58 protein-coding genes and 1 pseudogene (2 of these 59 cut by a window edge) are annotated in these 55,924 nt (G+C 64.5%); 35 read left to right on the top strand and 24 right to left on the bottom strand.

The genetic code is table 11. The annotated features are described in order from the left end of the window. A protein-coding gene (fdhA, locus tag VF34_RS21400) for a formaldehyde dehydrogenase, glutathione-independent (RefSeq protein WP_027496167.1) crosses the window boundary here: on the top strand, nt 1-503 show its 3' portion. It extends 715 nt beyond the left edge of the window; the window shows 503 of its 1,218 coding nt (coding positions 716-1,218); its start codon lies off the left edge, out of view; its stop codon occupies nt 501-503. 105 nt (nt 504-608) lie between these two features. Then, nucleotides 609-815 carry a zinc-ribbon domain-containing protein gene (locus VF34_RS21395; protein ID WP_032368853.1) on the top strand — a complete coding sequence of 69 codons (207 nt, stop codon included), beginning with the start codon at nt 609-611 and terminating at the stop codon, nt 813-815. A gap of 56 nt (nt 816-871) precedes the next feature. Here VF34_RS21395 and VF34_RS21390 read toward each other — a convergent pair whose 3' ends face one another. Continuing rightward, nucleotides 872-2,029 (bottom strand): beta-ketoacyl synthase N-terminal-like domain-containing protein, encoded by a 1,158-nt coding sequence (locus tag VF34_RS21390; RefSeq protein WP_032368854.1) that lies wholly within the window; start codon nt 2,027-2,029, stop codon nt 872-874. Nucleotides 2,030-2,220: 191 nt separating this feature from the next. Here VF34_RS21390 and VF34_RS21385 point away from each other — a divergent pair, with 191 nt between their 5' ends. Together VF34_RS21385 and VF34_RS21380 are read left to right on the top strand one after the other, a co-directional pair. Beyond that, nucleotides 2,221-3,828, top strand: a complete 1,608-nt coding sequence (locus tag VF34_RS21385; protein WP_032368855.1) for a diguanylate cyclase domain-containing protein — start codon at nt 2,221-2,223, stop codon at nt 3,826-3,828. A 73-nt stretch (nt 3,829-3,901) separates the two neighbouring features. Further along, nucleotides 3,902-4,843: a glycoside hydrolase family protein gene (locus VF34_RS21380; protein WP_442970698.1), complete on the top strand. Its 942-nt coding sequence runs from the start codon at nt 3,902-3,904 to the stop codon at nt 4,841-4,843. 15 nt (nt 4,844-4,858) lie between these two features. On the opposite strand, the gene VF34_RS21375 is transcribed toward VF34_RS21380, so the two are convergent. The 3 genes from VF34_RS21375 to VF34_RS21365 all read right to left on the bottom strand — a co-directional run bounded on the left by VF34_RS21375 (nt 4,859) and on the right by VF34_RS21365 (nt 7,795). Then, on the bottom strand, nt 4,859-5,878 hold the full coding sequence (locus VF34_RS21375; protein WP_045842017.1) for a phosphotransferase family protein: 1,020 nt from the start codon (nt 5,876-5,878) through the stop codon (nt 4,859-4,861). Further along, nucleotides 5,875-7,083, bottom strand: coding sequence for an acyl-CoA dehydrogenase family protein (locus VF34_RS21370; RefSeq protein ID WP_045842016.1), 1,209 nt, complete (start codon nt 7,081-7,083; stop codon nt 5,875-5,877). The genes VF34_RS21375 and VF34_RS21370 overlap by 4 nt, the downstream gene beginning before the upstream one ends. 82 nt (nt 7,084-7,165) lie before the next feature. Then, on the bottom strand, nt 7,166-7,795 hold the full coding sequence (locus tag VF34_RS21365; protein ID WP_032373097.1) for a TetR/AcrR family transcriptional regulator: 630 nt from the start codon (nt 7,793-7,795) through the stop codon (nt 7,166-7,168). 153 nt (nt 7,796-7,948) lie between these two features. Between VF34_RS21365 and VF34_RS21360 the strand changes: the two genes are divergently transcribed. The 4 genes from VF34_RS21360 (at nt 7,949) to VF34_RS21345 (ending at nt 12,136) form a co-directional block, all read left to right on the top strand. Next, entirely contained in the window at nt 7,949-9,586 is a 1,638-nt protein-coding gene (locus VF34_RS21360) for a class I adenylate-forming enzyme family protein (protein WP_045842015.1), read from the top strand. After that, the gene (locus tag VF34_RS21355) at nt 9,583-10,875 is read left to right on the top strand and encodes an MFS transporter (protein ID WP_032372980.1); all 1,293 of its coding nucleotides are present in this window, start codon (nt 9,583-9,585) and stop codon (nt 10,873-10,875) included. The genes VF34_RS21360 and VF34_RS21355 overlap by 4 nt, the downstream gene beginning before the upstream one ends. Nucleotides 10,876-10,945: 70 nt before the next feature. Further along, the gene (locus VF34_RS21350; RefSeq protein WP_135046238.1) at nt 10,946-11,281 is read left to right on the top strand and encodes a DUF2834 domain-containing protein; all 336 of its coding nucleotides are present in this window, start codon (nt 10,946-10,948) and stop codon (nt 11,279-11,281) included. Between the two features lie 30 nt (nt 11,282-11,311). Beyond that, the gene (locus VF34_RS21345; RefSeq protein ID WP_045842014.1) at nt 11,312-12,136 is read left to right on the top strand and encodes a dienelactone hydrolase family protein; all 825 of its coding nucleotides are present in this window, start codon (nt 11,312-11,314) and stop codon (nt 12,134-12,136) included. A 41-nt stretch (nt 12,137-12,177) separates the two neighbouring features. Here VF34_RS21345 and VF34_RS21340 read toward each other — a convergent pair whose 3' ends face one another. Further along, on the bottom strand, nt 12,178-12,543 hold the full coding sequence (locus tag VF34_RS21340; protein ID WP_032372979.1) for a DUF1330 domain-containing protein: 366 nt from the start codon (nt 12,541-12,543) through the stop codon (nt 12,178-12,180). A 159-nt stretch (nt 12,544-12,702) separates the two neighbouring features. Here VF34_RS21340 and VF34_RS21335 point away from each other — a divergent pair, with 159 nt between their 5' ends. Beyond that, a complete protein-coding gene (locus VF34_RS21335) occupies nt 12,703-13,602 on the top strand; it encodes a 3-hydroxyacyl-CoA dehydrogenase (protein WP_082079232.1) in 900 nt (299 codons plus the stop codon). 113 nt (nt 13,603-13,715) lie between these two features. Here VF34_RS21335 and VF34_RS21330 read toward each other — a convergent pair whose 3' ends face one another. Then, nucleotides 13,716-14,933 carry an RsbRD N-terminal domain-containing protein gene (locus VF34_RS21330; RefSeq protein ID WP_082079231.1) on the bottom strand — a complete coding sequence of 406 codons (1,218 nt, stop codon included), beginning with the start codon at nt 14,931-14,933 and terminating at the stop codon, nt 13,716-13,718. A 113-nt stretch (nt 14,934-15,046) separates the two neighbouring features. Between VF34_RS21330 and VF34_RS21325 the strand changes: the two genes are divergently transcribed. From VF34_RS21325 to dctA, 6 genes and pseudogenes are all read left to right on the top strand, one after another. Then, a complete protein-coding gene (locus VF34_RS21325; RefSeq protein ID WP_032401244.1) occupies nt 15,047-16,711 on the top strand; it encodes an FAD-binding dehydrogenase in 1,665 nt (554 codons plus the stop codon). Nucleotides 16,712-16,713: 2 nt separating this feature from the next. Next, nucleotides 16,714-17,624: pseudogene (locus VF34_RS25920) on the top strand (MBL fold metallo-hydrolase). Nucleotides 17,625-17,738: 114 nt separating this feature from the next. Beyond that, nucleotides 17,739-18,785, top strand: a complete 1,047-nt coding sequence (locus tag VF34_RS21315; RefSeq protein WP_027496182.1) for an ABC transporter substrate-binding protein — start codon at nt 17,739-17,741, stop codon at nt 18,783-18,785. A gap of 59 nt (nt 18,786-18,844) precedes the next feature. After that, on the top strand, nt 18,845-19,834 hold the full coding sequence (locus VF34_RS21310; RefSeq protein WP_080729059.1) for a FecCD family ABC transporter permease: 990 nt from the start codon (nt 18,845-18,847) through the stop codon (nt 19,832-19,834). Then, nucleotides 19,831-20,610 (top strand): ABC transporter ATP-binding protein, encoded by a 780-nt coding sequence (locus VF34_RS21305; RefSeq protein ID WP_027496184.1) that lies wholly within the window; start codon nt 19,831-19,833, stop codon nt 20,608-20,610. The genes VF34_RS21310 and VF34_RS21305 overlap by 4 nt, the downstream gene beginning before the upstream one ends. A 154-nt stretch (nt 20,611-20,764) precedes the next feature. Then, entirely contained in the window at nt 20,765-22,195 is a 1,431-nt protein-coding gene (gene dctA / locus VF34_RS21300; RefSeq protein ID WP_045842012.1) for a C4-dicarboxylate transporter DctA, read from the top strand. Here dctA and VF34_RS21295 read toward each other — a convergent pair. The 7 genes from VF34_RS21295 to VF34_RS21265 form a co-directional block, all read right to left on the bottom strand. After that, nucleotides 22,117-23,397: a PP2C family protein-serine/threonine phosphatase gene (locus VF34_RS21295; RefSeq protein ID WP_072692246.1), complete on the bottom strand. Its 1,281-nt coding sequence runs from the start codon at nt 23,395-23,397 to the stop codon at nt 22,117-22,119. The genes dctA and VF34_RS21295 overlap by 79 nt on opposite strands. A gap of 17 nt (nt 23,398-23,414) precedes the next feature. Continuing rightward, nucleotides 23,415-23,849 carry an ATP-binding protein gene (locus VF34_RS21290; protein ID WP_032368860.1) on the bottom strand — a complete coding sequence of 145 codons (435 nt, stop codon included), beginning with the start codon at nt 23,847-23,849 and terminating at the stop codon, nt 23,415-23,417. Continuing rightward, entirely contained in the window at nt 23,846-24,235 is a 390-nt protein-coding gene (locus tag VF34_RS21285) for an STAS domain-containing protein (protein WP_032373089.1), read from the bottom strand. Before VF34_RS21285 ends, VF34_RS21290 begins: the two co-directional genes overlap by 4 nt. A gap of 31 nt (nt 24,236-24,266) precedes the next feature. Beyond that, a complete protein-coding gene (locus VF34_RS21280) occupies nt 24,267-24,617 on the bottom strand; it encodes an STAS domain-containing protein (protein ID WP_139278545.1) in 351 nt (116 codons plus the stop codon). Between the two features lie 157 nt (nt 24,618-24,774). Then, nucleotides 24,775-26,367, bottom strand: a complete 1,593-nt coding sequence (locus VF34_RS21275; protein WP_032372977.1) for a phytoene desaturase family protein — start codon at nt 26,365-26,367, stop codon at nt 24,775-24,777. Further along, entirely contained in the window at nt 26,364-27,734 is a 1,371-nt protein-coding gene (locus VF34_RS21270; protein WP_045842114.1) for an APC family permease, read from the bottom strand. Before VF34_RS21270 ends, VF34_RS21275 begins: the two co-directional genes overlap by 4 nt. A 171-nt stretch (nt 27,735-27,905) precedes the next feature. After that, a complete protein-coding gene (locus VF34_RS21265) occupies nt 27,906-28,343 on the bottom strand; it encodes an SRPBCC family protein (RefSeq protein WP_032372976.1) in 438 nt (145 codons plus the stop codon). Between the two features lie 237 nt (nt 28,344-28,580). On the opposite strand from VF34_RS21265, the gene thiD reads away from it, so the two are divergent. The 3 genes from thiD to VF34_RS21250 all read left to right on the top strand — a co-directional run bounded on the left by thiD (nt 28,581) and on the right by VF34_RS21250 (nt 31,334). Continuing rightward, the gene (thiD, locus tag VF34_RS21260; protein WP_032364704.1) at nt 28,581-29,372 is read left to right on the top strand and encodes a bifunctional hydroxymethylpyrimidine kinase/phosphomethylpyrimidine kinase; all 792 of its coding nucleotides are present in this window, start codon (nt 28,581-28,583) and stop codon (nt 29,370-29,372) included. Between the two features lie 154 nt (nt 29,373-29,526). Further along, on the top strand, nt 29,527-29,832 hold the full coding sequence (locus tag VF34_RS21255) for a membrane protein (RefSeq protein WP_032372975.1): 306 nt from the start codon (nt 29,527-29,529) through the stop codon (nt 29,830-29,832). After that, complete coding sequence (locus tag VF34_RS21250) at nt 29,829-31,334, top strand: Mur ligase family protein (RefSeq protein ID WP_156158548.1); 1,506 nt, start codon at nt 29,829-29,831, stop codon at nt 31,332-31,334. Before VF34_RS21255 ends, VF34_RS21250 begins: the two co-directional genes overlap by 4 nt. Nucleotides 31,335-31,345: 11 nt before the next feature. Here VF34_RS21250 and VF34_RS21245 read toward each other — a convergent pair whose 3' ends face one another. The 6 genes from VF34_RS21245 to VF34_RS21220 form a co-directional block, all read right to left on the bottom strand. After that, nucleotides 31,346-31,561, bottom strand: a complete 216-nt coding sequence (locus tag VF34_RS21245) for a hypothetical protein (RefSeq protein WP_027496191.1) — start codon at nt 31,559-31,561, stop codon at nt 31,346-31,348. Nucleotides 31,562-31,589: 28 nt separating this feature from the next. After that, nucleotides 31,590-31,847 (bottom strand): lipopolysaccharide assembly protein LapA domain-containing protein, encoded by a 258-nt coding sequence (locus tag VF34_RS21240; RefSeq protein ID WP_174557318.1) that lies wholly within the window; start codon nt 31,845-31,847, stop codon nt 31,590-31,592. Between the two features lie 88 nt (nt 31,848-31,935). Beyond that, a complete protein-coding gene (locus VF34_RS21235) occupies nt 31,936-32,106 on the bottom strand; it encodes a CsbD family protein (protein ID WP_027495724.1) in 171 nt (56 codons plus the stop codon). A gap of 114 nt (nt 32,107-32,220) precedes the next feature. Next, on the bottom strand, nt 32,221-33,027 hold the full coding sequence (locus tag VF34_RS21230) for a transglutaminase-like domain-containing protein (RefSeq protein ID WP_032372974.1): 807 nt from the start codon (nt 33,025-33,027) through the stop codon (nt 32,221-32,223). 84 nt (nt 33,028-33,111) lie between these two features. Beyond that, nucleotides 33,112-34,131, bottom strand: a complete 1,020-nt coding sequence (locus VF34_RS21225) for an LLM class flavin-dependent oxidoreductase (RefSeq protein ID WP_032401221.1) — start codon at nt 34,129-34,131, stop codon at nt 33,112-33,114. An 81-nt stretch (nt 34,132-34,212) separates the two neighbouring features. Then, the gene (locus VF34_RS21220) at nt 34,213-34,794 is read right to left on the bottom strand and encodes a TetR/AcrR family transcriptional regulator (protein WP_230074079.1); all 582 of its coding nucleotides are present in this window, start codon (nt 34,792-34,794) and stop codon (nt 34,213-34,215) included. 93 nt (nt 34,795-34,887) lie between these two features. On the opposite strand from VF34_RS21220, the gene VF34_RS21215 reads away from it, so the two are divergent. The 11 genes from VF34_RS21215 to VF34_RS25120 all read left to right on the top strand — a co-directional run bounded on the left by VF34_RS21215 (nt 34,888) and on the right by VF34_RS25120 (nt 46,536). Then, a complete protein-coding gene (locus tag VF34_RS21215; protein ID WP_045842010.1) occupies nt 34,888-36,030 on the top strand; it encodes an acyl-CoA dehydrogenase family protein in 1,143 nt (380 codons plus the stop codon). A 43-nt stretch (nt 36,031-36,073) separates the two neighbouring features. Next, nucleotides 36,074-37,684, top strand: a complete 1,611-nt coding sequence (locus VF34_RS21210; RefSeq protein WP_045842009.1) for an acyl-CoA carboxylase subunit beta — start codon at nt 36,074-36,076, stop codon at nt 37,682-37,684. A gap of 23 nt (nt 37,685-37,707) precedes the next feature. Then, nucleotides 37,708-37,956, top strand: coding sequence for an acyl-CoA carboxylase epsilon subunit (locus VF34_RS21205; protein ID WP_045842112.1), 249 nt, complete (start codon nt 37,708-37,710; stop codon nt 37,954-37,956). Between the two features lie 14 nt (nt 37,957-37,970). Further along, nucleotides 37,971-39,767: an acetyl/propionyl/methylcrotonyl-CoA carboxylase subunit alpha gene (locus tag VF34_RS21200; protein WP_045842111.1), complete on the top strand. Its 1,797-nt coding sequence runs from the start codon at nt 37,971-37,973 to the stop codon at nt 39,765-39,767. Between the two features lie 14 nt (nt 39,768-39,781). After that, complete coding sequence (locus tag VF34_RS24410) at nt 39,782-40,246, top strand: MarR family winged helix-turn-helix transcriptional regulator (protein WP_052718700.1); 465 nt, start codon at nt 39,782-39,784, stop codon at nt 40,244-40,246. A gap of 164 nt (nt 40,247-40,410) precedes the next feature. Next, nucleotides 40,411-42,564: an MMPL family transporter gene (locus tag VF34_RS21190; RefSeq protein WP_045842008.1), complete on the top strand. Its 2,154-nt coding sequence runs from the start codon at nt 40,411-40,413 to the stop codon at nt 42,562-42,564. A 42-nt stretch (nt 42,565-42,606) separates the two neighbouring features. Further along, nucleotides 42,607-43,026, top strand: a complete 420-nt coding sequence (locus tag VF34_RS21185) for a DUF302 domain-containing protein (RefSeq protein ID WP_032383505.1) — start codon at nt 42,607-42,609, stop codon at nt 43,024-43,026. A gap of 52 nt (nt 43,027-43,078) precedes the next feature. Next, nucleotides 43,079-43,348 carry a metal-sensitive transcriptional regulator gene (locus VF34_RS21180; RefSeq protein WP_032366273.1) on the top strand — a complete coding sequence of 90 codons (270 nt, stop codon included), beginning with the start codon at nt 43,079-43,081 and terminating at the stop codon, nt 43,346-43,348. A 128-nt stretch (nt 43,349-43,476) separates the two neighbouring features. Further along, the gene (locus tag VF34_RS21175; protein ID WP_032366272.1) at nt 43,477-43,956 is read left to right on the top strand and encodes a Fur family transcriptional regulator; all 480 of its coding nucleotides are present in this window, start codon (nt 43,477-43,479) and stop codon (nt 43,954-43,956) included. A 75-nt stretch (nt 43,957-44,031) separates the two neighbouring features. Next, nucleotides 44,032-46,227 carry a catalase/peroxidase HPI gene (gene katG, locus VF34_RS21170; protein ID WP_197077504.1) on the top strand — a complete coding sequence of 732 codons (2,196 nt, stop codon included), beginning with the start codon at nt 44,032-44,034 and terminating at the stop codon, nt 46,225-46,227. Between the two features lie 165 nt (nt 46,228-46,392). Further along, on the top strand, nt 46,393-46,536 hold the full coding sequence (locus VF34_RS25120) for a hypothetical protein (RefSeq protein WP_155288482.1): 144 nt from the start codon (nt 46,393-46,395) through the stop codon (nt 46,534-46,536). Nucleotides 46,537-46,539: 3 nt separating this feature from the next. On the opposite strand, the gene VF34_RS21165 is transcribed toward VF34_RS25120, so the two are convergent. Then, entirely contained in the window at nt 46,540-47,523 is a 984-nt protein-coding gene (locus VF34_RS21165; protein WP_156158547.1) for a fumarylacetoacetate hydrolase family protein, read from the bottom strand. A 121-nt stretch (nt 47,524-47,644) separates the two neighbouring features. Between VF34_RS21165 and glsA the strand changes: the two genes are divergently transcribed. Further along, nucleotides 47,645-48,853: a glutaminase A gene (gene glsA, locus VF34_RS21160; RefSeq protein ID WP_032387098.1), complete on the top strand. Its 1,209-nt coding sequence runs from the start codon at nt 47,645-47,647 to the stop codon at nt 48,851-48,853. A 24-nt stretch (nt 48,854-48,877) separates the two neighbouring features. Here glsA and VF34_RS21155 read toward each other — a convergent pair whose 3' ends face one another. Together VF34_RS21155 and VF34_RS21150 are read right to left on the bottom strand one after the other, a co-directional pair. Then, entirely contained in the window at nt 48,878-50,059 is a 1,182-nt protein-coding gene (locus VF34_RS21155; protein WP_045842108.1) for an NAD(P)/FAD-dependent oxidoreductase, read from the bottom strand. An 8-nt stretch (nt 50,060-50,067) separates the two neighbouring features. Then, entirely contained in the window at nt 50,068-50,535 is a 468-nt protein-coding gene (locus VF34_RS21150; RefSeq protein ID WP_045842007.1) for an STAS domain-containing protein, read from the bottom strand. Nucleotides 50,536-50,737: 202 nt separating this feature from the next. Between VF34_RS21150 and VF34_RS21145 the strand changes: the two genes are divergently transcribed. Together VF34_RS21145 and VF34_RS21140 are read left to right on the top strand one after the other, a co-directional pair. After that, the gene (locus VF34_RS21145; RefSeq protein WP_094718662.1) at nt 50,738-51,424 is read left to right on the top strand and encodes a HemK2/MTQ2 family protein methyltransferase; all 687 of its coding nucleotides are present in this window, start codon (nt 50,738-50,740) and stop codon (nt 51,422-51,424) included. A 61-nt stretch (nt 51,425-51,485) separates the two neighbouring features. Next, nucleotides 51,486-51,650: a CDGSH iron-sulfur domain-containing protein gene (locus VF34_RS21140; protein ID WP_063216898.1), complete on the top strand. Its 165-nt coding sequence runs from the start codon at nt 51,486-51,488 to the stop codon at nt 51,648-51,650. Here the strand turns inward: VF34_RS21140 and VF34_RS21135 are convergent. Further along, nucleotides 51,632-52,630, bottom strand: coding sequence for an iron-containing redox enzyme family protein (locus VF34_RS21135; RefSeq protein WP_045842006.1), 999 nt, complete (start codon nt 52,628-52,630; stop codon nt 51,632-51,634). The genes VF34_RS21140 and VF34_RS21135 overlap by 19 nt on opposite strands. 127 nt (nt 52,631-52,757) lie before the next feature. Between VF34_RS21135 and VF34_RS21130 the strand changes: the two genes are divergently transcribed. Further along, the gene (locus tag VF34_RS21130) at nt 52,758-53,939 is read left to right on the top strand and encodes a zinc-dependent alcohol dehydrogenase (RefSeq protein ID WP_032366266.1); all 1,182 of its coding nucleotides are present in this window, start codon (nt 52,758-52,760) and stop codon (nt 53,937-53,939) included. Between the two features lie 76 nt (nt 53,940-54,015). Here the strand turns inward: VF34_RS21130 and VF34_RS21125 are convergent, their stop codons facing one another. Beyond that, nucleotides 54,016-54,969 (bottom strand): hypothetical protein, encoded by a 954-nt coding sequence (locus tag VF34_RS21125; protein WP_045842005.1) that lies wholly within the window; start codon nt 54,967-54,969, stop codon nt 54,016-54,018. A gap of 207 nt (nt 54,970-55,176) precedes the next feature. On the opposite strand from VF34_RS21125, the gene VF34_RS21120 reads away from it, so the two are divergent. After that, nucleotides 55,177-55,569 carry an OsmC family protein gene (locus VF34_RS21120; RefSeq protein WP_027496209.1) on the top strand — a complete coding sequence of 131 codons (393 nt, stop codon included), beginning with the start codon at nt 55,177-55,179 and terminating at the stop codon, nt 55,567-55,569. Nucleotides 55,570-55,608: 39 nt separating this feature from the next. Then, nucleotides 55,609-55,924, top strand: partial view of a YihY/virulence factor BrkB family protein gene (locus VF34_RS21115; RefSeq protein WP_045842004.1) — the 5' end (the start) only. Its footprint extends 521 nt past the window's final position; only the first 316 of its 837 coding nucleotides appear in the window; it begins with the start codon at nt 55,609-55,611; the stop codon falls past the right edge of the window.

Genomic DNA, 55,924 nt, shown 5'->3' with positions numbered 1-55,924 from the left:
TCGGCTGCGAGACCGTCGACGTGGGCAAGGGCGCGCCGCAAGATCAGATCGAACAAATCCTCGGTGTCCCGGAGGTCGACGCTGCGGTGGACGCGGTGGGATTCGAGGCTCGCGGCCACGGCGGAGACTCGTCCCACGAAGCACCGGCCACGGTGCTCAATTCGCTGATGGACATCACCACCGCGGGCGGTGGCATCGGAATTCCCGGGCTCTACGTCACCGGCGATCCGGGCGGCGTGGACGAGGCCGCACAACGTGGCGCTCTCTCGCTCAGCCTCGGCACCGGTTGGGCGAAGTCGCTCTCGTTCGCCACCGGGCAGTGCCCGGTGATGAGCTATCACCGAGAACTGATGAATGCCATTCTCAAAGAACGAGTGTCGATTGCGAAGGCGGTGAACGCAACGGTCATCACTCTCGACGACGCACCGCGCGGCTACCGTGAATTCGACAGCGGAGTCGCTCAGAAATTCGTCATCGACCCGCACGGCATGATCGCGAGCTGACACTTTTCGGCCCAGCACTCGTTCGAGCCACCGCCTCGGAACGCGAGGGTGGCTCGAACGAGTGCTGCGCCGAGTCCGGCAGCAGTTCGAGCCACCTATGCTGGGATGATGTTCCTCCTCTTCGGCTTCGGCAGCAAGCGCAAACACGTCGGCCCTGGCGCAACGCGAAACTGCCCGCGGTGCCACAACACGACCCAGTGGGCGAGAATGAAGCAGTACCAGCAATTCACGCTGTTCTTCGTCCCGGTTGCGCGGTGGAAACGCGTCGAATTCGAGGAATGCGGAATCTGCGGGGCCGGGGTGTCGATCTGAACGGGCTCGCGCGCCCGTGACGGTGCGGGCGCGCGAACCATCCGGCAGACCGTCGCTCACGCAGGAGCCAGCACCACCACCGAATTGTGTCCTCCCATTCCCAGTGAGGATTTCATCGTCAGACCTGGCTCGGCTGCGGTGAATCCGTCGAGCAACTGCGGGTGTCCGTCGGAGACCTGTGGGGCCGCAGGAACCAGTCCGCGATCGAATCCCATGACGGCAGAGATGGTTTCGACGGCCGACGCCGCGCCTTGGCAATGCCCGGTGAGCGGCTTCACCGAATACACCTGCGCGTGTGAGCCGAGCACCGTCTCCAGCATCTCCGTTTCCGCGGCATCGCACTGAGCGGTGCCTGGCCCGTGCGCATTGAGGTAGCGCACCTGGCGCGCCGTGGCACCGGCGTCCGTCAGGGCGGCTTCGAAGCAGTCTCGTACCTGCGTCAGGGCCGGGTCGATGGACGTCGCGTGGAACGCGTCGTGAGTCATCGAACCGCCCAGTACCCGCGCGTACGCAGCATCGCTACGGTTGGTGAGTACGAAAGCTGTTGCTGCTTCGCCCATTCCGAACCCACGACTACCTTCCTGGAACGGTCGGCAGCCCTCCTGAGGTTCCACGTCCACCACCCCGACGCCGAGCGCGACGAAATGGTCGATGTTCTCCGGCGTCAGAGACAGGTCGGTGGCGACGAAGACGACGTCGTCGACGAAGCCGGTATCGAGCCACATCTTGGCGGTGAGAAGGCCGGCATTGCCCGACGCGCACATGGCCGAGACGTTCATCGCCGGGCCGTGAAAGCCGTGCTCCTGCATGAGCAGTGATACCGGGGTCGACGGCATCAGCGTCAGGTAGTCGCGCACCCGCCGCACACCGCCGTCCTCCAGATAGAAGTTGCGCCACTCGTCCACTTCGCCCAGGACGACCGCATGCACCAGACCGACCCGCCGACCGGGCCGCCAGCCCCGAGCGAGTGCGTCGTCGATGGCCTCGCGTGCGGCGCCGCGCAGCGCGCGGCCGAAGCGGCTGGTGCCGTCGTCGGTCTGCCCGCCGTCGGGCACTTTCGCAAGCCACACCGGGTTGCGGCCCGGGTGTGACCGGTTGTGGTGCAAGGTGGCGGCAGCCTTACCGCTGGCCAGACCGGTCCACAATGCGGCCGTACCCCAGCCGTAGCCGGACACTGCGCCGATCCCACTGATGTCGATGCCGTGAGATGTCATGATCGATTCCCGTTCCTTCTCGAGTTGTACGAGCCGTTTTCGGCTGGTTCCTCGATTTAGCCCCGCAAACAAGCACTGGGTCCAGTCGGAAAACGGACATAAGCATCGAACCGTGCAGAAGATTCCGGCTCGGCCCACAGAAGTGGTTGAATCGAGTGTCGACAGACCGCCTACGAACGCGAGGACCGCAGATGGCCCCAGGGGAGCGCGACGTCGTCGGCGACCCCGAAGCCGATCCCGGGTCGCCCGGTCTCGCAGATCGTTATCGGGTTCTGATCGAACACTCGCCCGACGCGATCGTCGTCCACCGGCGAGGCAACCTTGTCTACGTCAACCCTGCGGGGCTCCGGTATCTGCGCGCCGACAGTCTCGGTGCGGTGGTGGGCCGTCCGATCACCGACTTCATCGCGGCCGCGTCGATCGGGCCGATGCTCGAGCGCATCGCCGCCCTGGACGTGCACGGAACCGCCAGTTCGGCCTCCGAGGCGGAGGTACTCGCCCTCGATGGATCGACTCTGACCATGGAGGCGGTCTCGGTCCGCACGGTGTGGAACGGAGAACCTGCATTTCAGGTCATCCTTCGCGACCTCACCGAACACAAGGCCGCACAGAAGGCGCTGCACTATCAAGCCGCGTTGGTCGAGCACGTCAGCGACGCCATCGTGGGGGTGTCCTCCGACGGGGTCGTGTCCAGTTGGAATCCTGCCGCGGAGTCGGTCTACGGACGGCGCGCAGCAGATGTGCTCGGCCTCTCCGTATCGAATGCGGTGGGGGTGCCCTGCGACCCGGTGGCCATTCTGGCGGCCGGCGGTCGGCTGTGGGACTCGCATCTGCGCGCGGACGGGACGGCGTTGGCGATGGTGGTCTCCGCGGCCCAGATGCCCGACGGGTGGGTGTTGGTCTGCGCCGACCAGAGTGCCGTCCGCCGGGCCGAGGAGCATTACACCGCCGTGGTGGAATCGCTGGAGGCAGGTGTCGTCGTACTCGACCACGCCGGTCGCATCACGTCGGCGAACCTCGCGGCGAAGACGATCCTCGACATCAAGGTGGGATCGGCGACGACGGGACAGTCCGCTGTGCTGCCGTTCCGGGTGTACGGCACCGATCAGCAACCCATTCGGCGACTCGAGCACCCCGTGGCCGTCACCGGCAGAACCGGGAAGCCGAGCCAGTCGGTGATCGGAGTCGAACGTCGTCGGGACGGACGACATTTCTGGCTGTCTCTGACTGCGACCATGCTCAACTTCGGCGGCCCGTCACCCTCGATAGTGGCAACGTTCGTCGACGTCACCGATGCCTATCGGACGAGCATGAAGCTCGAACACGCGGCAACACACGACGACCTCACCGGGCTTCCCAATCGCCCGCTGATTCTGGCGCGGCTCGACCAGGAGCTGTCCCGGTCGAGTCGAGAGGATGCCATGGCGGTGTTGTTCATCGACCTCGACAACTTCAAGACCATCAACGACCTGCACGGACATACGGTCGGTGATGCCGTACTCGGTATCGTGGCCGCGCGGTTGACGCGGGCTCTGCCCGACGACGCATTCGTCGGACGCATCGGCGGTGACGAATTCGTGGCTGTGGTGCCGTGCTGTGTGGGGTCGGAGGCGGACGACGTCCGGGCGGAACTCGCAACCCCGATCACGACGGCAGACCGAGAACTGACGGTGACCGCCAGTATCGGCTGCGTGACCGTCGGCAGTGGTGATTCTCGCACGGCCTTGGACATTCTCGACGATGCCGACCACGAGATGTATCAGGCCAAGCCGGTGTCTCAGTACTCGGCACAGTCGTAGGGTTCGGTAACGAACAGGCACGACTGTGCACTGTTGTTACTCGTGGGGCTCGTGCGTCGTACATACTTCAGCGGTGATCAGGACCCTGCGCAAGCACACCCTCGCCATTCCCTTGACGCTCGTCGCCGCCGTCGGGCTGTTGTTCGGCGCAGCGGGGTCGGGTAGCGCTGCGCCTGCGGTCACGTACACCATGGTGGCCTTCAGTAACGACAGCGATCGCAACATGGACGTGTACCAGTCCAGCAACGGAACGGACTTCACCACGGTTGCGACCGCCGCGTACACGCCGCCCTCCGGTGTGGTTCGTGACTCCAGCATCTTCCGAGCCGCCGACGGTATGTACTACGTGACATATACGACGGGCGGCGGCGCGGAGATCGGCTTTGCGCGCAGCGCAAATCGGGTGGATTGGGAATTCTTGCAGAACCTTCCGATCCCGTTCTGCTGCCTGCTGCTGCCCGGGACCGGGGCGGGTACCGGCTCGGCGGGGTCCTCGGAACTCCCGTCTCTGTCCCCGTTCACCACCAAGGCGTGGGCACCGGAGTGGTTCGTCGAGGGCGACCGCGTCAGCATCATCGTGTCGTTGTCTGCCGGCGGAGGGTTCGTGCCGTATCTCATGACGGCGACCGATCCCGGCCTGACGACGTGGAGCTCGCCGGTTCCGTTGGTGGGAATCGTCAACGACCACATCGACACCACGGTGGTGAAGGCCGGGTCGACCTACCACGCCTTCACCAAAGGTGAGAGCAACAAGCTCATCGAACACTGGATCGCGCCCGCTCTGGGTGGTCCCTACGTTCGGGACCTCACCTTCCGCGATTTCGGTCCGTTGAAGGAAGGGCCCGCCGTCGTCGAGTTGCCCGACGGCACCTGGCGGTTGTATTTCGACGACTACACGAACCAGAAGTACTTCTACTCCGACAGCGCCGACCTGAACGGCTGGTCCGCACCTCAGGAGCTTCCGGCGCTGTCCGGAATCGTTCGCCACATCGGCATCATGAGAGAAGCTGCCTAGCAACAGCTTCTGCGGTCAGCCCGCCGACAATGCTCGGAGGCCGGCCGCGATGAATTCTCCTGTTGCGTCGGCGGCGTTGCGTGCTCCGGCACCGGTATCGGAGCCCGACAGTGCCCGGTGGGTGATGCCCTCGCCGATCACACCGAGCTTGAAGTTGGCCAACGCCACGTAGAAGCCCCAGTTGTCCACCTCGCGGCCCGATCGAACGGCGTACTGCTGCACCAGATCCGCCGCCGATGGGTAGCGGTCGCTCGTCCAGGCTGCGTCGGCACCGAGAACGGCATCGAACACGGGTTGCCGGTACACGCACATCAGCGCGACATCGGTCAACGGATCGCCGAGTGTGGACATCTCCCAGTCCACCACGGCTGCAACAGAACTTACGTCCTGGGCATCGAGAATCGTGTTGTCGACGCGGAAATCGCCGTGCACGATGGACGCCGCCGATCGGGTGGGCACCGCGGCTTCGAGGGCGCGGTGAAGTCGGTCGACGTCGGGTAGTTCCCGTGTCTTCACCGTCTGCCACTGACGCGCCCACGTGGCTACCTGTCGAGCAACAAAACCGTCGGGGCGACCGAACTTTTCGAGACCCACGGCCGCAGGATCGACGGCATGCAGCTCAGCGAGCACTCGCACCAATTCGGCGGCGTTGTCTGCGACCTGCTCGTCGGTCAGATCGCGCAGATCCTCGCGTGTGCGCACGACGCGCCCGGGAACGAAACGGACCACCGTCATCGGAGCACCGAGTACGTCACCTTCTCGGTCGAAGGCCACGGTCTCGGCCACCGGCACCGCGGTGGACGCGAGCGCGTCGGTCACTGCCCACTCCCTGGCCATGTCGTGCGCCGACGGGGTCAGGCCACTGGTCGGGGGCCGACGAACCACCCACGTCGAGGTGTCGTCGTACACCTTGTACGTCAGATTGGAGCGACCGCCGCTGATCATCTCGACCGTCAGCTCACCGTCGACATCGATGCCCTCGGCACGCAGGAATCGTTTCAGAGCAACGCGGTTCATGCCCGGTAGGTCACTCATGACTGCTCCTGTGCGGCGCGCTTCGCTGCCCCGACCGCTCGTTTTGCGATGGCCCAGCGATGCACTTCCGACGGGCCGTCGTAGACCCGGAACGGACGTACTTCGCGCGAAAGCCGTGCCAGTGGCAGGTCGTCCGATACCCCGAGCCCGCCGCACATCTGGATGCTGCGATCCACGATGCGAAAGATGGCCTCGGCTGCGAACGTCTTGGCGATGGAGGTTTCGTTGCTCGCGTGGCCGCCGCGATCCAGCTCGAAGCAGGCCTTGATCAAGAGGGCACGGGATGCGGCGATGTCGATCTCGTTGTCGGCGACCATCTTCTGGATCATGCCGAGATCGCCGAGCTTGCCGCCGAACCCTTCGCGCTGGGCCACCTGGGCGACGGCGATGTCGTGCGCCCGTCTCGAGGCTCCGAGCCACCGCATCACGTGGGTCATACGGGCGGGTCCCAATCGCACCTGGGCGTAGGCGAAGCCCTCGTCGACGGCCCCGAGAACGTTCTCGTCTGGCACGAAGACGTTCTCGAAGAACACCTCGCAGTGCCCGCCGATCATGGCTTTGTCCAGGGTGCCGATATGACGGCCGACCGTGATGCCCGGTGTGTCGGCCGGGGCCAGGAACATCGTGGCTCCGCCTCGGTCACCCGGCTTTCCGGATGTACGGGCTATGATGATGAAGAACCCTGCGCCGTCGGCTCCGGTGATGAACCACTTGTGTCCGTTGATCTTCCATCCACCGTCGGTCCGTTCGGCCGCAGTGGTGAGGGCAGAGGGATCGGAGCCGGCACCCGGTGCCGGCTCGGTCATCGCGAATGCAGATCGTTGATCGCCGCGGGCGAGAGGGGCGAGGAATTGATCCTTCTGTGCCGGCGATGCGATGTGCGCCAGCATGTGGACGTTGCCCTCGTCGGGTGCGCCGAGATTGAGTGCGATGGGGCCGAACAGGGAGTAGCCCGCTTCCTCGAACACCGGTGCGCGGTCGCTCATCGACAGACCGTGCCCACCGTATTCGACGGGTGCGTGCGGTGCGAACACGCCCGCTTCCTTGGCTGCGGACTGCATCTCGACCCGGAGGCCGTCGCCGCCTGCGTCGGCGATATTGCCCAGAAATCGATCCTCGATCGGGAGCACGTATTCGCGAGTGAACGTACGCGTTCGGTCGATCAGCTTCTCGACGTCTGCGTCGAAGGTGAGGTCGATGGCCATTCTGCACTCCCTGGTCGATACCGACCGAACACTCGCTCGGTCTCTTGAAGACTGGCATACACGCAGGTTTCGGTCAAGGAACTCACGTCCTCTGTACAGTGCCTCGGCCGGTAGCAGCACCGACCGTTCGGCGTGCGATATCGAGGTACACCTCGACCAGTTCGGCCGGCGTCAGCGGGCCATCGGGTCGGTACCAGGTGGCGACTCCGATGCACATCGTGGTGACGGCCCGGCTGGCATCCGCGGGGTGCGGGGTGTCGAAGACCCCGGACTCGACTCCGTCGGTGACGATGGCGTCGAGCAGTCGTTGCTCTTCGTCGCGCTTGGCGATGTAGGCGGTGCGGTTGGCCGGCTCGAGACTGCGAATCTCGGTGGAGCACACGAACGCGGCATCGCGGCGATGGATATGGAACAGCAGCAAGGACTCCACCACCGCGTCGAATCGGTCCTTCGGCGACGAACCGGCCCCGTCCATGGCCGATCGAGTCCGGTGCAACAGTTCGTCCATCGACGCATTCATGATGCCGACCAGGAGGGCCTGCTTCGACGGAAAGTGGTGATACAGACCGGGAACCGACAAGCCGGCACCCGCGGCGATCTGCCGCACCGACGTGCCGTGGTAGCCCTGCTCGACGAAGATGCGCAAGGCCGACGCCAGCGCTGGGGACAGTGCCGCGCCCTCGTATGTTCGCCAGTCGCCGATCGAGGTCATGCGATCACCGTAGAGGGCAGAGCGAACTGGGCCGGGCGTTCGCACCGGGTTGACACCAAAGTTGTGATCCGCAACACTAGCGAGACAGCAGACCGAACGAGTGTTCGGTCGGTCCACGTGGGCCGAAAGTCTGCTCGAGCGGAAGGGCCGTTCATGACCCTCGACAGCGCGACCGGGCCTGCGACTGTTCTCGACGCCTGGCGTAGCCGAGTCGCCGACACCCCGGACCGGCCGGCGCTGGCGTACTTCGACGCCGTGCTCACGGTGCGCGAGGTGGACGAGGCGTCCGATGCACTTGCCGCCGCACTGTTCGATCGAGGAGTGTCACAGGGCGATCGCGTCGGCATCTATCTGCAGAACATTCCGCAGTACGCCTTGACGTTCCTCGCGTTGTGGAAGATCGGGGCGGTCGCGTTGATCCTCAACCCGATGTACCGCAACCGTGAACTTCGCACCTTGATCGACGATGCAGAACCTGTCGCGCTCGTCTGCGACGAACACGATCTCGATTCTGTGGGGGCGACGTTGCGCGGCAGTTCGATTCGACTGCTCGTGAGCACCAGCGGACTGGACCTGCAGACACGCGACGACCCACGAGTCTTTGCGTCGACGTCACGCGTGACACCCCGGCCCGACGACGATCTGATGGGTCTGATCGACCGCTACCGTGGTCGATCTTTCCCCGAAATCGATCCCGAGCCGGACGATCTGGCGCTACTGGCCTATACGTCAGGAACCACGGGTCCGCCGAAAGGCGCGCAGATCTCGCACGCGAACGCCTTCGCGACTGCCCTCGATTTCGGGGAACGGGCCGGTCTCGACGACGGCGACGTCGTGTTTGCCGTCGCACCGCTGTTTCACATCACCGGCGCGATGCTCGACGCGGCGGTGGCCCTGATCCGCGACTGCATGCTCGTGTTCGCGCATCGTTTCGACGCGGCAGTCACTCTCGACGCTGTCGTCGAGCATCGCGTCACCTACACCATCGGTTCGATCACGGTGTTCAACGCGATCTCCGCAACCGAGGGTGCGACGAGGGCCCACTTCGAGTCGGTGAAGGCGTTGTATTCCGGAGGCGCACCTATTCCGCCCGCCACCGTCGCCGCGTTCGAGTCCCAATTCGGTTGCTACATCCACAACGCATACGGGATGACCGAAACCACGGCGGGAGTCATTGCCGTGCCACCTGGCGTGCGCGCGCCGGTGGACGCGGCCAGCGGTTCACTGTCCGTCGGGTTGCCTCTTCCGCGCGTGACGTTACGAACGCTCGACCCTTCGGGCCGGCCGACACCCCCAGGACTTGCAGGGGAACTGGAGATCTCGGGTCCGCAGGTGGTGTCGGGCTACTGGCGCAATCCGGACGCGTCCGAGTCGACGATGCCAGAGGGACGTCTGCGCACAGGCGACGTGGCGATCATCGACGAACACGGCTGGGTGTATCTCGTCGACCGGCTCAAGGACCAGATCAACGTGTCGGGATACAAAGTGTGGCCCCGAGAGGTCGAAGATGCACTCTACGAACATTCAGCGGTGTTCGAGGCCGCTGTGGTGGGCAGGCCGGATGACTATCAAGGGGAATCGGTGGTTGCGTACGTGTCACTCCGGCGCGACGCTACCACGACGCCGGATGAACTGATGGCCTTCGCGCGTGAACGACTGGCCGCGTACAAGCGTCCGAAATCCATCCACATCATCGACGAACTTCCCAAAACCCAAACCGGGAAGATTCGACGTGCAGCACTCAAACCTGTTCCTGTGAAAAAAAATTCGATCGAAAGTGGCACTCCATGACTGTCGGATCATCGCACGACACCCGCTCGACACCGGATATTTCCTCACGGAAGAAATCGTTGTTCGCCAGCACGATAGGCAACGTACTCGAATGGTACGAGTGGAGTGCCTATGCAGTGTTCGCGCCGTTCATCGCGGCGGCCATGTTCAGCCAGGCCGATCCTGTCTCGGCATTGCTGTCCACGCTTGCGGTGTTCGCCGTCGGATTCCTGATGCGGCCTCTCGGCGGCATCGTGTTCGGACGCATCGCGGACAAGAAGGGCCGCAAGTTCGTTCTTGTCACCACGATGCTGATGATGGCAACCGGCAGCTTGCTGATCGGCATCATGCCCACCTACGGTGCGATCGGGGCGTGGGCCTCGGTACTGCTGTTGCTCGCACGCGTCATGCAGGGTTTCGCGCACGGCGGCGAGTCGGCAACGGCGTACTCCTACGTCGGCGAGATCGCACCACCGAACCGACGTGGCATGTGGGGCAGCGTCGCGTTCGTCGCCATCTTCGGTGGATCGGCTCTGGCATACACCGTGGGTGGCGTCATCACCTCCACCCTGTCGGACTCTGCTGTCGGGCAATGGGGTTGGCGCATCCCCTTCCTCCTCGGCGCGCTCCTCGCGCTGTTCGCTCTCTACCTGCGCAAGAACATGGACGAGAGCGAGGTGTTCGACTCGGAGCAGAACAAGGTCGAACAAGAACCGATCGCGCGTAAGACCGTCGTCAAAGCGATCGTGTTGATGATCGGAATGACGTCGGGAATCACGGCGGCGCACTACACCTGGACCTCCTACGTCTCGACGTTCGCCATCACGCAGCGCGGGATGAACCCGGACACCGCCTACTGGATGCTCGTCGTCGCGCAGTTGATAGCGCTGGTGTCGCTACCGTTCTTCGGTCGCCTTTCGGATTCGATCGGTCGGCGGCCGATGCTGGCGGCATTCGCAGTGCTGATGTTCGTGCTGCAGATCCCGCTGACGATGCTGATCTCCACGCAGTGGTGGTCATTGCTGCTGCCGTCGACGGTGGCCCTGCTCGTCATCGCCGTCCCGGCCTCGATTCTGTCGTCGACGTTGTCGGAGAGCTTTCCCACCCGACTCCGAACGCAGGCAATCGGATTCGCCTACTCGTTCTCGGTTGCGGTGTTCGGTGGAACGGCACCGTATCTCAACCAGCTGTTCCTCGGGTTGGATCTGGGCTGGGTCTTCGGCGTGTACATCATGTTCCTCGCTGCCCTGACCGGAGTCGCTTGCTTCTACATGAAGGAGACCAAAGGCATCCGGCTCGAGGACGTCTGACTCGGACCGGCCGACTCGGTCGAATCGAACGACACGCCGGTAGTGTTGCGCGGTGCTCTACGTTGAGGTCATGAGAACCGCAGACGCCACTCGTCGACGCCTCCTGCTGCTGCTGACCGTCATCGGCTTCGTCGTCCCCAATGCCTACGTCGTCGGCTACTTTCGCGAGCACGGGGTGAGCGCGGGCAGCGCAGCGAAGTTCTTCTCCGAATGGGTGGCGTCCACGCCGACGCGAGCCTTGACCGCCGATCTCGGTATCACCAGTATCGCTTTCGGGATCTGGTCCAGAGGGGATGCGAAAGATCACGGCGTCAAACATTGGTGGCTGGTTCCCGTCGGTACCGGCTCGGTGGGAATTTGCTTCGCGCTTCCGCTGTACCTGTTGCTGCGTGAGTATTCGCAGTGATGTCGCCGATCGAGAAAGAGGACCGCTTCGATGACAGATGACGCCCTTGCCGACTTCGAGCGAACCGAGTTCACCGCAGACGGGCGCACGGCGCCTGTCTATCGAATCGGCACCGGGCCGGCGGTCATCGTGATGTCCGAAATGCCGGGCATCACGCCGAGAGTGGCGGATTTCGCGCGCACCGTCGCCGGGATCGGATGCACCGCGATCGTGCCGCACCTGTTCGGCGTCGACGGTAAAGATCCTTCGACCGCGCCCCTGGGCGTGCTCGGGACGTTGGCAACGATCTCTCGCGCCATCGTGCCGGCGTGTATCAGTCGAGAATTCACCATCCTGGCCACCGGCAAGTCGTCGCGAGTCGTGGTGTGGCTGCGTGCTCTGGCGGCCGAGGAACACGAGCGGTGCGGCGGACCGGGCGTCGGTGCCATCGGAATGTGCTTCACGGGCGGGTTCGCCCTGGCCATGGCCGCCGACGATCGATTGATCGCACCGGTGCTGTCGCAACCGTCACTTCCGTTCGCGGCATCGAAGTCACGCAGTCGTTCCATCGACATCAGTGCCGGCGACCTTTCGAAGGTGAAAAGCCGTTGTGCTGCGGGAGATCTCACTGTTCTCGGTATGCGGTTCCAGGGCGACACGATGTGTCCCCCTGCACGGTTCGAGTTTCTGAGGGAACAACTCGGCGACGCATTCGTCTCCGTGGAATTGCCCGACTCCTCGTTCAATCCGGAAGCCTTCGGACCGCCGCACTCCGTCGTGACGGAAGGACTCATCGACGAGCCGGGTCAGCCGACGCGGCAGGCACTGGACCAGGTACTCGATCTGTTCCGCAGTAAGTTGCTCGCAACGCCGTGAAGCCCCGCGGCGCGAACACGATGCGAAGCCGAAGGTCGAATTCACGACCACGGAATCGTGGCCTGCAGAACCGCCTCCTTCAGCGCGGCGGTCCGTAACGCCGTCACCGTCTGATATTCGGGATCGGCCACCATCTCGCTGAACGCCTTACGTGACGGGTACTGGACCATGAGGACTGCATCCCAGGCCTGCCCGTCCTCGGCGGCAAGTGCGGTCGAACCGTCGCCCGCGTACAGCACCGTCGCGCCGTAGCGCGGGAGGAAAGTCTCGTCCAGTGCTTTCGCATATTCTGCGTAGGAGTCGCGACCGCCCTCGGCGAAACGAAGCAGGTTGAGCATCACCACCGGACCACCGGGGTCTTCTTCGAGGTAGCGCTTCAGGTCTCTTCCACGGGGATCGACAGCCATCGTTCGAGTATGCGTGAACCGTGGATCCTGTGGAGTGTAAAGCGTTGTCGTCGGTCGAGTCGATCCACTGTTGGACCCCACGAGGCGGTCGCTCCGCGCTCAGCGGTAGAACTTGGAGAGCGCGAAACCAATGACTCCATCAAGGGAAGTGTGTCGTCCATGACCGATGTTGAGAACGTGACCGTATTCGGAACCGGAGTGCTCGGTTCACAGATCATGATGCAGGCTGCCTACCACGGAAAAACCGTTGTGGGATACGACATTTCCGACGAACTTCTAGCCAAGCTGCCGGACCGCTGGGAATGGATGCGCGGATACTACAAGCGTGACCTGAAGACTTTCGACGAGGCGCGCTTCGACAAGGCCATCGAATCCATCACGACCACCACCAGCGTCGCGGAGGCTGTTTCGGACGCCGACCTGGTGATCGAAGCAGTTCCGGAGGATCTCGACCTGAAGAAGAAGGTCTGGTCTGATATCGGCGCGTCCGCCCCGCCGAAAACTATCTTCGTGACCAACTCGTCATCGCTACTGCCCAGCAGTTTCGCCGAGGCCACCGGGCGGCCGGAAAAGTTTCTCGCATTGCATTTCGCCAATCTCGTGTGGCGATACAACACCGGTGAGGTGATGGCAACTGCTGCAACAGATCCTGTCTACTTCGATGTCGTATTGAGCTTTGCTTCGGAGATCGGTCTCGTTCCCGTTCCGGTCCGAAAGGAAATTCCGGGATACGTGCTGAACAGTCTGCTGATCCCGCTGCTGCAAGCGGGAGCCAACCTCTACGTCGGCGGGGTTGCCAATCCGGCGGACATCGACAACGTGTGGCGCATAGCCACCGGGGCACCCGCCGGTCCGTTCCAGATATACGACACTGTCGGCTTCAACGTCGCAGCACATATCGCGCGCGCACACGGTGGCGAGGATCAGGTCAAATTTGCCGACATACTGCAAAAGGGTATCGACGCGGGAAAGACCGGTCTCGGGGACGGTGAAGGCTTTTACACGTACGACTCCGAAGGCCGGCGACTCGATGTTGTCGAGTCGTGGAACATCAACTGAATCGCTCGATCCCGCCTGTCGGTGATCCTGGGATCGACGACCCGGGCTCGAGTAATCGGACATGGGCGCATGTGCGCATGACCACCGGCGACGCCGAATTCAGCCGAGCCGGGTCAACCGAGTTGGCGTAGTTGTATCGCGGTGTCCAGCGCCAACCGATGCCACGCCGAACGCGGATCCCGTCCGGTCAGTTTTTGAGCCCGGCGCAGTCGATAGCGCAAAGTCTGCGGGTGCACCTGCAGTCGGGCGGCTGCAGCCGTTGCTGTGCCGGTGGAGATGAAGGCCGAAAGGCCGTGCAGGATATGCTCGTTCGCTGCCTCGGTCAGCGGGCCGAGCACGCTACGCACCACCTCGCTCGTGTCGGCGGTCGGGCGCGCTGTCAACAGTGCCAACAGCTGACCGTCGCCCTGATCGAGCAGTGCCCGGCCGTCGAACGCGTGATCCGGTGCGGTCTCGAGCGCTTCCGAGGCGAGTCGCCACGAACTGCTGATATCGGTAACGGTCGATCTCTCCACGAGGCATCCGCGCAGCAGCAGATCCCGACACGCGAGGTCGACCTCGGCGCGATGGATCGACGGCGGCAGCAGCGCGATCGCGCGTTGTTCGCGCCGAGTGCACAAGTGCGTCCGTTGATCCGCCGTTGTGGTGCGGTCCGGAGGGACGAGGCCCATCGCAAGCACCAGAGACTCGACGGTGTCGTCGGACATGGGTCGGCCCGGATCGGTGGACTGCACCACGAGCAGGTTCGGTTGCGTGGGCAGCTTCAGGTCGAGTTCGCGAGTACGGTCCGACACCGTCCCGGGTGAGTTGTGTCTGGCAGCCAGCAAGTCGTCGAGCAACGCGGCGTGCGCCTGCGCACGGTTGGATGTGAGCTGTTCGCGCGCAATGACATACGCACCGATGATCTCCTCGGATATGGCGTCGATCGCGTCGAGCACGCCCAGGCCGAGTTCGGCGATGTCCGGCGGGTCGAGTACTTCCAGATACTCCGTTGTCACGTGCCGAACGAACACGCTCGACGCGACTCGATACGCGCGCAGCACATCGGCCAGCGGCCGCCCGTCTGCCGCGCGTGCGGAACCTATGGCTCGGAATCTCTTGTGGTCGCGGTCGTCGATCGTCCGATCGCCGTGCGCCCACAGGGCCATCAGCCGCCTCAGTGACCAATACGCGATGGCCTCGACATCGGCCAATTGTGGACCCTGCAGTGACTGGTAGACCGGGATCGCGTCGCGAATCGCGTGTACTGCGGATGCGACGACGGGGCCCAGATTCGATTCGATCTTCGCGACCACGGCGACCCGCGCCGGGTACATCGATCTACCTCGCACTCTTTATCAGCACCTGATAAATCCTATACTCATTCGACTCGATTTCCTTGAGTTCCGACGCCGACGACAGCACAGTCGAGGGAGACACCCGGGTCGAGCAGAAGAGTGGGGCAATGGACGCAGACGTGATCGTGGTGGGGGCCGGCTTGGCCGGACTGGTGGCAACCGCCGAACTGGCCGACGCGGGAAAGCGCGTGCTGCTCCTCGACCAGGAACCCGAGCAGAACCTGGGTGGTCAGGCCTTCTGGTCCCTCGGCGGACTGTTCATGGTCGACACGCCCGAACAGCGTCGAATGGGCATCAAGGATTCTGCGGAGCTGGCGTGGCAGGACTGGCTCGGCACAGCGACGTTCGATCGCGGCATCGACGACCCTGCAGGGGAAGACTACTGGGGTCATCGGTGGGCCAGGGCATACCTCGATTTCGCGGCAGGTGAGAAGCGGTCGTGGCTCCACGCTCAGGGAATGCGATGGGTCCCCATCGTCGGATGGGCCGAGCGCGGCGGCTACCTGGCCGAGGGGCACGGAAATTCGGTTCCGCGATTCCACCTGACGTGGGGCACCGGGCCGGGTGTCGTCGCGCCGTTCGAGCGCCGCGTACGTGAGGCTGCCGACAAAGGACTGGTGCGCTTCGGTTTTCGGCATCGGGTCGACGGATTCGTCGTCGACGGGGGAGCGGTGGTCGGAGTTCGCGGTGCGATGCTCGAAGCCAGTGCAGCGGAGCGAGGGGCAGGAAGTACCCGCGTCGAAGTGGGTGAGTTCGAGCTCCGCGCCGGTGCCGTGCTGGTGACGGCAGGTGGAATCGGGGCCAATCACGATCTGGTGCGCGAGAATTGGCCGGCGCGGCTCGGGACGCCGCCGAAGTCGTTGATCTCCGGAGTGCCGGAACACGTCGACGGCCGAATGCTCGGCATCACCGAGAAGGCCGGCGGCCGCCTGGTCAACAAGGACCGAATGTGGCACTACACCGAAGGCATCAAGAACTGGAATCCGATCTGGAAGAACCACGGCATCAGAATCATTCCGGGCCCGTCGTCGATGTGGTTCGATGCCCGCGGGCAACGGTTTCCGGTTCCGAACTTCCCCGGATTCGATACGCTGGGAACGCTGAAAGCGATCCAGGACAGCGGTTTCGAGTACTCGTGGTTCGTATTGACCCAGAAGATCATCGAGAAGGAATTCGCGTTGTCCGGGTCGGAACAGAACCCGGACATCACCGGCAAGAACCTCAAGCTCGTTCTCGGGCGGGTATTGCCCGGTGCCAGCGAACCGGTGGAGGCATTCAAGAAGAACGGCGAGGACTTCGTCGTCGCAGATTCTCTCGAAGAATTGGTCCAGGGCATGAACCGAATCACCGGCGAGGACTTGATCGACGGTGTCGACCTCAGGCGTCAGATCGAGTCGCGAGACCGTGAGGTGGACAATCCTTTCACCAAGGACCTGCAGATCTCTGCCATCCACAATTCCCGGCGCTCGCGCGGTGAACGCATCGCGCGGACCGCTGCACTTCACAAGATTCTCGATCCCAAGTCGGGTCCGCTGATCGCGGTGCGGTTGAACATCATCACTCGAAAGACGTTGGGCGGCATTCAAACCGATCTCGACGGTCGCGTTCTCGACTCGATGGGCAATGCCGTCGAGGGGCTGTGGGCTGCCGGTGAGATCGCCGGATTCGGCGGCGGCGGTGTGCACGGCTACCGGTCCTTGGAAGGAACCTTCCTCGGTGGATGCATCTTCGGCGGACGGCAGGCAGGGCGAGCCCTGGCGGCGCAGGCGTGAGAGTGCCGCGTTCGCTCGGTAGACCCCCACTGCCCGGTGCGGCCGACATCGCCACCACGGCATCGGCGAATCCCCGCTCCCCGGTGTCGGTCTCGTTTCTCGGGGTGAGCACGCTGCTGTTCGACGACGGCGAGTCGGCGATCCTGACCGACGGCTTCTTCTCGCGTCCGTCCCTGCCGAAAACCCTTCTGCTGCCGCTACGTTCGGACGGCCCGAGAATCGACAGTGCGTTGCGTAGGGCGGGCATCGGGACGCTCGACGCGGTGGTGTGCGCGCATTCTCATTTCGATCATGCCCTCGACTCCGCAGCGGTGGCACTGCGCACCGGCGCTGCCCTGGTCGGTGGTGCTTCGACCGCACAGATCGGGCGGGGCGCATCACCGTCGTCGCCGACGGTTCCGCAGTCGAGCTGGGTCATTTCACCGTCACGTTCGTCGAGTCGGTTCACTCGTATCCCGACCGAGCTCACGGGACGATCGACCGGCCACTGCGGCAGCCTGCTCGGGTGCGAGCGTTCCGGTGCGGTGAGGCGTGGTCGATGGCAGTCGAACACCGTCCGAGCGGCAGGCGAGCTCTCGTCCACAGCAGCGCCGGGTTCCGAGCGGGCATGCTCGACGGCCTTTCCGCCGAGGTGGTGTACCTGTCCATCGGTCAGCTGGGGCACCGAACACGCGAGTACATCGACGAGTATTGGCGGGAGACGGTGTTGTCGGTGGGGGCTCGGCGCGTCGTGCTGACGCATTGGGACGACTTCTTCCGGCCCCTCGACAGGCCGTTGCGGCCGCTGCCCTACGCCTTCGACGACATGCGCACCTCGCTCGACGTATTGACCGCCTGTGCACGCAGAGATGGGGTCGAACTGCAGTTGCCGACGCTGTGGCGGCGTGCGGACCCCTGGGCAGACATGGTCTGAGGCACCGAACGGGAGCGACCGAAATGCGCGGCGGTCGTCGAGCAAGATAGGGCAGGGTATCCTCTCCTCTTGTTCGTCCTCCCGCTCAGTACGTCGAGAAAGTTCGGTCACCCCGTGAAAAAAGGTACGAGGCGCGTCGCTGCCCTCTCGTCGCTGGTTCTTGCTGCAGGTCTGATCACCGCATGTGGTGAGTCCGAGGAGGTGTCGCAGACCGCGGCCACGGGCGGCGACGGCAAGACCGTCTACCCGCTCGTACTCGACAACTGTGGCCAGTCGGTGACCGTCGATGCTCCGCCGCAGCGAGTGGTGTCTCTCGATCAGGATTCCACCGAGATCCTGCTGTCGCTCGGTCTGCAGGATCGCATGGTCGGGACAGCGTCGTGGACGGATCCGATCCGCGAGAATCTCGCCGAGGCGAACGCATCCGTTCCGCGGTTGGCAGACAACGCGCCGACCTACGAGGTGGTGCTCGACACCGACCCGGATTTCGTGACCGCGTCGTTCGGCCGCCATTACAAGCAGGGCGGTGTCGCAGACCGTAGCCGCTTCGCCGAATCGAACATCGAGACGTATCTCGCACCCACCGACTGTGACAACGGCCTGAGCGTCAACGGTGGCAATCCCCGGACGACCCCGTTGACCATGGACGCGCTGTATCAGACCATTCGCGAAACGGCCGAGGTGTTCGACGTCCAGGAACGCGGTGAGAGCTTGATCAGCGAACTGCAAGGCCGTCTGGACGCGGCCACATCGGGCAACGACAAGACCGGTGAGAGCATCGCGTTCTGGTTCGCAGACACCAAGAGCCCGTACTTCGCCGGCCGCTCCGGAGCGCCTGCCCTCCTCGCCGATCAGGTCGGTGCCACCAACGTCTACTCCGATCTGCAGGACGACTGGGAAGCGGTCGGGTGGGAAACAGTGGTGGACCGCGATCCGTCCGTGCTGGTGCTCGGAGACCTACTCCGCAATCGGTTCCCCGGGGACAAGCTGGAGGACAAGATTGCGTTCCTCGAATCGGACCCGGTCACCAGCACGATGGACGCGGTGAAGAACAAGCGGTACATCTCGCTGCACGGCGCCGAGATGAACCCCTCGATTCGGCTGGTCGACGCCGTCGAGAAGCTGACCGCAGGACTGAACCAGATCGGGCCTCGGTCCTGAGCGCCACCACGGCCGAGCCGAGCGTCTCGGCGAAACGACAGATCGGCCTGCCCGCCGTCATGATCGGCGGGGTTCTTCTTCTGGTCGTCTCCGTGGCGATCGCGATGACGCTCGGGCCGGCGCAGATCTCGTTGGTCAACGTGCGTGACGTCGTGCTCAACCACCTGGGACTGGCGGACATCCCCGTCCGGGTGTCCAAGAACGCGATCGTGTGGGAAGAACGTCTCCCCCGCAGCCTCGTGGCAGCTGCATGCGGCAGCGGCCTCGGGATCTGCGGGGTCATCATGCAGTCGCTGCTCCGCAATCCGCTCGCCGACCCGTTCGTGCTCGGCATCAGTTCCGGCGCGTCCACGGGAGCGGTGCTGGTCGGGATCCTCGGAGTCGGTGGGGCCGCGCTCGGACTGTCCGGTGGCGCGTTCATCGGGGCACTGGTGGCGTTCGGCTTGGTGCTGCTGCTCGCTCAACTCTCCGGTGGCAACAACGACCGCGTGATCCTGGCCGGAGTGGCGTCGACCCAGTTGTTCTCGGCATTGACGTCCCTGGTGATCTTCGCGTTCGCCGATTCCGACGAGACCCGCGGCGTCATGTTCTGGCTGCTGGGCTCGCTCGAGGGTGTTCGCTGGGACGACGTGATTCTGTGCGCCGCAGTCGTCGCGGTCGGGACAGCCGTCTGCTTCTACTACGCATTCGTGCTCGACGCGTTCTCGTTCGGCAACGAGGTGGCGTCCTCGCTGGGCATCCCGGTACGCAAGGCTCGCATCGCACTTCTGGTCGTGACCGCCCTCATCACGGCCACCTTGGTGAGTGTGGCAGGGGCGATCGGATTCCTCGGGCTCGTGTTACCGCATGCAGCGCGGTTCCTCGTCGGCTCGAGGCACGGTCGGCTCGTGCCGGTCACGGCGTTGATCGGGGCGGTCTTCATGGTCTGGGTGGACGCGGTGTCACGCGTCGCGTTCGCGCCGACGCCGCTGCCGGTCGGCGTGGGCACCGCACTGGTGGGCGTCCCGGCATTCATCGCCATCCTGTCCAGACGGAAGAAGGCGTCATGACACTCTCGGCAACCGATGTCACGTGGCGTCGCGGCGGTGCGCTGGTTGTCGACGGGGTGTCCCTCGAGCCCGGCCCGGGCGATACCGTCGGGCTGCTCGGGCCCAACGGATCCGGCAAGTCCTCGCTGCTGCATCTGATGAACGGTGCCGTCAGGCCGACGTCGGGCGTGGTGACCCTCGACGGAACCGAGCTGTCCGCGATGCGGCGCAAGGACGTCGCGAAGATCGTGGCCGTGGTGAGTCAGCACGCCGACACCGACTTCGACATCACCGTCGCCGACGTCGTACGGCTCGGCCGCATTCCCCATCGAGGAGCGTTCGGCGGAGACGCAGCTGCAGATGCGGCGGCCGTGGATTCTGCACTGCGGCATACGGGTCTGGCAGGAAAGGCTCATTGTCTGTGGCATCAGCTGTCCGGCGGAGAACGGCAGCGCGCGCAGATCGCGCGCGCCCTGGCTCAGGAGCCGCGGGAACTGCTGCTCGACGAACCGACCAACCATCTCGACATCCATCATCAGCTCGAATTGCTGGCGCTGGTCGCACGGTTACCCATCACGAGCGTCATCGCACTGCACGATCTGAACCTGGCGGCGATGTTCTGCACGCAACTCGTGGTGTTGTCCGAGGGCCGGGTGGTGGCAGCAGGCGCACCCGCCGACGTACTCACCGAGGAGTTGATCGCGCGGGTGTACCGCGTGCGTGCCCATGTGACCCTCGATGGACCGAACAACAGTCCGTCGATCCGATTCGAGCCCGGCCTCGGGGCGCACGTGTAACTCGACCTGCCGATCGAGTCGACTGGTTTCACCATCGACCATCACCGTCAACATCGCCGAAACATTTCTCGCGCACGATGGTCGCGCCGAAACATGGTGCGATGCGACGGAGATGTCGCCGAGCACGACGGAAACTCGATCGAACGGTGAGCGCATGACAGAACGACCGACCGCAACGGACCGGGAAGCCGAACCCGGTGTACGCCGAAAGCCTTGGTATGCATCGCTTTTCGTGCAGTTACTGATCGGCATAGTCGGAGGCATTGCGATCGGGTGGCTCTGGCCGGGCCTGGGTGCAGACCTCAAACCACTGGCCGACGGCTTCATCAAGCTCATCAAGATGCTGATCGCCCCGATCATCTTCTGCACCGTCGTCATCGGCATCGCCCATGTGGGCGACCTCAAGTCCGTCGGCCGCATCGGCGTCAAGGCCCTGGTCTACTTCGAGCTGATCACGACGTTCGCGCTCGTGTTCGGCCTGGTGGTCGGCAACATCGTCAAGCCGGGCTCCGGGTTCTCCATCGACCCGCAGACCTTGGCCACCGGTGCCGAGGCCGTCGACCAGAAGACCGGCAGCGGCGAGTTGCCGCACACCGTGGACTTCTTGCTGAACATCATTCCGACCTCCGTGGTGTCGGCATTCGCGGAGAACGCGCTACTGCAGGTGCTGTTCTTCGCCGTGCTGTTCGGCTTGGCCTTGGCGAAGTTCGGTGAGAAGGGCCCGCCGATCGTGCTCGAACTCGTCGATCACATCAGCCACATCTTCTTCACGATCATCGGTTGGATCATGCGCCTGGCACCCATCGGTGCCTTCGGGGCGATGGCATACATCGTCGGCCAGTACGGCATTTCGTCGCTCGGTAGCTGCGGGAAACTGATCGCGTGCTGCTACCTGGCTGCCGTGTTGTTCATTCTCGTTCTCGCGGCCGTCGCGCGGTACTTCGCCGGAGTCAACCTCTGGAAGTTCTTGCGGTACACCAAGGACGAGTTGTTCCTCGCCCTCGGAACGGCGTCGACGGAGGTGGTACTGCCGCGCATCATGGTCAAGCTGACCGAGGCAGGGTGCTCCCGCACGACCACCGGTCTGGTGGTTCCGACGGGATATTCGTTCAACCTCGACGGAGCAACCCTCTATCTGTCGATCTGCATTCTCTTTCTCGCGCAGGCTCTCGGCGTCGACCTGACACTCGGAGAGCAGATCGCTGCGGTGTTGATCCTGATGCTGACCTCCAAAGGCATGGCCGGAGTACCGGGTTCGTCGTTCCTCGCATTGTCGGCGACCGTTGCGGCCATCGGGCACGGGTCCATCCCGGTTGCGGCCGTGGCGTTGCTGCTCGGTGCCGACCGGATCATGGACTCCATGCGAGTATCGGTGAACCTTCTCGGCAACTGCGTCGCGACATTCGTCGTGGCGAACTGGGAGGGCCAACTCGACAAAGACCGAATGCGCAGAGTGCTCGACGGTGAGGAGGTACCGCCGTTGGAGGCGATCGAGGAGTCGAAGGACTACGAACCGGTCGGATCCGAGCCGGAATCGGTATCGATCGGGGGAACCTCGAAGGCGAGCAACGCCACGTCGTCCTGAAGTCCGTCACCGAACGAGGCCAACAATTCGGTCAGATCGTCGACGATCTTCGCCGCGGAGGTCCGGCCTCGTTCGGCGGCGAATGCGTGCAGACTGCCGTCGTCGTCGAAACGAGTTCGGCCCGGGCCGACGATCGCCTCGGTCAGCCCGTCGGTGTAGAACGCCAACACGTCACCGGGCTGCATCGTCACCGTCGCCGAGGCGAAGTGCGGTTCGGTGAGGGCTCCGACCAACTGCCCCCCGGTGGTGTCCACGAATTCGACGACGCCGTCGTGCGCGATACGAAGAGCCGGCGGGTGGCCTCCGCTGGCGAGGTGCACCACGGCACCGTCGGGTCCCGGCGCGACGGTACCGAAGACCACGGTGCAGAAACGCGGATCGTCGCCGTGAAACTCGTGGTGGAGCACCGTGTTGAGGTTCTCGAGTACGGCGATCGGATCCCGATCGAAGACCGCTGCGGCCCGCAGCGTGTATCGAGTCAGGGACGTGACGGCAGCCGCGCCCGCTCCTTTTCCGCTCACGTCGCCGAGGAAGAAACCCCACGTCGCGTTGTCGAGGGGAAACACGTCGTAGAAGTCGCCGCCTACTTCGTCGATGGACGCGGGGTGGTAATGGGCCGCCACCTGCATGCCCGTCGGCGCGGACAGGATCGGCGGCAACAGTGTGCGTTGCAGAGTCGACGCCAGAATCTGTACCTGAGTCTTCTCTGCTTCCGCCAACTTGCGGGCTTCCTCCGACGCGCCCAATGCATCCTGAGATCGGTCGAGAGCTGCTTCGGCGTCGTCCTGAGCTGCCTCGGCATATATCCGCGCATCCATCAGGTGCTGCTCGCGGACTCGGCGCTCGGTCTCGTTGTGCAGCGTCATGGTCACCGTCGTCGCACCGGACACCGCTCGCAAACTGTTGGCGAGCATCGACACCGCCGTCTGTGAGCCCGATGCGGGTGCGCCGGTGAGTTGCGCCGTCACTCCGATGGGCGAGTCGGAGTCGGACGACGTGGCTGCCGCGAGCAGTTCGCGCAAAACCGGTGCGAACTCGGGGCTGAAAAGATCCGTGACTGCGGTGCCGACCAGATCGTCCCGACTCAGTGCCGTGATGCGAGCGGCCGCCGCGTTGGCGTAAAGGATGTCGCCGGACGCAACGTCGATCGAAAAAACCCCGCACGGTGCGGAGTCGAGTAGTTCGGCAGCCGAGGCGGTCATGGCTTCTCCTACCAAGATTACGAGGGGCGGCCGGTTGATTCGGCCGTGACTGGGTTCCGCCACACTGCGGTGACCACGGTGCCCAGACCCGGACGGTGGTCGACGGTGAGGTCGTCGGACACTGCCTCGGCGAGCTGAAGCCCGTGGCTTCGTGTGGTCGTCGGTGCCGGCGGACGCCACGTGCCGGTGTCCGAGACGGTGACGGTCAGCGTCTCGCGTTCGTACGCTGCGGTGATCGTCATCGTCCCCGGTTCGGGCGCGGAGCTGTAGGCGTGTTCGACGACGTTGGCCAGGGCTTCGTAGGCCCCGAGAGCGATGTCGTCCACGAGGGTCCGATGCACGCCCAGGTCGAGCGCCCAACCCTGGAGTCGGCGCCGAGCGGCGCTGGCAGCGGCAGCCTCAGCGGTCGCAGTGTGACTCCATCGACTGGCGGGCTGCGAGTGGGACGTCATCGGCCACCCTCACTGTCGACCGCGCTCGACTGCACATGCGCCACAGCCTCGGGAACGGTGGTGAACGTGGCCATCACCCGGTCGATTCCGCTGAGTTGAACCGGGCGAACGACCACCCCGTCGACGGCGACCAGTGCCATCCGTGACGATTCGGGCAGTCGGTCGGATACCCGGACCAACACGGTGATGGCGCTCGACGACAGAAAGCTCACATCGGTCATGTCGACTACCAGTCCGCGTTCCGCGGCGTCGGCCGCAGGGAACGCAGCGGCGGACAAGTGGGGGATGGTATCCAGGTCGAGTTCGCCTCTGACTGTGATGACGGTTGTCGCGTCGTGCACATCCGAAACGATCTCGAACTGTCCTCCGGTCGGGTCGTCAGGCATACGGCCGAGGTTACCTGTCATCGTGTCCGATTCACGATCCAGGCGCGTCGACGAACAGCTCGCCTGCACCCAGTACGTCGAGGACCATGCGCACCGAACGGGCCGGCGCGTGGATGACGATCTTGCCCGGGTGGGTGTAGGTCGCGTCGACGATGGCATTCGCGACTCCCGAGTAGACGAACGACACCTCGGACAGGTCGATCGTGACCACGGAGGAAACGGCGGCCAGGCGATCGAGGCCGTGGACGAACTCGGCCCGGGTCGACATGTCGAGTTCACCGAAGGCGCGCAGGATGTTGTTCCCGTCGGAACGGACGATGGTGTCGAGTCGGAACTCGGCTTCGTCGTCGCGAACGGCGTTGTCCATGGTGGCAATGCTCATCGACATGTCGAGACCTCTTCCGGAGAAGTGCGCGGCCGGCTGGTGTCTCCGCCTGCTCGCTGGTTTGTTGTGTAGTCAACGATGCCAGTGCGAGATGTCGGACGGTGATGTCGACGATCTCGAGTCGGTAACGAAAGATCTCGTTTCGATAACGCCGTCATCGGGTCAGGAATTCGATCAGTGCACTGGTGACTTTCTTTCGCGCCCATCCGCTCGCCCCGCGCTGGCCGAGTGCGGCCCGAGCGGCGTTGGCCCCGGCCGCACCGTGGACTCCGCCCCCGGGGTGGGCGGACGCGGACCCGAGGAACAATCCTTCCACCGGGGTCTCCGCGCGCCCCAATCCTGGCGTGGGACGAAAGATCAACTGCTGCTGCAGTTGTGCGGTACCGCCGTTGACCGCACCGCCGTGCAGGTTGGCATCGGCGCCGTGCAGATCACTCGGTCTCTGCACCACCCGTCCCACCACCGAATCGGCGAATCCCGGGGCATGCTGTTCCAACACCTGATCGACGCGGTCGGCGACGGTCTCGGCGGCCGAGTCGTCGACGACGCCGCGCGGCAGGTGTGTGTAGGCCCAAGCGCTTTCGGTGCCCTCGGGCGATCTGGACCGGTCCGCTGTGGTCATCTGGCCGAACAACATGAACGGGCTCTGCGGGAGAACCCCGGTCGTGAGATCGGCCGCCCAATGGACCAGGCCGTTGTCGTCCGCACCGAGGTGGACGGTGCCTGCGTCGGCCAAAGATGCCGAGCGCCAAGGTATTCGACGGTCGAGAGCGTAGTTGAGCTTGACCACCGGGGTGTCCCACTCGAACGTACGTAAGTCGTCGTGCACGCGACGCGGGACCGCATCGAAGGGCAGCAACGACCCGTACAGCGCGGGGGCCGACACGTCGGCAACGATCGCTCGACGAGCGCGGAACGTCTCGCCACCTGTCGTGTGCACGGCGCGTGCACGACCGCCCCGCACGTCGATGGACTCGACGGGTCGACTGCACGTCAGCACAGCACCCGAGGCCTCGGCCCGGCGAATCAACGCGTCGGTCAATGCCGACGATCCACCTACGGGCGCCGGATACCCGACGTCCTGCGCGAGCATCGTCAGCAGATATCCCATCATTCCGCTCACCGGCGCGTCGGTGGGTACGTCGCCGTGCATCGCATTGCCCAGGAGCAGGCACCGCGCGGCCTCGCTGTGGAACAGCTCGTGGGCCATCACCCGTGCAGGCAACGCAGCGAACCGGACGAAGCGCAGTGTCTCGGAGACGCCGAGAGTGCGCGCCAATCGTGCTGCCGGCAGTACCGGTGGAAACGGCCCGAAGAGCGAACCGAGCAGGGGAGTGCGAATACGTTCCCACTGCTCGAACAGGCGCAGCCACGTGTCACCGTCGCGTACGTCGTGCTCACGCAACAGAGCAGCGGTCGCCTCGACGTCGTGATGGACGACCGGAGCGTCGGTGTCCTCCGGGGATCGCGCGTGGCCGTAGACCGTCGGCGAGTGAGACCACGTCAGTCCGTGACGCTCGAGCTCGAGTGCTGTCATGGCGGGCGAGGACACAGCCAGCGGATAGAACGCGCTGAACAGGTCGCTGGTGAATCCAGGAACCAGTTCGGCACTGCGGACGGCTCCGCCGGGTAGTTCTGCCGCCTCGAGAATCACGACGTCCCACCCCGCGTCGGCCATCGCCGCGGCGGCGACCAATCCGTTGTGACCGCTGCCTATCACGACTGCGTCGACCTCTGTGGTGGTCATCGGGTGATGCTCCTGGGTTCGGTCGCGGTCTTGTTGCTCACAACCCTACCGACGTAGTACAGCGCGATTCCGACTGCGAGCAGCAGCCCGGCGCGGAGCCACGTGGCCGCGGACTGCTGAGTGAGCAGCACGGCGCACGTGATCAACGCCAGGACGGGAAGCGCCGTCGGCGTTCGAAAGTGGTCGGTGTCGGATCGGTCCCGACGCAGCACGAGCACGGCAATGTTGGTACTGATGAAGACGAACAACAGAAGCAGCACCACCGTTTCGGCGAGTGCGGCCACGGAGCCGGTGGTGCACAACACCATTGCGACCGCAGTGGTCGCGACAATGGCCGCCCACGGAGTCTTGCGGCCGGGCAGCACCTTGGCCAGGGCGACCGGAAGCAATCCGTCGCGGGCCATGCCGAAGGTCAGTCTCGACGCCATGATCATCGTCAGCAAGGCGCCGTTGGCGACGGCCACGAGGGCGACCAGACTGAAGACCCATGGTGGGATTCCGGCGTCGGCGGCGTCGACGACCTCGAGCAGCGGACCGGTGGACTGGGCCAGCGTATCCGCCGGAACGACCGTCGAGACTGCCAGACCGACCAGCACATAGACCACTCCGGCCGTCGTGACGGCTCCGAGCAGAGCCCGGGGATACACCCGCCGCACATCCTCGACCTCCTCGGCGATGTTGGCCGAAGTCTCGAACCCCACGAACGAGTAGAAGGCGAGCAGAGCCGCCCCCAGCACTGCCAGCGTCGGCGTGGTGTCGTCGGTGAATTCGAGCACCCGTGACGGTGCGCCGTCGCCGCGGCTCAGAACGAGCCCGGCCAGGGCGATGATCACGACGAGACCGGACACCTCGACCACCGTTATACCGAGGTTGGCCCGGAGAGATTCGGTGATGCCGCGGGCATTGAGAAGTCCGACGAGAAGTAGGAAGACGACCGCCGCAGGCACGGCGGGCACATCGAGAAACACTGCGAGATAGTCGCCCGAGAAGGCCAGCGCCAGACCTCCCGCGCTCGTCACGCCAGCCGCGAGCATCGAGAATCCGACGAGGAACGACACTATCGGTCGCCCGAAGGCTCGCTGCGCGAACACCGCCGCCCCGCCCGCTCGGGGGTACTTGGTCACCAATTCGGCGTAGGACGCCGCAGTGAGCAACGCCATCAGGAGAGCGAGCAGCATCGGCAGCCAGATCGCTCCGCCGACCTCACCCGCGATTTCCCCGACGAGAGCGTAGATCCCGGCACCCAGCACATCACCGAGAATGAAGACGAACAACAACTTGCCCGAGATCGCCCGGCGCAGTGGCGTCGACGACCCGTCGGACTCGGAGCCGTCCGGGTGGACGCTCGGACTGTGGTCGGACGCCATCAGTTCCGGTTCCCGCTTCGGGGGCCGGTGCTGGAGACAGATCGAATCGAACGACGCAGCGGGGGTGTCATGGCAATCGCATGCCCGCTGCATTCGGTCTTCAACCGTGTTCGGTCGATCGGTTGCAGCACAGACGTTTCGGTGAGCCGGCCGTGCCCGACCCGGCAGGTTCTACGGTTTCGATGCGCGCTCCGCCAACAGTGCGAGACGCCTCAGTGCCTCGGCATTTCGGGGGTGAGACAGCGCATGCTGAACCCGGTTGGGCACGAGCTCGAACGGCGGTGTGCTCGCGTGCTCGATCATTTCGATCGTGCAGCCGGTTGCTGTCGGGTGCAGCCGGACGGTGATGGAGGCGCGTCCGAACGGCATGGCCCGGGCTTCCAGCTGTAATTCGCGGTTCTCGTGAACGGCGACCGAGCGCGTGACGTCGCTGAGCACGAGCGGCCAGGCCCCGACCGAATGGTGGATGACACTGCCGGGAGCAGGCCACGCCGCGTCGACCGCTCTGATTCGGGATGCACCGACCACCCACATTGCGTAGGACCAGCCATCGGCAAGAACGTTCCACACGTCCTCGCATCGAGCTGTGGTGTCGCGTTTCGTCGTCACGCTCGGACCTCCGTCGTCATCTCGGTACGCCGCTACGCCGAACGAAAAGCGTTGATATGCCGCCGTTCTCGGGGCACACGTACGGCGGTTGCGCAGTGGGGGACCGGCCTGGACTCGACTCGGATATCGGTGACGCTACCTGCCGCTGAGCCGGGGCACAACGCGGCAGCGGGCCCGGCGCACGCGGCTTCTCGACCACCCGGCGCGGTATGGGGCGTCGGTTGCCATAATGGGCCGATGTCGACAATTGCGTACGTGATCGCAGGTTCGGAAGCCACCGGCGGGGCCGGTCTGCAAGCAGATCTCAAGACGTTCGAGCGGTTGGGGGTCTACGGGGTCGGCACCATCACGTGCATCGTGTCCTTCGATCCGAAGGCCGAATGGGGCCACCGCTTCGTGCCGATCGACAGTTCGGTGATCGCAGATCAAATCGAAGTGGCCACCGCCGCTCACGATCTCGATGTCGTCAAGATCGGCATGCTGGGCACCCCCGCCACCGTCGCCACGGTCGCGGAATCTCTGCGCCTGCAGCCGTGGCGGCATGTCGTGGTCGATCCCGTGCTGATCTGCAAGGGCCAGGAACCCGGTGCGGCTCTCGACACCGACAATGCGCTCCGTCGCGACATTCTTCCGCTGGCCACCGTCATCACACCCAACCTGTTCGAGGCGACGACGCTGTCCGGAATGGACTCCATCGACACCGTCGAGGATCTCGGTGAGGCAGCCAAGAGGATCGCCGACCTCGGCCCCCAGTACGTCGTGGTCAAGGGTGGTGCCGGCCTACCCGGAGACGAAGCCGTCGACGTCGTGTTCGACGGACAGGACCTCACCGTCCTGCGTGCCCCGAAGATCGGCGACGAGAGGGTGTCCGGCGCAGGATGCGTGTTCGCAGCTGCCATCACTGCCGAGCTGGCCAAGGGATCCGGCGTGCTCGACGCAGTGGCCACGGCAAAGGACTTCGCGCATGCCGGCATCGTCGGCCGGTTGTCGAGTCACGCTCCGTTCGCTGCCGTCGCCTGGCAGAACTGAGCCCGCCGGCCCGGATATCGATCACGGGTCTGCCTCGAGTGCTGCGAGGCTTCATGTTTGGACGGGTTCGCCGCGGGGACACTGACGTAATCGACGTGTTCCTGCAGGCCTGGAATGCGTCGCCGGTGAAGCGAACAGCAGTCGAGGAGACACCATGGCCCAACATGACCCCGCCGACTCCGGTGCCGAAGCGAAGGACGACGACCGCACGATGCGCGGGCACGCCGGGGAAGCGATCGTCGACGCGCGCAACTGGCCCGGCTACATCTGTATCGGTCTCGCGCTGGTCAGCCTCGGACTGACCTTGACTGCGGCCGGCTACGGTTTCGAGGGGTGGGCGTGGACGGGCGCGGTCCTCGCGCCCGTTCTGCTCGTCGCAGGCACGGTTCTGGTGTTGCTCGAGCGTCGCCGGGTCAAGGCACAGGAAGGCAAGAGCCTCACCGACCCTGCGGGGCATTGATCGAGCCCGATCTCGGCAGGGGTGGCACGTCGTCGATCGGCGTCGGCGTGGAACTGAACGAGCTGGCACTCTCGATCGGCGCTGCGCCGCCGATTCGTTCCGTACGAGTGACCGGGGCAAGCGACGACTCGCGAACGGTTCGTCCCGGTGACCTGTACGTGGCGTTGCCCGGCCGCCGAGCTCACGGCCTCGACTTCGAGCTCGAGGCCAAGGCTCGAGGGGCAGTGGCGGCGTTGTCGGACCGGGCATCGACGGTTCTGCCGACACTCGTCGTGCCGCACCCCCGCCGCCGGGTCGGGGAGGTGTGCGCCCGAATTCATCGGTTCGCGCACCGAGACCTCGATCTGTACGGAGTCACCGGGACCAACGGAAAGACGAGCGCCACCCTGCTGCTCGGAGCCGGGCTCGCTGCTGCGGGAGACTCCGTGGCGACCATGACCGGAATCGGTTTGGCGGGGCCGCACGGCGAGGAAAAATCGGCCAGAACTACGCCCGAGGCGGCCACCGTGCATCGGACTCTGCGCCGTTTCCGAGACGAGGGCGCTACGGCGGTTGCCCTCGAGGTGTCCTCTCACGCCGTCACCGAGCATCGCGTCGACGGTCTCCGTTTCGCGGTGATGGGGTTCCTCAATCTCACGCCGGATCACCTGGATTACCACGGAGACATGGACAACTACTTCGCCGCGAAGGCCGAGCTGTTCTCGGCGCACCGATCGACCCGCGCTGTGGTCAACGTCGGCGATCCGTACGGCAGAATCCTGGCAGGACGCCTCGATATTCCCTGTTGGACGTGGTCCACGGCCGATCGCGATGCCGATGTTCGCGGCGAGAACGTCGAGTGCACCGACGTCGGAACGTCCCTGACAGCGCGAACCCCGATGGGCGATGTCGAGATCCGCCTACCTCTGCTGGGTCCGCACCAGGCCGAGAACGCTCTGGCCGCACTGACCATGGCGTTGGCGGCCGGCCGCGACATCGCAGCGGTCGCGGCAGGACTCGAACGCCTCGACGCCGTTCCCGGCCGACTCGAACGTGTCGACGTCGGACAGCCTTTCCTGGCCGTCGTGGACTACATGCACAACACTGCCGGTCAGCGAACGCTGCTGCCGTTCGTCCGCAGCGTGGTCTCGGGTCGAGTGATCGTCGTCGTCGGGGCGACGGGCGAACGTGACCCGGGTAAGCGCTTCCCGCTCGGGCGAACGGCAGCCGTGTTGGCAGATGTGGTGATCGTCAGCGATGAAAGTCCGCTGTCGGAGGACCCCGGCACCATCCGAGCCGCAGTGGAAGAGGGCGCTCGGGCTGCACGCTCAGCGGTGGTTTTAGTCGAAGCCGACCGGCGGCGTGCCGTGGAGCACGCTGTGGCCATTGCGCAGCCCGGGGATGCCGTGGTCGTGGCTGGACGGGGTTGCGATGCCGAACAGGTGTACGGCGACCACATCGTGCGATTCGACGACCGTGAGGTGTTGCGTGACGTCCTCGCTGCCCACGTGGCGCGGAGTTGAACGCGCTACCGCTACTGCGCTGCGGACGTACGTTTTCGAGCGGATTTGTCTGCTCGACGCTGCGCGAACCTGCCGGCGGACTTCAGGGCCTTGGATACGACATTGGCTCTGCCCGTTCGCTTTTCGAGGCTCACGCCGGCAAATGCCAGGAGCCGGGCAGCAATGGGCAAGCCGATCGCGACGACAAGGTAGCGGTAGAGATACTTGCGGGCCAGCAGCGGGATCATGCGGGAAGTCCTGTCGTGGGGGAGGTTGTCAGCGGACGGCCCGTCGAACCTTGACTGCTGCTGTTGCCGTCAGCGCGATGATCGCTCCGACGACGGCTGCACCGAGCATTGCGACGCCCTGCCCGAGATCGAAGTTCCAGCCGAGGAAGTTGATCGTGCTGTGAACGGTGTTCTGCAGCACGAAGATGACCAGTGCCGCAACGAGCACGACCGTGACGAGGAGGGCCAACTTCGAGGCGAATCCGCCGCGGCGCTTGGTGGTTGTGGTGTCCGATGTTGCAATCATGAGGGTTCCGTTCCGAGAAGTGGGGGGTGAGCAGAAACCGAGTGCCGCCGATCGCGGTGACCGGCGGCACTCGATGCGGGGCTGCTGGTTACTTGAAGGTGTCCTTGATGTTCTCGCCGACCTTCTTGACGCCGGCCGAACCCTGATCCTTCTTGCCCTCGGCTTCGAGGTCCTTGTTGTTGGTTGCGTCGCCGACAACTTCCTTCGCCTTGCCGATGGCGTCTTCTGCTGCGTTCTTGGCCTTGTCGATGAAGCTCATGGTGTGCACCTTCCGGGTGGCTGTGATTGTTGGTAACGGATAGATAGTCGGTTTTCGACGCCGAAAGCAAACGTCACAGAAAAGTGATCTACATCACTTCAGCAACCGCGGCGTTCAGGTGAGGGAGACCAGCTCGGTGATGTCGTCGTGCGGAAGGTCGCCGTCGACGACGGCGGTGACCACGGAACTGTTCAGCGTGATGGCACCCTTGTGGTTGTCCAGGAATGCGGTATCGGCGGCATCGCGGCCTACCGAAATGCGAACCAGAGTGGACCGCGGTGCCAGGCACGTGGCGTCGACGACACGCCACTGGCCGCCGACGAACGCCTCGGCGACGGCATGGAAATCCATCGGATCGCATCCGGGCGCGTACACGGCCACGAGACGGGCAGGAACGTTGACAGCGCGCAGCATCGCGACGACCAGATGCGAGTAGTCGCGGCACACTCCCTGGCCTGCGAGCAGCGTGTCGACGGCTCCGTCGATCGGATCACTGCTTCCTGGAACGTAATTCAGGCGCGCGCCCACCCAGGCGGAGATCTTGGCCAGCAGTTCCTCGGAATCGGCGTAGTCGCCGAATTCTGTTGCGGCGAAACCGTAGAACTTGTCTGCTTCGGCGTAGCGGCTGGGCCGAAGGTAGAGCGACATGTCGTAGTCGGTGACGGGGGCCGGGGTGGTGTTGCCCAGGATGGTGGCGTCGTACGAGACCTGCAAGTTGCCGACGTCGGCGGGCATGACGTGAATGCGGTTGCCGTGCGGTCCGCTGACCTCCTTCGCCTCGACGGGATTACCGTCGAGAACGAAGGAGAGCGATTCGGTGACCGTCGTACCGGGGTGCGGTGCGATGGCGATCTGGAATTCGAGCGTGGTGGCGGCGGTGATGTCTACATCGAGGCGCGCGGATACGTCGCGTTTGAGCATGAGGACTCCTGGCAGGTGGGGGCGGGTGAACGAGCTGCCAGTACCCGTATCCGCCGAAACCAATCGCCCCTGTTCACCGAGTGATCAACGCCACCCCAGTGCGGGGGCCACGTCGCGCAGCAGCGTCTCCAGAACGTGTGCGCAGTACTCCACACCCAACTGGTTCGGGACGGTGAGCAGCAGAGTATCCGCGGCGGCGATCGCCTCGTCCGCTGCCAGTTCTTCGATCAGCCGATCGGGCTCACCCGCGTAGGTCTTGCCGAAACGAGCCTTGCCGCCGTCGAGGTAGCCGACTTGGTCGTCGCCGCTGCCCTCTCGGCCGAAGTAGGCGCGGTCGAGATCGTTGACGATCGGAAAGATGCTGCGGCTCACGGATGTTCGAGGAGCGAAGTCGTGGCCCGCGTCGCTCCACGTCTTGTGGAAGCGTTCGATCTGTTCGGCTTGCAACTGATGGAAAGGCACCCCGGTGTCTTCGCTGAGAAGTGTGGAGCTCATCAGATTCATGCCCTGGCGCGCCGTCCACTCGGCCGTCTCGCGGGTGCCTGCGCCCCACCAGATGCGTTGGCGCAGACCCGGTGCGTGAGGTTCGAGGCGCAGCAGGCCAGGCGGGTTGGGGAACATCGGCCGCGGGTTCGGCTGAGCGAAGCTCTTGCCTTCCAGCAGATCGAGGTAGATGCGGGTGTGCTCGCGAGCCATGTCTGCGTGGTCGGAGCCCTCCGCGGGGGAGTATCCGAAGTGGCGGTACCCCTCGATGACCTGTTCGGGCGATCCCCGGCTCACACCGAGTTGCAACCGCCCGCCCGAGATGAGGTCGGCAGAGCCGGAATCCTCGGCCATGTAGAAGGGATTCTCGTACCGCATGTCGATGACGCCGGTACCGATTTCGATGGTGCTCGTCCTGGCTCCGACGGCGGCGAGCAGCGGAAACGGTGACGAGAGCTGGTTGGCGAAGTGATGGACGCGGTAGTACGCACCATCGGCTCCGAGTTCCTCGGCCGCGACCGCGAGGTCGATCGACTGCAACAGCACATCCGATGCCGATCGGGTCTGCGACTGCGGGGACGGTGACCAGTGTCCGAAGGACAGAAATCCGATCTTCTTCATCGTGCGCTCTTTCGTTGAAGGATCAACTATGTTCGTACGACTCAGCGCTCAGCCGGGTCGATTCATTCCCCGGTGCCGGCACTACGCCCCGATACCCGCCGTCAACAACTTCGCCAGTTCGAGGTAGGCGTCGCCGTCACTCAGGCCGGTCAGGCGGAACACCTCGCGCGTCTGGATGCGCACCATGACCGAGGATGCGACGTCACCGACGAATGCCGCATGGACGTCGCGTACCTCGCCACTGGCCACACCCTCGCTGATCAGCTCCTGGACCCGTCGTGCCGCGATTGCGGTGTTGCGTTCGTACACCGAACGGGCCGATTCGAGCGACGCGAGATCGGTCATGAATTGCTCGGACGCAGATTCCAGAGCGGCACCGACTGCGGTGAGATACGTGGTGATGCGGTTGCGGGTTCCGTCGACCTCGGCGACCGCATTCTCGACCTGGGTGGTCATGGACTTGAAGTAGTGCACGGTTGCGCCGCCCACCAGCTGATCCTTGCTCGACGCCAACGTGTACAAGGTGGATTTGGAGCAGCGGAGGCGAGCCGCGATGGTGTCGAGCGTCAGGTGAGCGAACCCCTCGGCCAGGAACAGGCTGACGAGTTGGTCGAACAATTCCGAACGGCGAGCCGTGGCATGCGAGGTCACGGGTGCGTTCACATCCAGGATGGTACTGCATCGCCTTGTGCAGTACTGTGCATCAGTACTGCGGATCATTCTTCAGTACTGATGCCGAACATCCCGGAGGTTCTAGTGCCCGTCGCTCGTCTGTTGCCCACCGCCGAAGCGCGCGACCTTCTCGCGCTGACCCGCGATGTGGCAGACAAGGTGCTCGACCCGATCGTCGACGAACACGAGCGCAACGAGACCTATCCGACGGGAGTGTTCGCCACTCTCGGCGAAGCCGGACTGTTGAGCCTGCCGTACGCGGAGGAATGGGGCGGCGGAGGTCAGCCGTACGAGGTGTACCTCCAAGTACTCGAGGAATTGGCATCACGATGGGCGGCCGTTGCAGTCGCGGTGAGCGTGCACGGTTTGGCCTGCTATCCCGTGATGGCGTTCGGTACCGATCAGCAGAAGGCCGACAAGCTTCCCGACATGCTCGGCGGATCGCAGATCGGTGCCTATTCGCTGTCCGAGGCGCAGGCCGGTTCCGACGCAGCGGCCCTGGGTTGCAAGGCGAGCGCGGCCGACGGTGGGTACACGGTCAACGGGTCCAAAGCATGGATCACCCACGGCGGTGTTGCTGATTTCTACAACCTGTTCGCCCGCACCGGCGAAGGCTCCAAAGGGATCTCGTGTTTTCTCGTTCCCGACGGGACCGAAGGCCTTAGTTTTGGCAAGCCCGAGGAGAAGATGGGGTTGCATGCGATCCCGACCACGTCGGCGCACTACGACAACGTGCACGTTCCCACCGAATGGCGCATCGGAGCGGAAGGTCAAGGACTGCAGATCGCCTTCAGTGCGCTGGACGCCGGAAGGCTCGGAATCGCCGCTGTCGCAGTCGGAATCGCCCAGGCTGCACTCGACGATGCCGTGAAGTACGCGCAGGAACGCACTGCGTTCGGCAAGAAGATCATCGACCATCAGGGTCTGGGGTTCGTGCTGGCGGACATGGCCGCCGCAGTCGACTCCGCACGCGCGACCTATCTCGACGCGGCTCGCCGTCGGGACGCCGGACTTCCTTACTCCCGCAACGCTTCTGTGGCCAAGCTGATCGCTACCGATGCGGCCATGAAGGTGACGACCGACGCCGTGCAGGTGTTCGGCGGGTACGGCTACACCAGAGACTTCCGCGTCGAGCGCTACATGCGCGACGCCAAGATCACGCAAATCTTCGAGGGCACCAACCAGATTCAGCGTCTCGTCATCGCCCGATCACTCGCGACCAACTGACCATCCGCACCTTGCTTTCCACACACACGTAGGGGACATCTGCATGACGACAACCGAACCCGATATCCATACCACTGCGGGTAAATTGGCCGATCTTCGTAAACGCCTGGGGGCTGCGGAGATGCCGTCGGGTGAGGCGGCGGTGGAGCGGGTCCACGCGAAGGGCAAGTTGACCGCGCGTGAGCGGATCACCGCTCTGCTCGACGAGGGCTCGTTCGTCGAACTCGATGCGTTGGCGCGGCACCGATCACAGAATTTCGGGTTGGGTGACAATCGCCCCTTCGGTGACGGTGTCGTCACCGGCTACGGCACGGTCGATGGCCGTGATGTGTGCGTGTTCTCCCAGGACGCGACCGTCTTCGGCGGCAGTTTGGGGGAGATCTACGGCGAGAAGATCGTCAAGGTGATGGACCTGGCGATCAAGACCGGGCGGCCGTTGGTGGGCATCAACGAAGGCGCCGGGGCCCGCATCCAGGAAGGGGTGGTCTCCCTCGGGTTGTACGGGGAAATTTTCCACCGCAACGTCCGCGCCTCCGGGGTGATCCCACAGATCTCGGTGATCATGGGCCCCGCCGCCGGCGGGCACGTCTACTCACCCGCCCTGACCGATTTCGTGGTCATGGTCGATGGCACCAGTCAGATGTTCGTCACCGGCCCCGATGTCATCAAGACCGTCACCGGGGAGAACGTGACGATGGAAGAGCTCGGTGGCGCGCACACCCACATGGAGAAGTCCGGGGTCGCGCACTACGTCGCGTCCGGGGAGCAGGACGCCCTCGACTACGTCCGCGACCTCCTGTCGTATTTGCCGTCGAACAATCGGGCCGATGCCCCGCGGACGGTGGCGTCGGATCCGATCGTCGGGGCGATCGAGGATTCGTTGACGGCGGAGGATCTCGAGCTCGACACGTTGATTCCGGATTCGCCGAACACTCCGTACGACATGCACGAGGTGATCCGCCGGATCCTCGACGACGACGAGTTCCTGGAAGTGCAGGAGGGGCGGGCTCGCAACATCATCGTCGGGTTCGGGCGGATCGACGGCCGGTCGGTGGGGATCGTGGCCAATCAGCCCACCCAGTTCGCGGGCACGTTGGATATCGATGCCTCGGAGAAAGCGGCCCGGTTCGTCCGCACCTGTGATTGCTTCAACGTTCCGATCATCACCCTGGTCGATGTGCCGGGGTTCCTGCCCGGGACGGGCCAGGAATACAACGGCATCATCCGGCGTGGAGCGAAGTTGTTGTATGCCTACGGGGAGGCGACGGTCGGGAAGATCACCGTCATCACCCGCAAAGCCTATGGCGGGGCGTACGACGTGATGGGCTCCAAGCACATGGGTGCCGATGTGAACCTCGCCTGGCCGACCGCGCAGATCGCCGTCATGGGAGCCTCCGGAGCCGTCGGGTTCGTCTACCGCAAACAGTTGCTCGAGGCCGCGAAGAACGGTGAGGACGTCGATGCGTTGCGGCTGACGTTGCAGCAGCAGTACGAGGACACGCTGGTCAACCCGTACGTCGCTGCCGAACGCGGATATCTCGATGCGGTCATCCCGCCCAGTCACACCCGCGGTCAGATCGTGACCGCGTTGCGACTGCTCGAACGCAAACAAGTCACCCTGCCCCCGAAGAAACACGGAAACATCCCACTATGAGCGGCGAAGCGAATCATGACGCAGTGAGCGACACGAATCATGACGCAGTGAGCGAAGCGAAATCTGCTGCTGCGTCGGATAGTTGGTCGTTTCGCGGAAGTCCGACGGACTCCGAGATCGCTGCTGTCGTTGCGGTTCTGACTGCCGCGCAGTCGTCGGTGGCCGAGGACGTGCCGGCCCCGATCGATCTGTGGGGTCGACCGGAAGATATGCATCGTTACGGACTCGCCAGTGCCCCAGCTCTTTTCGTCAATGCTCGATTCGGCCAGTGAAGGACTTCGCACAGATGACCACCTCTACCTCCCATAAGAAGATTTCCAAGGTTCTTGTTGCCAATCGTGGTGAGATCGCGGTTCGGGTGATCCGGGCGGCCGCTGATGCCGGGCTGGCCAGTGTCGCTGTGTACGCCGAACCCGACGCCGACGCACCGTTCGTCCGCCTGGCCGACGAAGCATTCGCACTCGGCGGACAAACCTCCGCGGAGTCGTACCTGGTCATCGACAAAATCCTCGATGCCGCCGCCAAATCCGGAGCCGACGCCATCCACCCCGGCTACGGATTCCTCTCCGAGAACGCCGACTTCGCCCAAGCTGTCATCGATGCAGGACTGATCTGGATCGGACCGTCCCCGCAGTCCATCCGCGATCTCGGCGACAAGGTCACCGCCCGCCACATCGCCGCCCGCGCCAAAGCCCCCTCGGTCCCCGGCACCTCCGAACCGGTCAAAGACGCCGACGAAATCCTGGCGTTCGTCGACGAACACGGCCTCCCCATCGCCATCAAAGCCGCATTCGGTGGCGGCGGACGCGGCATGAAAGTGGCCCGCACCCGCGAGGAAATCCCCGAACTGTTCGACTCCGCCACCCGCGAAGCCGTCGCCGCATTCGGGCGCGGGGAATGCTTCGTCGAACGCTACCTCGACAAACCACGCCACGTCGAAGCCCAGGTCATCGCCGACCAACACGGCAACGTCATCGTCGCCGGCACCCGCGACTGCTCCCTGCAACGCCGCTTCCAGAAACTCGTCGAAGAAGCCCCCGCCCCGTTCCTCACCGACGCCCAACGCAAAGAAATCCACTCCAGCGCCAAAGCCATCTGCCTCGAAGCCGGCTACTACGGCGCCGGGACCGTCGAATACCTCGTCGGCCAAGACGGCCTCGTCAGCTTCCTGGAAGTCAACACCCGCCTGCAGGTCGAGCACCCCGTCACCGAGGAAACCTCCGGCATCGACCTGGTGCTGCAGCAGTTCCGCATCGCCAACGGCGAAGAACTGACCATCACCGAAGACCCCGAACCGCGCGGGCATTCGTTCGAGTTCCGGATCAACGGCGAAGACGCCGGCCGTGGGTTCCTGCCCGCCCCCGGACCGGTCACCACCTTCACCGCCCCCTCCGGACCGGGAGTGCGCGTCGATTCCGGTGTCGAATCCGGCAGTGTGATCGGCGGCCAGTTCGATTCGATGCTCGCCAAGCTCATCGTCACCGGAGCCACCCGCGAGGAAGCCCTCGCCCGCTCCCGCCGGGCGTTGGCCGAATTCACCGTCGACGGGTTGGCGACGGTGATCCCGTTCCACGCTGCGGTGGTCTCCGATCCCGCGTTCATCGGCGACGGCGACTCCTTCTCGGTGCACACCCGGTGGATCGAAACCGAATGGGACAACCAGGTTCCCCCGTTCACAGCCGGGCAACCGATCGACGACGACGAGGCCCTGCCGCGGCAGTCCGTCATCGTCGAGGTCGGGGGCCGACGCGTCGAGGTCTCCCTGCCGGGCGAACTCACCCTCGGCGGTGGCAGCGGCGGGAACGCCGGTGCGGTGCGGCGCAAGCCCAAGGCCCGCACCCGTGGCGGTGCCGGAGCCGGCGCCGCCTCCGGTGACTCGGTCACCGCACCCATGCAGGGCACCGTGGTCAAAGTCGCCGTCGACGAAGGCCAGGAAGTCGCCGCCGGGGACCTCGTCGCCGTCCTGGAAGCGATGAAAATGGAAAACCCCGTCACCGCCCACAAAGCAGGCACCATCACCGGCCTGAGCGTCACCGCAGGCGACGCCATCACCCAAGGCACCGTCCTCGCAGAAATCAAGTAGGGGAGTACCTTTCGATGACTGCCCTCGCTGAATCGTTCGACGGCGACACCTCTCCGGCGCATTCCACCGAGTTCGAGATCGTGTCCACGGTATTGCGGATGGCCTCGGCCGCCCGGGTGCGGTTGGCGGAGGCGCTCGATGCCCAGGGACTGAGCTGGGCACGGTACGAGGTACTCGAATTGGTATGTCGGAGAGGGCCGTTGTCGTACAGCGCGCTCTCACGTGAATTGGTGCGACACCGAACCAGCATCACTGCGACAACTGCCAGTCTCGTCGACGCCGGCCTGTTGGTGCGCAGTATCAATCCGCGAAATCGACAGCAGTACTTGGTCGACGCCACCGACTCGGGGTATCGCGCGGTGACACGTGCCGAACGTGCGCTCGAACGGGCTCGGTCGCGGATGGCGGTCGATGCAGATTCCGAGCAAACACTCGAAGTGCTGCGCGGCATCGAGAAGCAGTGGAACAGGCGGGGCTGACCGACACGTCCTGGTTGTGATCCGCCGACGGTGATGCAAGTACCCCTGGGGTGATACCCCCAGGGGTACTTGCATACCCCCTTGGGTATGTGCAATGGTGAGCACGTTCGATCGCTCGGGGTTTCATCCGCCTCGACCGATACCCCCACCCGTATAGGAGAACCATGTCGCTGCGCGATGCCGAAATTCTTCGCCCACCTGACGACCTGACCGCGAGAGGGCCAGGACTACTCGGCCGTGCGGGTGCGTCGATGGTGACCCACCGTCGTTGGGTGTTCGGCGTATGGCTCATCGCGCTGATCGGCCTCGGTTCGTTCGCGCCCTCGGTCTTCACCGATCTGGCGGGAGCCGGGTGGCAGGCGAACGGATCCGAATCCGTACAGGTTCGAGAACTGGCCCAGCAGCATTTCGGTGGCAATTCGTCCGCAGCGGTGCAGGTGGTCGTTCACTCCGACGCAGCATCCATCACGGACCCCGCTGTTCGGGCAGTGATCGACGACGTGACCGAGGTGTTCTCCGGTGACTCCCGATTCGGAGACGTCGTTGCGCCGCAACCGAATATGACGATCAGCCCGGACGGCCGCACCGGCATCGTCATCGCCGGGGCGAACGGCACGACCGACGAGATGGTGAAGGCCGTCGACGATGTGAAGGAGCGGTTGACTGCGCTCTCGACCGACGGAATCGAGGTGTATCCCACCGGTTCGTCGGCCCTGTGGTCGGACTTCAACAAGGCGAACCACGACGCCATGATCCAAGCCGAACTGTTCTCGTGGCCGGTCACCTTGGCGATCATGGTGCTTGCCTTCGGTTCCCTTGTCGCGGCCGGTTTGCCGCTGCTGCTCACCGTCGCGGGGCTCGTTGCCTCCGCTGGTGGTCTGGTTCTGCTCAACGGTGTCACGCCGATCTCGGTGTGGGCCATGAACTTTGCAATGATGTTCGCCCTCGCGCTGGGAATCGACTACGCCCTGTTCATCGTCGCTCGATTCCGCGACGCGCTGCGGAACACCGACCCTCGGGCTGCCGTCGCCGCCACCATGGACACCGCAGGTAAGGCCGTCGTGTTGTCCGGGCTGACGGTGCTGGTGAGTCTGTCCGCAGTGCTGCTGGTCCCCGCGCCGGCGGTGCGCACGATGGCCGTCGGGATCATGTTGGCTGTCGCCTTCGTGTTGCTGGCAACGATGACTCTGCTGCCTGCGGCATTGGGTGCGCTCGGACCCAAGGTCAACGCCGCTTCGTTGCCGTACGCCAAGCGTCAAGTGCATCGATCCCCAAGGTTCGCGGCATGGGGGGAGTTGCTGCACAAGCACCCGTGGCCGTTCGCGGTCGTGTCGGTGGGGATTCTGATTGCGCTCGCCCTGCCGGTGCTCGGGCTGAAGGTGGCAATGCCGTCGATAGCAGTGGTGCCCGAGGATGCCCCCGTGCGGCAGGGTTACGAGCTCGTTCAGGACCGGTTCGGACCGGGCGCACCGGGTTCGCTGCAGATCGTGGTTCCCGAAGTGGATGCTGCCGAGACCGCAACCGTCGCTGCGCGGGTCGACGGGATCTCGATGGTGACGCCGCCGCAGAGTGCGGCTGACGATTCGGGATATGCACTGCTGCAGGCAATTCCGTCGGTGGATCCGTCCGACGAAGCGATGGGCTCCATTCTCGCCGAGCTGCGATCGACATTGCCCGATTCGGCACTCGTCGGCGGAGCACCGGCAGAGAACCTGGACCTGCAGCAGGCTTTGAACGACTACCTGCCGATAGTCGTCGGGATCATCCTGGTTCTCGGATTCGTGCTGCTGCTGGTGGCGCTTCAGGCTCCGCTCATCGCGTTGCTCGGTACCGCGGTGAGCCTGCTGTCCACCGCGGCGGCGTTCGGCGTCGCCAAGCTGATCTTCCAGGACGGACACGGATTCTCGTTGCTGGGCTTCACGCCGCAGGGATTTCTCGACGGTTGGGGTCCGGTGTTCTTCTTCGCGATGATCTTCGCCATCGCCATGGACTACACGGTGTTCCTCCTGGCTACCGCCAAGGAGCATTACGAGCGCTCCGGTGATTCCAAGGTTGCCCAGGTGGACGGGTTGGCCCACTCGGGACGAGTCATCTTTGCCGCAGCAGCGGTGATGGTGGCAGTGTTCTTCACATTCGCACTGTCGGATCCGTTGCCCCCGAAAGAGATGGGCATCATCCTGGGTGTTGCGGTACTGCTCGACGCGTTCCTGGTTCGACTCGTCCTGCTTCCGGTCCTGCTACGGCTGACCGGACACGGCGCGTGGTGGTCGCCGGCATGGTTACGTGCTGTCCTGCCCTCCATCCGTTTTTCTCACTGACACAACAGCTCACACTGACACAACAATTTTCGAGGAGACATCATGAACATCGCACTGTCCACCACACTGACCGACACCGATTTCGCCGACGCGATCGAGAGCACGAGAAAGGCGTTGTCGGAGCAGGGATTCGGAGTTCTCACCGAAATCGACATGCAGGCCACGTTGAAGGCCAAGCTCGACGAGGACATGGAGCGCTACGTGATCCTGGGCGCGTGCAACCCGGGACTGGCTCACCGCGCAGTGGGGGTGATGAAACAGATCGGTCTGCTGTTGCCGTGCAATGTGGTCGTGCGTGAGAACCCGGCGGCGGCGCGGTCCGTCGTCGTCGAGGCCATGAACCCGGCCATCATGGTCGAGGTCACCGGTGAGCCGCGGTTGGGTGCGGTCGCCGCCGAGGCCACGGCGAAACTGCAGGCGGCAATCGCGGCCCTCGGCGGTACCGGTACCGCGCCGCAATGATGCCCCCGGGGGTACCCTGGGGTTCACTGCTACCACCATCGAAGGAATCGACATGATCGGCGACGAAGACAGCATTGCACTGGTACTCAACCGGCTCAAGCGTGCGCACGGCCAACTTGCGGGTGTCATCGGGATGATCGAGAACGGTCGTGATTGCAAGGACGTCGTCACCCAGCTCGCTGCCGTGTCGCGGGCGCTCGACCGTGCCGGGTTCAAGATCGTGGCAACCGGCCTACGGGAGTGCATGACGGGGGATGCTGCTGACGGTAGGGAACCGATGACCGAGGCCGAGCTCGAAAAGTTGTTCCTGGCTCTGGCCTGAGCCGCCGGCCGAACTCCGGACGAACGGCATGTGTCGGGTTGCAGTCGATACCGAGTTGCAGTCGACAAGCAGCGGATTCGACTGCATACTTGACTTGGTCCAGAAAACCGGAGGATGCTGACGCTGTGATGCCGATCTCACCCTATGCGGAGCAATTACGCACCGCCGATTTGCGCGTGACCCGTCCGCGGGTCACCGTGCTCGAGGTCGTCGAAACCAATCCGCACGCGGACACCGACACGATTCTCGGACTCGTCCGATCGGTGCTCCCCGAGGTATCACGCCAGACGGTGTACGACGTTCTCAATGCCCTGACCGCTGCGCGCCTGGTGCGTCGCATCGAGCCCGCGGGATCTCCCGCACGATACGAATCTCGGGTCGGGGACAACCATCACCACGCTGTGTGCCGCAACTGCGGCGTGATCGCAGACGTGGATTGCGCGGTGGGCGAGACGCCGTGTCTCACCGCATCGGACTCCGTCGGTTTCACGATCGACGAGGCAGAGGTCATCTACTGGGGCTTCTGCGCACAGTGTTCGGCTGCTCGCGAGCAGCCGGCAGTTCCCGTTCAGTTCCCTCCCCGGTCTCGAACACAGCAGAGTTCGTGACCACCGATCACAGCCCGATCGTCACACCTTGGAAGGAAGCACGTGTCTGAAGATCACGTAACACGCGAAAAAGAGATGAACGAGGATCAGCCGCAGGAGAGCGGTGGCAAGTGTCCGGTCATGCACGACGCGATGCCCACGCCTGTCGAAGGCGGCGGCAACCGCGAGTGGTGGCCCAAGGCGCTCAATCTCAAGATCCTCAAGAAGAACCCGGCCGTGGGCGATCCGATGGGTGCGGATTACGACTACGCCGCCGAGTTCAATTCTCTCGATCTCGCCGAGGTCAAGCGTGACATCGAAGCCGTGATGACGAACTCGCAGCCGTGGTGGCCCGCGGACTTCGGGCACTACGGTCCGTTCTTCATCCGCATGGCGTGGCACGCGGCCGGAACCTACCGCAAGCAGGACGGTCGCGGCGGTGCCGGAGCCGGCATGCAGCGATTCGCTCCCCTCAACAGCTGGCCCGACAACGCGAGCCTGGACAAGGCCCGCCGTCTCATCTGGCCGGTCAAGCAGAAGTACGGCCGCAAACTGTCCTGGGCCGACCTCATCGTGCTCACCGGCAACGTCGCCATCGAGTCCATGGGCCTGCCGACCTACGGCTACGCCGGCGGACGCGTCGACGCCTGGGAGCCGGACGAGGACGTCTACTGGGGCCCCGAGCAGACCTGGTTGGGCGACGAGCGCTACCACGGTGACCGCACGAGCCTCGAGAACCCGCTGGCCGCAGTGCAGATGGGCTTGATCTACGTCAATCCCGAAGGCCCCAACGGCAATCCGGATCCCGTGCAGTCCGCACTGGACATCCGCGAGACCTTCGGCCGCATGGCCATGAACGACATCGAGACCGCGGCACTCGCGGTCGGTGGACACACCTTCGGCAAGACCCACGGCGCAGCCGACCCCGATGCCCACATCGGACCGGAGCCCGAGGGCGCGCCCATCGAGCAGATGGGCCTGGGCTGGAAGAACAGCTTCGGCACCGGCTCGGGCGCCGACGCGATCACCAGCGGACTCGAGGTCATCTGGACCCCGACGCCGACCCAGTGGGACAACTCGTTCCTCGAGACCCTCTACGGCTTCGAGTGGGAGCTCTACAAGAGCCCGGGCGGCGCACACCAGTGGCGTCCGAAGAACGGAGAAGGCGCGGATCTCGTTCCCGACCCGGCGGATCCGTCCAAGCGTCGCCACCCGTCGATGCTGACCTCCGACATCGCGATGCGCGTCGATCCGATCTACGAGCAGATCACCCGTCGTTGGCTCGATCATCCCGAGGAGCTCGCAGAAGAGTTCCAGAAGGCGTGGTTCAAGCTGACCCACCGCGACATGGGACCGGTCTCGCGTTACCTCGGCCCCGAGGTTCCGGCGGAGCCCCTGCTCTGGCAGGACCCGATTCCGGCCGTCGATCACGAGCTGATCGGTGACGCCCAGATCGCCGAGCTCAAGCAGGCCATCCTCGGTTCCGAACTGAGCCAGGATCAGCTGATCTCGGCTGCGTGGGCGGCGGCATCGTCGTTCCGCGTCAGCGACAAGCGCGGCGGTGCAAACGGTGGCCGTCTGCGCCTGCAGCCGCAGGCCGGCTGGGAGGTCAACGAGCCCGACGAGATCGCACAGGTCATCCGCGTTCTCGAAGGCATTCAGCAGTCGTTCTCCGGAACGGTGTCGTTCGCGGACCTCGTCGTCCTCGGCGGTGTCGCAGCCGTCGAGCAGGCCGCCAAGAACGCAGGCGTCGACATCACGGTCCCGTTCACCCCGGGCCGCATGGATGCGACGCAGGAGAAGACGGACGTCGACTCGTTCTCCGATCTCGAGCCCAAGGTGGACGGCTTCCGCAACTTCCTGGGCAAGGGCCAGAAGCTGCCCGCCGAGTTCAACCTGGTCGATCGGGCCAACCTGCTCTCGCTCAGTGCACCGGAAATGACCGTGCTGGTCGGCGGTCTGCGTGTACTCGGCGCGAACTACAAGGGGTCGACGCACGGCGTCCTCACCGACAAGGTCGGCACGCTCACCAACGACTTCTTCGTCAACCTCCTCGACATGGGCACCGAATGGGTTCCCACCGCGGAGGACGGCATCTACGAGGCCAAGGACGCCGCTACCGGCGAGAAGAAGTGGACCGGAACACGTAACGATCTGGTCTTCGGCTCGAACTCCGAATTGCGCGCTCTCGCAGAGGTTTACGCTTGCGATGACGCCAAGGAGAAGTTCGTCCGGGACTTCGTCGCAGCCTGGGACAAGGTCATGATGCTCGATCGCTTCGAGCTCGCCTAGTACTCACCGGCGCTGATGCGCCACCCGAACTCGAAGTTGTGGATGGAATACGAGCTGGATCCATCCACAGCTTCGAGTTCGTCGTTACCGGGCTGTTATCTTTCGATGCCGATTCGTGACTTTGCACCTGGATTTGTCGCAATGTCCGATTGTCATGCTGGTTGCATGACACAACAGGACGTATCCGCAGGCTCTGCGGACAACAACAGAGACGAAACACGTCAGAGTGCATCCGGTTTCGGGTCGTTCCTCGAGATGTTCCAGGACGCGTCGACCGACAAGTCGGACACCGAGCGCGGAATCCGATAGGACTCAGCGAGCACCGATGGTGTTGGTGACGGAGCCGATCCGTTCGATATCGAGTTCGACTCGGTCGCCCGGAGCGATCCACCGGTCGAGTTCGAGCCCACAACCGCGAGGCAGGGTGCCCGACGTCAGGAGCTCGCCGGGGTAAATGCTCTCGCCGCGACTCGCAAACGCCAGAGATTCACCCATGGAATAGCGCATCCCGGCAGTGCTGGTGGTCGACCAGAGCTCGCCGTTGACCCGGACGGCCGCGGCCAGCGAATCTATATGCGCCGCAACCTCATCGGGGGTGACGATGTCTGCGCCCATCGAACTGGCGAACGTCTTGGTCTTGACGACCGGGCCGAAGGGCGTCCGGCGCTGCTCCTCCCACTGTGTGTCCCGCGCGCTGATGTCGTCGAAGACGACGTAACCGCCTATCGAGGCCTCGGCCTCCCGCTCTGACGCATCTCGGATCGGTCGGGTGACGACGGCACCGAATTCGAGCTCGAAATCGAGAACTCGGCTGTACGACGGCCAGTCGACATCTGCCCCGTCGGCTACGACGGTCAGGTGGTTACCGGTGTAGTAGATCGGATGGTCGTCGAACCCCGGACCGGGACGCAGAGCCGGAAAAGTTCGACGCGTCAGCATCTCGAATCCACGGATGAACGGAACGGCACGCGGTAGATTTCGCCGAACGAGGTTGTGTGCGGCCAGATCCCAGTGCTCGTCCCAACCCAGGAAGCAGCGCAGGGACGCCGGAACGACCGGAAGGGTCGGTGCCGGTCGGTCCATCGTCGCGACGCCCTCGTCGGCCGCCCGCCGCGCCACCGTCGTTGCGGCTTCACGTGCGGGTTCACCTGCATCGAGGAACCGAAGCATGGAACCGGTGAGCGGGCGCAGGATCTCGGGGGCACCCAGAGTCGAGACCGCAGCCTCGAGATCGATCCACGTGGTCGTGTCGGGCACGTGGACGGCAAGGCGGTCGGCGGAATCGGTGGAGGTCAAGCGTCGCAGTCGCACGGGCGCGTCCGATCTGTGCGGAGCAATGCTCCACAACGGTTGAGGAACCCGGAGTGTAAACGGTGCCACGGTCGGCGTGTCAAGACCCGACGGTTAGCGTGGGGTGATGAGATCACCGGTGCCCGAGTATCTTCAGTCCGTCCTGACGGAGTGCCGACACCTCGACGATGGGGAAATGTCGAGCGGCAACCCGGAATTGGCGGCGGCCGATCCCGACACGTTCGCGGTTGCGCTCGCCACCGTCGGTGGGTCGCACTACGGGGCGGGCGATACCGACACCGAATTCTCCATCCAGTCGATCGCCAAAGCGGTGGCCTATGCGCTGGCCATCGAGGACAACGGGCTCGCAGCGGTGCTCGAGGCCGTCGACGTCGAACCGTCGGGTGATTCGTTCAACGAGATCTCGTTGGAAGCGCGGACCGGTCGACCTCGCAACCCTCTGATCAATGCCGGTGCGCTGGCGGTACATTCGATGATCGCGGGCAGTGACGGCGAAGAACGAGCGGGGCGGCTCATCGAGCTGCTCGGAGCCATGGCCGGCCGTGAACTCCACATCGATCGGGCGGTGTACGAGGCCGAACTGGAATCCGACGATCGAAATACCGCGATCGCGCACCTGCTGAAGTCGGTCGGCCACCTCGGTGCGGAACCCGCGGTCGTCGTCGACGGGTATGCGCGCCAGTGCGCGGTGACGGTGACGTGCAACGATCTGGCCGTGATCGCCTCGGTGATGGCGAACGGCGGAACCGATCCGGCCACCGGCCGACAGGTCGTCGACCCCGCGGTCAACCGTCACGTTCTCGCTGTCATGGCAACCTGTGGGATGTACGACGGCAGCGGCAGTTGGATTGCGACAGTGGGCATTCCGGCCAAGAGTGGAGTCGCGGGAGCCATCATGGGCGTGCTCCCCGGTCAGGTGGGTGTTGCCGTGATCTCGCCCCGGTTGAACGAGCACGGAAACAGCGTCCGCGGGGTTGCGGTGTTCGAGAGGTTGTCACGCGACCTCGGTCTGCACATGATGCACGTCCCTCCCAGCGGCGAATCCGCCATTCGAACGCTGAGCGAATCCGACGGCGTCACCACCGTCGAACTGCAGGGCGAGCTGAGGTTCGCCGGTGCGGAATCCGTCGTCGCCCGTCTTGCGGCCGGCGTCCCGGACTGCGAGGAGATAGTCGTCGATTTCACCGAAGTGCGCGCCGTCGACGGCGCTGCACAGCGCCTCCTTCGAGAGGCTGTGAGCGGACTGGAAGACGACGGCTACCGCGTCGTCGTCGAGGATCCCGACGGGCTGATGAACGCCTCCCGCGACAGCTGACACCCCCGAACCAGACGGTCGGTGTCACAGTCTCCCGGCGAGAATCATGTGCCAGTAGGACTGCGGTAGGCCGTATCGGTCGAACGCCCACGCGGACCGTCTGGGTTTCAGGGGATCGAGAAACGAGGGTAGCGACGAGTCCAGTGCACCGGTGCGGTCGAACTCGGCAGCAATCAGAGTGTGTGCTTCGACAGCGATGGGTGCGACGGTGTACCCGTCGTAACTCGACATCGCTCCGCCGCTCCTGGATGCGACGAGATTGTCGACGAGAACCGAAATCTGTTTGCGTAGAGCGCCACCCGACGAGTCGGTGTCGATCGCTGCACCGTCGCCTGCAGCCCACACCTCGGGGTGGCGTCGGTGCCGCATCGTGCGGGAGTCGATGTCGACGACACCGTGCGGCTGCTCTCCTGCCAGACCGGACTCCTGTACCCACAATGGTCCGCGATACGGCGGGACCAGGTGCAGCATGTCGTAGTCGATACGCTCGTCGACCCCGGCGTGATCGGTGACGGTGATGCGCTTGCTCTCGGGCTCGAGCGCCGTGACCGATGTATCCATCAGGACGCGCACACCCAGGTCTCGGAGGTGGCCGGCGAGCCGGGGGTCCAGGTCAGGGACACCGAGCAGACTCTCACGATCGACGACCAGCGTGATGTCGACGGTCGGTAGTCGTCCTGTGCGTCTCCAATGGGCCGCCGCGAGAAACAGCGGCTTGACGGTGGTCCCGGTACACCCGACGGGCGGACGCGGCACGGTGAACACGGCATGACTGTGTGCAGGCAGGTCACGGACCAGCCGCCATGTGCGCTCGGCCCGGTCGAGGTAGTTGCTGGCGACATCGGGAAAACGAAGTGCCGCATGCACACCCGGCAGAGCGGCTTCGTCGGCGATCAGGCCCTGCCCCAGCACGAGATCACGGTAGCCGTACTCCATTCCCGACGCGCAGCGAACCGATCGTTCTGCCGGATCCACCGACACGACCGAATCTTCGAGCCACACACAGCCCTCGGGGGTCACCGAGCGTTGGGTCCGTTCGGCCTCGGTCAGCGGTGCCTGACCGGCACCGACGTACGACAACAGGGGCTTGTACGTGTGCACCTGCTTGGGCTCGATCACTGCGACGTCGGACACGCCCTTCTTCAGCAGTCGTGCGGCCGCGCTGATCCCGGCATTACCTCCACCGATGATCAGCACGTCGTACATGGTGCGGCTCACCGTGAATCGGCCGCCTGCGCTGTGACGTCGGCGCGGGCACCGGTTTCGGTGCGGGCTTCGGCGAGCGTGCGGTAGACGAACACGCGGTCCGAGACGCCGCTCGGGTCTGCGCCGTCGGGAAGCACAACGGAGAGTTTCTGCTGCCAGCGACCCTGGCGAATGGCGGTGGCGTCGAGCACGGAGCGAACGCCCGCCGCGACGAACGTGACGCGAGACAGATCGAGAATCAGAGCCCGGCCGCGCTCGGCGGCTTCCCCCAACGTCTCGGCCAGCACCGGAACGTCGACGTCGGTGATGGTGCCGGCAATGCGCACCTCGATGTCGTCGCCCGCGCTCTCGTCGACCGACACCGTCATCTCGGCCTCCGGGGGCGAGGAGCGGGTACTCGAGGCACGGTCGCCGGTGGTGGAGAGCGATGGAACCACACCGGCGAGCGGAGTTCGAATGGACGGAACGACGATCATGGACAACTCCTCTGGAGCCGAACTCCTGAACCCGTGCAGGGGGAGTGCGGCAGTCGATTGCCGAGACTGCGGGCTGCTCCTCAACCACACACGATCCAGCACTACCCCGAAGTGCGTGTCGGTAAGCCTGTTCCGAACAACCGGTTTGCGGGGCTTGGACGCGGGAATACGAATCCGACAATCCACGCTGGGAGGAATGTCCATGACGACAGCCGAATTCGATTCCGTCCGTTCGCTGGCACGAGTGCACGCCGATCCCGGAGTGTACGAGCCTCAGGAGGATTCACTTCTGCTGTGCGACGTCGCCGCAGATTCGGGGCTCGTGCCCGGAGCCCGTGTACTCGACATGTGTACCGGTAGCGGCGCAGTGGCCATCACCGCAGCACTGCTCGGTGCCCGCGAGGTGGTGGCCTTCGACATCTCTCCGCGTGCGGTTGCCTGTGCGCAGCGCAATGCCCGGTCGGTCGGAGTCGATGTGGATGTGCGGCTGGGGTCGTTCTCGGAGGCGACCGAGCTGGAGCCGTTCGACATTCTGCTGTGCAACCCTCCGTACGTTCCGTCGGAGACCGCGCCCACCGGCATGGGTTTGCACCGCGCCTGGGATGCGGGTGAGGACGGGCGAGTGGTGCTCGACCCTCTGTGCACGCGAGGCGCGGAACTGCTGGCACCCGGTGGTGTGCTGCTGGTGGTCCACTCGGAATTCTCGGGTCCGCAGCGAACACGGGAGATGCTGAATACTCACGGTTTCGGTGCATCGGAGGCGGCGTGCCGCACAATCGACTTCGGGCCCGTCATGACGGCTCGTGCCGAGTGGCTCGAGGCCAAGGGCGTGCTCGAATCGGGCCGCAGAACGGAAGAATTGGTGGTGTTGCGTGGCGACAAGCGATGAGTCGACGGGTGGTGACGCTGCACCTGCGCGCACTAGGGTGAGACTGGTCCGGGGCGGACCGATGCTGATCGACGGGCCGGTCGAGATCGAACTCGACGACGGCTCCGTTGTCACCTCGGATCGTTTCGTCGTCGCGCTGTGCACGTGCAAGCGCAGCAAGACGTACCCACTGTGCGACACGAGCCATCGCGCGAAGCGACGAGCGAGTCAGTCCAGCGACGACTGACCGGCGGACCACCGCTGCATCACGTGGTCCGCGAGCGCGTTCTCGACGAAATCCAGTGCGCGCATGCCGAAGACGATGTCGGCTTCGATGTGCGGTTCCTGTCCGATCAGGTTCTCCACCACGTCGTGGCGCAGGACCTGCTCGTGGACGGCGTCGGCCTCGACGTGCTCCGCGTAGAACGCGATGCATGCAGCCGGCGCTGACAGCCTGCGAAGGCCCTGCACGAACCGCTGTGAACCCGGCGAGGACGTGATCTCCGTGGCGGCGAAATGGCCCACGGTGGCACCTCGGCGGCTACGGTGCAATCCGAACAACGACATGAGGTTGACCCACGCGAGTGTCTGGGCGGGGACGCGATCCACGTACCCGAGGTAGGACGCATCGAGGTCTGCTGCCGTCATGGATTCGGCCCACAGATGCTGGTGGACACGCTCACCCCTGCCACCGCCGTACTCGTCGAATTCGACGGCGACATACGAGGCCTTGACCTGGCCGACCAGCCTCGGGATCGCCCACGCATGGGGATCCGCTTCCTTGAGGTGGTAGATGGACCGATGTACGAAGTACTCGCGCATCTGCTCCCACGATCCTTCGTCCCGTAGGAACCACGACGGGCCGGTACCGGACGACGCCTCGACCGACAGTCGCTTCATTTCGGCGACGACGTCGTCGCCGGGTTCGACATTCGAGCGCACGTAGTTCAGAAACGCGGATTCGAGTGCTGCTCTGAACTGCAGCAGTGCCGGATCCCACTCCAGTTCGTCGTCCACGCCCTCGAACCCGCGGTAGTGCAGTTCGTAGCTGACGAGCAACGCCAGTTGCATGTCACGCGACGTCGGATCGGCATCCGACGCGCTGGGCAGTGCGGCACCGCCGCCGGTGGAGAGATACCGGATCACGGCGTCCGAGAGTGGACCACACGGCACCGGCAACCGAGGCGACACGAGGGTGGGGGCGATGGAAGGGGTCACAACACTCATTGTTCACGCCTACCCGCTGCCGGTCACGGTCAATCGTGTGGGTCCGATGCGTTTGCACGCATACGAAGCAGGTAATCCGCTTCGTGCGATTCCGAGTTTCGGGGTCGAGTAACAGAGAGGAGCCTCCATGCGCGCAGTGACATGGCAGGGCAAGAGGAACGTCAGCGTCGATTCGGTGCCCGATCCCCGCATCGAAGCGCCGACGGACGCAATTGTGAAGATCACGACCACCAATATCTGCGGATCGGACCTACACCTGTACGAGACGCTCGGTGCCTTCATGGACCAGGGCGATATTCTGGGTCACGAGCCCATGGGCATCGTGGAGGAAGTCGGTTCGGAGACAGGCGATCTCGCCGTCGGAGACCGTGTGGTCATCCCGTTCCAGATTTCGTGTGGACATTGCTACATGTGCAATTCGAGTCTGTACACCCAGTGCGAGACCACCCAGGTTCGTGAGCAGGGCATGGGTGCCGCGTTGTTCGGCTTCTCCAAGCTGTACGGCCAAGTGCCCGGTGGGCAAGCGGAGTACCTCCGTGTTCCGCAGGCGCAGTTCACGCACATCAAGGTCCCCGAGGCCGGACCCGATTCGCGATTCGTCTACCTCTCCGACGTATTGCCTACCGCGTGGCAGTCGGTGGAGTACGCGTCGATACCTGCAGGCGGGTCGGTGACGGTGCTCGGACTCGGTCCCATCGGAGACATGGCCGCCCGCATCGCCCAGCACAAGGGTGCTCGGGTCATTGCTGTCGACCTCGTACCCGAGCGCCTGGCGCGAGCTGCGGCACGGGGAATCGAAACGGTGAATCTGGCCGAACACAGCGGGGGCGTCGGCGACGTCATTCGTGACATGACCGACGGCCGAGGAACAGACGCGGTGATCGATGCCGTCGGAATGGAGGCGCACGGCTCACCGGTCGGCAAGCTGGCCCAGCAGATCGTCGGAATGCTGCCCGACGCCGTGGCCGCACCGATGATGCAGAAGGCCGGCGTGGACCGGCTGGGTGCGCTGTACTCGGCAATCGACATCGTTCGACGCGGCGGAACCATCTCGATCATCGGTGTGTACGGAGGTATGGCCGATCCGCTACCGTTGATGACCTTGTTCGACAAGCAAATTCAGCTGCGGATGGGCCAGGCGAACGTCAAGCGATGGGTCGACGACATCATGCCGCTTCTCGGCGACGACGATCCGTTGGGCGTCGATTCGTTCGCCACTCACGAGCTTTCGCTCGAAGAAGCGCCGCATGCGTACGACATCTTCCAGAAGAAGCAGGACGGTGCGATCAAGGTTCTGTTGAAGCCCTGAACCTTTCGAATACAGCGATGCGGCCCGGAACTTCACGGGCCGCATCGGTATTCGCAGAAGGACCGATCGATCGTCGTCAGTCGACGGAGATAACGTCCTTGGCGATTGCTGCCAGGCGAGTCTGTCCTGCGGACACGACTCCGTGGCGGTTCTTGTGTGCCTCTTCGTACGCCACGACAGTGCGTACGTCGGCGGGTGTGGTCAGTTCCTTGATGGCGGCCACCGCGTCCGAGACGTTGAGGTCGTCGTAGTCGGCTACGGGAAGCTCGTCGGCACCGAGAGTTCCACCGGCGGACCGAGCGGTGTGAATGGCGTCGGCGACAGAATCGACACCTTCGCTACGGGTGACATCCTCGGCGGCTTCGAGTGCTGCATCGCGGCTGGCGGTCAACGTTCTGACGGCGACGTCGCCTGCGTGTGCACCGCGGCCCAGCAGAGCGCTCAGTCGATCCGGGGTGGCGCGAGCGACGTCCAATGCGCGGTCGAGACCGCGGGCCGACCAGTTGGCCGGTGCGTTGACGATCTTGACTGCGGTGCCGGCAGCTGCCTGGATAGGCGTCCGGCGCAGTGCGGCGGGTCCACCCAGGGCGTCTTCGGCGAGGACGGTCTCGAGCCATTCGACCGTGGCGGCGTGCGCGGTGGCCAAGCGGCCGGCCAGTGCCACGACGGACGGTTCCTCGGCTGCTGTCGCCAGAGCCTTGATGTACTTGGCTCGACCCAACAGTTGCTGCTCGAGGGCGAGATCGCCCAGCAGTGCCTCGTCGAACGGCTGCGCCTGCTCGGCGACTGCCTTCACCGCTGCGAAGGTGCGTCCGATGAACGGTGCCACGACCTCGGGTAGCCCGCCGAGGTTGCGCAGTGCTTCCTCGATGGCGGCGGCGCGGTCACGTCCGTTGGCGGCGTTCTGCGTCAGTTCCCGACGAACCGCTTCGGTGCGCGCCTGCACGACGCGGGTTTCCGCGACCTGAATTTCGGTGTGTGTCAGCTGCAGTGCAATCCGCAACTGAGCGATCAAAGTCGATGTGCTCATGGTGCTCCCCTTTCGGTGGGTGGGTACATGGATCCGGCCGATGCCTGTGGGTCACAGCGTGATGCTCGGCCCTGTTCGGGTGTTACCCGCCGGTAAGTTCTGCCAAACGGCTGTACCGCAGGTGTGAACAGCGACACGTCCGAACCGCTACTCGTGTCGGCGGGATTCGACGGTTTCGATCGGCAGCGGAATGGACATCCGACACCGATGACTACCGAGCTGTACACAGCAACCGTCTCTGCAACTGCGACCGGCGTGACCTCCGACGACGGAGTGCTGTCGTTGAGTGTGCGAGAACCGGCCGAACTCGGTGGCCCGGGCGAAGCCACCAACCCCGAGCAGTTGATGGCCGCAGCGCTGTCGAGTTGCTTGGTGGAGTCACTGCGAATCGCACTGGGGACCGTCGGCGGCAGTGTCGACGAACTCGCGGTCAAGGGCACCGTCGTGCTGACCGATTCCGACGCATCCGGTTACGACGCAAAATTCGCTCTGTCGGTGTCGCTACCGGGCACCGACAACCCGGAGGCCGTACTCGCGCAGGCCACGTCGATCTGCCCGTTCCTCAAAGTGATCGACGCCGTGGACGTCACCCTTGAATAACCGCTCGATCGTTCGGCGGACCCGCTCCGAACGCGCGCGATGACATCCGTTCGCGTTCGGGCGGTTCGCGGAGTGCAGGCGATCAAAGCCGGCTTCGCGCGTGAGGACACCACGCTGATCGCGGGCGGACTGACGTTCTACGCGGTGATCGCCGTCGTCCCTCTGTTGCTTCTGACGATCCGGGCGACTGTGTTGTTGGTGTCGGCGCAGTGGGTACAGGGCGGATTCGACGCCATGTCTGCGTTACTGCCCGATGCGTTGGGTGCCCGCGCGGCGCTCGACGGCCTGGCCGATGCCGGAATACACCTGGGACCGCTGGGGGTCGTGATCTCGATCTTTCCCGCGACGTTCTACG

The sequence above is a fragment of the Rhodococcus sp. PML026 genome (assembly GCF_000963615.1).
GTDB lineage: Bacteria > Actinomycetota > Actinomycetes > Mycobacteriales > Mycobacteriaceae > Rhodococcoides > Rhodococcoides fascians.
The sequence above is the reverse complement of the archived record's forward strand: the minus strand, read 5'-3'. Positions and strand labels throughout refer to the sequence as shown.

Bases quoted from the DNA above. Each gene is read 5' to 3' on its own strand.
- VF34_RS21280 (WP_139278545.1), bottom strand. From the start codon at position 24,617: ATGAGCATTGCCACCATGGACAACGCCGTTCGCGACGACGAAGCCGAG.
- VF34_RS21155 (WP_045842108.1), bottom strand. From the start codon at position 50,059: ATGTACGACGTGCTGATCATCGGTGGAGGTAATGCCGGGATCAGCGCG.
- VF34_RS21360 (WP_045842015.1), top strand. From the start codon at position 7,949: ATGACCCTCGACAGCGCGACCGGGCCTGCGACTGTTCTCGACGCCTGG.
- VF34_RS21275 (WP_032372977.1), bottom strand. From the start codon at position 26,367: ATGACCACCACAGAGGTCGACGCAGTCGTGATAGGCAGCGGTCACAAC.
- VF34_RS21305 (WP_027496184.1), top strand. From the start codon at position 19,831: ATGACACTCTCGGCAACCGATGTCACGTGGCGTCGCGGCGGTGCGCTG.
- VF34_RS21230 (WP_032372974.1), bottom strand. From the start codon at position 33,027: ATGCTCAAACGCGACGTATCCGCGCGCCTCGATGTAGACATCACCGCC.
- VF34_RS24410 (WP_052718700.1), top strand. From the start codon at position 39,782: ATGACTGCCCTCGCTGAATCGTTCGACGGCGACACCTCTCCGGCGCAT.
- VF34_RS21225 (WP_032401221.1), bottom strand. From the start codon at position 34,131: ATGAAGAAGATCGGATTTCTGTCCTTCGGACACTGGTCACCGTCCCCG.
- VF34_RS21295 (WP_072692246.1), bottom strand. From the start codon at position 23,397: ATGACCGCCTCGGCTGCCGAACTACTCGACTCCGCACCGTGCGGGGTT.
- VF34_RS21190 (WP_045842008.1), top strand. From the start codon at position 40,411: ATGTCGCTGCGCGATGCCGAAATTCTTCGCCCACCTGACGACCTGACC.
- VF34_RS21325 (WP_032401244.1), top strand. From the start codon at position 15,047: ATGGACGCAGACGTGATCGTGGTGGGGGCCGGCTTGGCCGGACTGGTG.
- VF34_RS21290 (WP_032368860.1), bottom strand. From the start codon at position 23,849: ATGACGTCCCACTCGCAGCCCGCCAGTCGATGGAGTCACACTGCGACC.
- VF34_RS21210 (WP_045842009.1), top strand. From the start codon at position 36,074: ATGACGACAACCGAACCCGATATCCATACCACTGCGGGTAAATTGGCC.
- VF34_RS21135 (WP_045842006.1), bottom strand. From the start codon at position 52,630: ATGAGTGTTGTGACCCCTTCCATCGCCCCCACCCTCGTGTCGCCTCGG.
- VF34_RS21235 (WP_027495724.1), bottom strand. From the start codon at position 32,106: ATGAGCTTCATCGACAAGGCCAAGAACGCAGCAGAAGACGCCATCGGC.
- VF34_RS21310 (WP_080729059.1), top strand. From the start codon at position 18,845: ATGATCGGCGGGGTTCTTCTTCTGGTCGTCTCCGTGGCGATCGCGATG.
- VF34_RS21120 (WP_027496209.1), top strand. From the start codon at position 55,177: ATGACTACCGAGCTGTACACAGCAACCGTCTCTGCAACTGCGACCGGC.
- VF34_RS21355 (WP_032372980.1), top strand. From the start codon at position 9,583: ATGACTGTCGGATCATCGCACGACACCCGCTCGACACCGGATATTTCC.
- VF34_RS21350 (WP_135046238.1), top strand. From the start codon at position 10,946: ATGAGAACCGCAGACGCCACTCGTCGACGCCTCCTGCTGCTGCTGACC.
- glsA (WP_032387098.1), top strand. From the start codon at position 47,645: ATGAGATCACCGGTGCCCGAGTATCTTCAGTCCGTCCTGACGGAGTGC.
- VF34_RS21375 (WP_045842017.1), bottom strand. From the start codon at position 5,878: ATGAGTGACCTACCGGGCATGAACCGCGTTGCTCTGAAACGATTCCTG.
- thiD (WP_032364704.1), top strand. From the start codon at position 28,581: ATGTCGACAATTGCGTACGTGATCGCAGGTTCGGAAGCCACCGGCGGG.
- katG (WP_197077504.1), top strand. From the start codon at position 44,032: ATGAACGAGGATCAGCCGCAGGAGAGCGGTGGCAAGTGTCCGGTCATG.
- VF34_RS21175 (WP_032366272.1), top strand. From the start codon at position 43,477: ATGCCGATCTCACCCTATGCGGAGCAATTACGCACCGCCGATTTGCGC.
- dctA (WP_045842012.1), top strand. From the start codon at position 20,765: ATGACAGAACGACCGACCGCAACGGACCGGGAAGCCGAACCCGGTGTA.
- VF34_RS21130 (WP_032366266.1), top strand. From the start codon at position 52,758: ATGCGCGCAGTGACATGGCAGGGCAAGAGGAACGTCAGCGTCGATTCG.
- VF34_RS21395 (WP_032368853.1), top strand. From the start codon at position 609: ATGATGTTCCTCCTCTTCGGCTTCGGCAGCAAGCGCAAACACGTCGGC.
- VF34_RS21185 (WP_032383505.1), top strand. From the start codon at position 42,607: ATGAACATCGCACTGTCCACCACACTGACCGACACCGATTTCGCCGAC.
- VF34_RS21180 (WP_032366273.1), top strand. From the start codon at position 43,079: ATGATCGGCGACGAAGACAGCATTGCACTGGTACTCAACCGGCTCAAG.
- VF34_RS21370 (WP_045842016.1), bottom strand. From the start codon at position 7,083: ATGGCCATCGACCTCACCTTCGACGCAGACGTCGAGAAGCTGATCGAC.
- VF34_RS21365 (WP_032373097.1), bottom strand. From the start codon at position 7,795: ATGACCTCGATCGGCGACTGGCGAACATACGAGGGCGCGGCACTGTCC.
- VF34_RS21140 (WP_063216898.1), top strand. From the start codon at position 51,486: ATGCTGATCGACGGGCCGGTCGAGATCGAACTCGACGACGGCTCCGTT.
- VF34_RS21390 (WP_032368854.1), bottom strand. From the start codon at position 2,029: ATGACATCTCACGGCATCGACATCAGTGGGATCGGCGCAGTGTCCGGC.
- VF34_RS21200 (WP_045842111.1), top strand. From the start codon at position 37,971: ATGACCACCTCTACCTCCCATAAGAAGATTTCCAAGGTTCTTGTTGCC.
- VF34_RS21285 (WP_032373089.1), bottom strand. From the start codon at position 24,235: ATGCCTGACGACCCGACCGGAGGACAGTTCGAGATCGTTTCGGATGTG.
- VF34_RS21240 (WP_174557318.1), bottom strand. From the start codon at position 31,847: ATGATTGCAACATCGGACACCACAACCACCAAGCGCCGCGGCGGATTC.
- VF34_RS21335 (WP_082079232.1), top strand. From the start codon at position 12,703: ATGACCGATGTTGAGAACGTGACCGTATTCGGAACCGGAGTGCTCGGT.
- VF34_RS21270 (WP_045842114.1), bottom strand. From the start codon at position 27,734: ATGGCGTCCGACCACAGTCCGAGCGTCCACCCGGACGGCTCCGAGTCC.
- VF34_RS21145 (WP_094718662.1), top strand. From the start codon at position 50,738: ATGACGACAGCCGAATTCGATTCCGTCCGTTCGCTGGCACGAGTGCAC.
- VF34_RS21150 (WP_045842007.1), bottom strand. From the start codon at position 50,535: ATGATCGTCGTTCCGTCCATTCGAACTCCGCTCGCCGGTGTGGTTCCA.
- VF34_RS21255 (WP_032372975.1), top strand. From the start codon at position 29,527: ATGGCCCAACATGACCCCGCCGACTCCGGTGCCGAAGCGAAGGACGAC.
- VF34_RS21340 (WP_032372979.1), bottom strand. From the start codon at position 12,543: ATGGCTGTCGATCCCCGTGGAAGAGACCTGAAGCGCTACCTCGAAGAA.
- VF34_RS25120 (WP_155288482.1), top strand. From the start codon at position 46,393: ATGACACAACAGGACGTATCCGCAGGCTCTGCGGACAACAACAGAGAC.
- VF34_RS21245 (WP_027496191.1), bottom strand. From the start codon at position 31,561: ATGATCCCGCTGCTGGCCCGCAAGTATCTCTACCGCTACCTTGTCGTC.
- VF34_RS21385 (WP_032368855.1), top strand. From the start codon at position 2,221: ATGGCCCCAGGGGAGCGCGACGTCGTCGGCGACCCCGAAGCCGATCCC.
- VF34_RS21345 (WP_045842014.1), top strand. From the start codon at position 11,312: ATGACAGATGACGCCCTTGCCGACTTCGAGCGAACCGAGTTCACCGCA.
- VF34_RS21125 (WP_045842005.1), bottom strand. From the start codon at position 54,969: ATGAGCACATCGACTTTGATCGCTCAGTTGCGGATTGCACTGCAGCTG.